Source organism: Ensifer sp. VA4 (assembly GCF_055710065.1).
The window spans coordinates 284011-340239 of the sequence record NZ_JBVQPO010000007.1 but is presented as its reverse complement, the minus strand read 5'-3'; the positions used below and the strand labels follow the sequence as shown (position 1 = coordinate 340239).

Sequence of the window (56229 nt, the reverse complement as noted above, 5' to 3'; positions counted from 1 at the left end):
CGCGCGCCGCATACATGACGACGATGTTGTCGGCAGCGCCTGCCACCACGCCCATGTCGTGGGTAATCAGCACCATCGCCATATTCAGCCGGCGCTGCACGTCTTTCAGCAATCGCAGGATCTGCGCCTGAACCGTGACGTCGAGTGCGGTCGTCGGCTCGTCGGCGATCAGCAGCTTCGGTTCGCCGGCAAGCGCAATGGCAATAACGATGCGTTGCCGCAAGCCGCCGGAGAGCTCATGCGGATATTGCCGGAGCCGTGCCATGGGATCGGATATGCCGACGAGCTTCACGAGTTCCAACGCACGCGCTTCCGCGGCGCTGGGCGTCATGTCGAGATGCAGTTCGGCCATCTCGGCGATCTGTCGCCCGATCCGACGCACCGGGTTGAGGGCGCTCATCGGGTCCTGGAAGATGAAGCCGACGGATTTCCCGCGCAGTTTCTGGATCTCGGCCTCGGGCAAGCCGATCAACTCGCGGCCCTCGAGCTTGACGGAGCCGGAGAGCATCGTCGTCACGCCTGTTGGCATCAGGCCGAGCGGTGCGAAGTTCATCACCGTCTTGCCGCTGCCGCTTTCGCCGACGATGGCGAGACATTCGCCTTGGCGGACCGAATAGCTGACGTCGTCGACGGGGCGGAGCGCCGATTTCGCAGTCAGCAAGTTGACCGTCAGATTGCTGACGTTCAGGAGAGGTTCGTCATGCATCGGAATTCTCCTTGCTCCAGCTTGCGACCTCGGCACGACGGATTGCCAGCATGCGCCGGGTGAGCGGTTTCGGAATGCGGTTGAGCGCGATGGATTCTCCAAGCGTGTTGAAGCCGATGACTGCGGCCGTGAGGGCGAGGCCCGGCAGCAGAACCTGGCGCGGGTCGGACTCGAGATAGGGCAGCGCATCAACGAGCATCTGACCCCATTCCGGCGTTGGCGGCTGGATGCCGAGGCCGAGGAAACTCAGCGTCGCGACCGCGAGTGCGGCGGTGCCGGCATCCGCCGTCGCATAGACCATCACCGAGCCGATCGTGCCGGGCAGAAGGTGGCCGAAATAGATGCGCCAGGGGCTGGCGCCCAGTACCCGCAAGGCTTCGATATGCGGCTTGCTCATGATGCTGACCGCGACCGCGCGGCTGATGCGGCCGCTCATCGGCCACCAGGCGAGCGCCAGTGCCAGCACCATCGTCCAGTATCCAGGGCCGACAATGCCGATCACCGCCAGCGAGATGATCAGGCTCGGCACGGACAGGCCGACATCGACGACGCGCATAAGGAGGTCGTCGACCCAGCCGCGATGATAACCGGCGATCGTTCCGAGGAGGATGCCGATGGTCATGGCGGCGCCGAGAACGGAACCGACGCTGACGAGCGAGGTGTTTGCGGCGATGATCAAGCGGCTGAAGGTATCGCGTCCGAGGTGATCGGTTCCGAGCCAGTGCGCAGCGGACGGGCCAAGTCCAGCCTCCAGCAGGTTTTGGGTGCTCGGATCCTGGGGTGCAAGCCAGGGCGCGAAGGTTCCGAGAGCAAAGAAGAGGCCGATGGTGATCAGCGCCGCGCGCGGCATCTTGTTCAATCGGGCCAGAATGGGATTGAGCATGTTCATGGTCAGCTCCATTGGCGGCGGATGCGCGGATCGGTCAGCAGGACTGCCAGATCGACGATCAGGTTCACCACGATGAAGAAAGTGAGGAAGATGAGCAGGCACGCCTGCACCACCATGAAATCGCGGAAGCGTACGCCGGCGAGGAAGTAGTCCCCCACGCCCTGCCAGGCAAACAACGGCTCGACGATGATGGCCGTCGCGGTCATCAAGCCGACCTGGGTACCGAGCGCGTTGATGAAAATCGGCGTGATGTTGGGCAACGCTTCACGGAATAATATGGCGGTGCGACCGAGCCCCTTGCTCTTTGCGGTCAGAACGAAGGGGCTCACCATCGCCTCTTCCAGGCCCACCCGCACGACGCGACTGAGAACGGCCGCTGGCAAGACTGCGATGGTGAGCCAAGGCAGGATCCAGCTCTTCGGACCGTCGAAACCGAACGATGGCAGGAGCTGGAAGGTGACGGAAAAGGCGTAGATCATCAGCGCGCCGACGAAGAACGTGGGTGTGGACGCGCCAAGGAGTGCCAGACCGCGCGAGACGCGGTCCGGCAATCTGTAGGGCCAGAAGGCACCGAGGAATCCCAGAGCCAGGCTGATGAGGGTGGCGATCACGGCCGAACCCGCAATCAGCGTTCCGGTCACGAGCATCCGGTTTGCGAGATCCGCACTGACGTCCTGACCGGTTCTATAGGAGATGCCGAAATCTCCGCGAACAGCGTCACCAAGCCAATCCACGTAGCGCATCAGCAGTGGCTTGTTCAGTCCTATCTCTTCCTCAACCTGTTCAACATAACCAGGCGTGGCGACGGCTCCCCGCAGTTCGGCAATCAGGACGGCAACATTGCCGGGTGCCGACACGACGAGTGTGAAGCAAACCAGGGACGCCATGAACAAAAGGACGAGGGAATGCTTCAGCCGCTTGCTGATGAAGTGGATCAAGGCACCCTCCCGCTATTCGGCCAATACGATGTTTTCGTAGGGCATGTCGTATTCGGTGACCGGACTGCCAAAGCCCTGGACGCGCTTGGAATGCGCCCAGATGCTCGGCACGTATACCAGCGGCGCAATGGCGTCGTTGTCCCTGAGCCAGTCAAAGACCTTCTGAATGGTCGGCTGGATCTGATCCCCGGTCGCGGCCATCGCCGCATTGATCAACGGATCGAGATTGGTCGGATCGGTGACCAGCTTGCCCTCGACATCGTTCTTGAAAGTCGACAGGCACAAACCCACGATCGAGCCGAACGGATCGTAAGGCGCGCCATAGGTCAGGAAGAAGCCGAGGTCGTACTTCTGCTCCAGCATGTCGGTGTGCTTGGAGGCATGGTCGACCGACCGGATCACCAGGTCGATGCCGATCTCCTTCATCTCTGACTGGATGACTTCGGCGATCACGCGCGATCCCGGCACCGCATCCGGGCTGACGACCAGTTCGAGCGTCAGCGGTTTGCCGTTCTTCGATCGGATGGGGCTTCCCATCCAGCCGGCCTTTTCGAGCAGGGCCGATGCGGCCGCGACGTCGCGCACGGGCGCATCATGTTGCGTCCCGGCATAGGGCAGAGCCTCGGAGAACATGTTGCCGGCGGGCCTGGCGTAGCCGTGGTAGAGCACCTTGGAGATCGCCGCGCGGTCGATGCCGATGCTGACGGCCTTGCGCACCTGCGGGTCCTTGAGCGCCTCGGCACGGTCGGGGTTGAACGCCATCACAAGCGTGACATTGCCCGGATCGACGACGACGTTGAAGCCGGCTGACGCGAGTTGCTTGCCCTCCTCCGGGGTCAAAGGCGCGATCCAGAAACCGCCGATGAGGTCGATCTCCCCGGCACGCAACGCCGCAACCCGCGACCGCGCATCGGGGATGACCTTGGCCTCGAGACGCTCATAGGTCGGCTTGTCGCCCCAATAGCCGTCATAGTGTTCGAAGACGCTCTGGGTGTCATCGGCGCTGATCTGGACCCACGGTCCCGTTCCGACCGGATCCTTGAACTTGCCGTCGGCGCCAACCGATTTGGGCGAAAGGAAGCGCGTCGGCCGCGTGTAGGAAAGCTCCTGCATCAGCGCGAGGACCGGCTCCTTGAAATGCAGGGTGATGTGATAATCGTCGATGACCTCCAGCGACTGGAAGTGCTTGGAGCAATTCATCCAGCTGAACTGGTCGAGACCCATCCAGCGCTCGAGGTTCCACTTGCACGCGGCGGCATCGAACTTGGTGCCGTCCTGGAACGTCACACCCTGGCGCAACGTCAGGTGCAACGTCTTGCCGCCGTCCTCGATCTCCCAGTCCGTCGCCAGGCACGGCTCGATCTGGCCGCCCTTGCCGTATTTCACGAGCGGCTCGAACATCAGATCCTGGATCGCCCAGATGGCGTAGTGGCTCTGCGGATCGAGATTGCCGGCGGGCTTGGCGATGGCGACCCGGAGCGTGCCGGCCGCCCCCTGAGCATAGGCGATTTTCGACAAGGCACTCTGTGCGATGGCCAAGCCGACAGCGCCGGCCGCCCCTTGCAGGAACGTACGTCTCTTCACTGACATGGATTTTCTCCTCCTTTTTGGCGCTCCTCGCGCCGTCGACACAATCGGCCTCCACACCGTTTTGTATAGACAAAAATGACTGTCTCATGTATGCAATCTTGCGTCAATATCGTATTTTATGTTGTAGGCATTCTGAACATAGAGTGAAAATCCGCCGACGCCGAGACGCTGCCGTGACTGCGAAAGGCGCCAATTCTCCGCGCCCACGAGGGCAAAACATCGGCTTCATCGCCGGCATGAGCGGCCAAAATCGGCCTAGATAGGCAACATTACCGGAATTTTCCGAGATAGAATTGCATACAATACGAGGAAGTTCGCCTCATTCCCCGGTGAAATTGCGCGCGTTTGGACGGAACAGGGCAGACTGCTGCCTCAACTGCCGCGACAAGCTATTACTTGAAATATCCTCTCCAGGAGGATAGGTCGCAAGAAATGACCGAGCACAGACACGACACCCACCCCGAGATCGTCAAACGGCTGAAGCGCGCCGAAGGCCATCTGAAGAGCGTCATCGCCATGATCGAGAGCGGCCGGCCCTGCCTCGACATCACCCAACAGCTCCACGCGGTGGAAAGGGCGATCAGCCAGGCGAAGCGGACCCTGATCCAGGATCATCTGGATCACTGCCTCGATGAGACCATCGGGACGCTGCCGCGCGACCAGCGCCAGTCCATCGACCAGTTCAAGGCGATCACAAAGTATCTCTGAACGGCCAAGCCCGCCTTGACCGCCACCGAGTGAGCGAGCCCAAACATCATGCTGCAGATCCTTGCAAACCCGACTTATCGTCATCTGTTTCTGGCGCAGGTGATTGCGCTGATCGGAACTGGTCTCGCGACAGTCGCACTCGGGCTTCTCGCCTACGATCTGGCCGGCGCCGAGGCCGGAGCCGTGCTCGGCACCGCGCTCGCGATCAAGATGATCGCCTATGTTGGCGTGGCACCTGTCGCCGCCGCCTTCGCCGAACGGCTTCCGCGCCGTGCCATGCTCGTCTGCCTCGATCTGGTGCGCGCCGCCGTTGCGCTCCTCCTGCCGTTCGTGACGGAAATCTGGCAGGTCTATGTGCTGATTTTCGTGCTTCAGTCAGCCTCGGCCGCCTTTACCCCGACGTTCCAGGCGACCATTCCGGACGTGCTGCCGGATGAAAAGGAATACACGCGCGCCCTGTCGCTCTCGCGGCTTGCCTATGACCTGGAAAGCGTCGCAAGCCCGATGCTGGCGGCCGCGCTGCTCAGTCTGATCGACTTCCACAGCCTGTTTTCCGGCACGGTCATCGGCTTCCTCGCTTCGGCCGCCTTCGTCGTCTCGGTCGTCCTGCCGAGTCCGAAGGCCCCGGAACGCCGAGGCATCTACGACCGGACGACCCGTGGCCTGCGCATCTATCTGGCAACGCCGCGGCTTCGGGGACTGCTGGCGCTGAACCTCGCAGTCTCGGCGGCGGGGTCGATGGTCATTGTCAACACCGTGGTTCTGGTCCAGGCAGAATTCGGCCTCACACAGCGCGCCACCGCCCTGGCGCTTGCCGCCTTCGGCGGCGGCTCAATGATTGCGGCGCTGCTGCTGCCCCGCCTCCTCGACAGGACTGCGGACCGCCTCGCCATGTTTTCAGGGGCGGCGATCCTTCCCATTGGCCTGTTCATCGGCGCCTTTGTCCCAAGTTTCGTTTGGCTGGTGCCGCTGTGGCTCGTGATCGGTCTTGGCTATTCGCTGACACAGACGCCGTCCGGCCGGCTGCTGCGCCGCTCGTCACGTCCGGAGGACAGGCCGGCGCTCTTTGCCGCGCAGTTCGCCCTGTCGCATGCCTGCTGGTTGATCACCTATCCGCTTGCCGGATGGCTTGGCGCGACGGCCGGTCTGCCGGCAACCTTTGCAACACTGGGAGTGATCGCCGCGGCCGCCATCGTCGCGGCGGCACGACTTTGGCCCGCGCATGACCCGGACGAGATCGAACACGTCCACCATGACCTCGAGGAGAGCCATCCCCACATCGCGGGCGCCGTGCGCGTCGACAGCGGGCACAAACACGTCCATGTCTTCGTGATCGACAGCCATCATCCCGATTGGCCGGCCGAGCGATGAGCGACCTTGGCGTCCACGCCGGGCTGTTCCTGATGGCGCTTGCAACTGCCACGATCCTGCCCGTGCAGGCAGAAGAGACGCTGGATTGGAGCGTACACAATATTGGTATCAACGGTTTGGCAAGCGGTCGCTGCTTCTCTGTTCGATGATCACAGGCGATCCGTTGACCAGCGCGGCCGGCGACATGAAAGACCCACTAACGCATTTTGTGCTGCTGGTGACGGTCGCCAAGGTGACACGGTGTCCAGCCGTGGCGACCATTACTGTGAACTGGGCATAGGCATTGCTGCAATCGATCGTAGACATCCAGCGTGACATCTATCTCGCCTTTGCGGAGCATATCAAAATGTTCGCGAACGGTGATGGTTGGGCGGCTTTCCTGGCCTTCCTGCCGATGGGGATCGTGTTTGGCGCGGTGCACGCGATGACCCCGGGCCACAGCAAGGCTGTGCTTGCCACCTACCTGACCGGAGCCTCGGCGGGCATGCGGCGCGGGCTGGTGGTCTCCCTGGCACTCTCTGCCACGCATGTGTCGATGGCCGTGATCATAGCCTTGTTCTCGCTGCCGCTGGTCTCCGTCATGCTTGGCAGCGCCGGGTCCGCACCGCTGCTCGAGAATGCGAGCCGCGGCCTGCTCGGCCTCATCGGAGCCTGGATGCTGTGGAATGCCCTCTTCCGTCCGCCGCATGTCCACGGCGAGGGGGAAGGTGTCGCCGTCGGCTTCATGGCCGGCCTGATCCCCTGCCCCCTCACACTGTTCGTCATGACCTTCGCCATGTCGCGCGGCGTGCCCGAGGCCGGGATCATGTTCGCGCTCGTCATGATGACCGGAGTAGCGCTCACGCTCTCCAGCGTGGCGCTCGCGACCGTCTTCTTCCGGACGCGAATGGAGAAACTGCTGGCGACCCGGCAAGCTCTGCTGATCCGAGCCTCAAAGGTTCTCGAGGCCTTCACCGGTCTGATCCTGATGGCCATCGCCGTGCGAGAGATCTTTATGCGCTGACGATTACGTCAGCATTCCTCCGGCGGCTTCAGCCTCCGGAACTGCATCAGCAACATGAGATCGTAAACAATCTTCAACATCCCGCAGATGAGCAGCGGCCATGCTCGGGACGAAGCGGCGAAGAGAGCGCCCGCCAGGACGGGGCTCACCGAGGCGGCGAGACTACGTGGCACTGACGTAAAGCTTGCAGCTGCGGCCCGCTCTGTCTCGGTGACGACGGCCATCACGTAGGACGAGCGCGTCGGCACGTCCATCTGCGACAATGCCGCCCGGACGAGCAGAAAGCCAAGCGCAAGCGACAATGTCGGCGCAAGCGCCGCCAGCACCAGGGCGATACTGGACGGTATATGTGTGAACACCATGGTGTTGATCAGCCCGATGCGCCGCGACAGCCATGCGGCCACAGGGAACGAGAATGCCGACAGCACGCCCGACCAGAAGAAAAAAACACCCGCCTGTGGAAGCGACAAGCCAAATCGCTCGAAAAGCCAAAGGGCGAGCAGCGATTGGACGACAAAGCCGCCCGCAAAGGCATCGAGACTGAACAGCGCCGCCAGCTTGAAAACGATATGGCGCGATGGACCCAGGGCAGCGGTCGTGCTCGCGGCTTGTACCGGACGGCGCGGGATGCGCGCGTAGAGCAGACCACCAAACAGCCCCAGAAAAGCATAAAAGACGAACATGGCCCTGATACCGCCAAGCCGGCCGAGCCCGAGCGGGGTCAAAAGATCCGGTACTGCTGCAGCAAGTCCACCAACGGCTCCGGCGATTGCGCCCACGAGACTGTAGCGCGCGAACATGCTGGTGCGTTCACGCTCCATGACTTCGCGCGTGAGCACGGCGTGCTCCAAGGGCACGAACACGCTGACACTGCCGGCCGAGGGGTTGATCGTGCCAGCGAACGCGATGACCAGCAGAAGCGCGTAATCGTGGACCACGGCAAAGACCACGCCCGTTGCGATCATCAAGCTGGCGCCAGCCAGCAGAAGGTGGCGGTGATCATGCCGGGCCCCGAGGAAGCCGACACAGATCGTCAGCAGCGCGGAACCGAGAAGCGACGCGGTGGCGATGACGCCGACCTCCAGGGGCGTAAATCCGAGCGCGAGCAGATAGACCGGCAACAGCACGGCCACGAAGCCGTCGCCCATGTCGCGCAAGGCACGCGCTGCGAAGAGGAATGTTACCGGATGAATCCGCAGCACCAATCGGGGTCTCGCAATATTTGGTCGCTTGCATCAGCGTCATGGCCTTCGCCGGTCGCCGCCTGAAGCCGCGATATGATGCGGAGCGGAGTGTCGGTTGTCACTACTGCATGTCTCCCTGAATCGACCTCGACTTGAGGACGAAGGCATGCGGAAAATCGAAGTTCTACGGTGACCCTTGCACGTCCGATAAGACGCGCAGCGCTGTACTTATTCCAAAGCAGCACCGCTCCCGGCAAAGGACAGGATCGCCGCGTCGGCGATCTCTGCAAAGCGGGCGCTCGGCCCTTCGGCGCCGCTGCATTGCTGAGCGGCGCGCGCGCCCTCGATCAAAAGCAGCAGAGTATCGCAAAGCAGTTCCGCCTCGGCGATGCCGGCCCTGCGGCAGAGCCCCACGACACGGTCACGCTGCGCATCCTTGAACATCCGGATGACCGAGCGCCCGGGATGATCCTCGTCCGTAAGCTGGACGGCGGCGCTCATCATTTCGCAGTGGCAATTGTCATCACCGAGATGCTCGGCAATCCGCAGGACCCAGGCCCTGAGCTGTTCCAATCCGTCGCCGGGATGCGCGTCTTCCAGTTCGCGCCAGAAATCGTCCATCTCCATGCCCGCGTGGCGAAGGCATTCGACGATCAACTCGTCTTTCGAACTGAAGTGGCGGTAGAGTGTCATCTTGTTGCTGCCGGCGGCATCGGCGATCGCATCGACGCCGGTCCCGCGAATGCCGTGCCGGCGGAAGAGATCACGCGCAGCCGCGACGATACGATCGCGCGGCGAACGACGTGATGGTTTGCAGGTGTCCGTTGTCATCGCGTTGGCCCGGCGTGGTCGGCCCGGAAAATCTGGCCCCTTGACGCCCTGGCATTGGTCGATAACATGCAGCGATGTTACCGACCAGTAACATTTTCGCCAGCGCGGCACGTCGAGGAATGGCCGCTTGCCGCAAAGGCCCTTTCAGATACGGCGGTAACCGCAAAAAATTCTAGCGCAGTGTCGGCGGGCGCGGTCGTCAGGCGTCTTTTAGCCTGAGCGCACGCCGCGGAGACATTTGAAGTTCGATAACGCTCGTGATTTGGGTCGATCCGGCCCATCATGATCTCGTGCTGGAGCCTGACAATGCGCATGCTGGATGGGCTTAAGGCTGGAAAATACGTCTCTGACCTGACGGTCTGCGTGGCAGGCGTGCGCGTGACCGGTTTCAAAACGTTCCGACTTGCCGCCCGAAGGGCTGGCGGCGCCCCAAAAGGATCGATCCTGCCATGATCGACTTCTTCATTCACCGGCCGATCTTCGCATCGGCGATCGCGATCATCATGACGCTCGCCGGCGGTATCTGCTATTTCCTGCTGCCGATTTCGCAGTTTCCCGACGTGACGCCGCCGCAGATCGTCGTCGCCGCCAATTATCCGGGTGCCAGCGCCCAGGTGGTTGCCGACACGGTGACGACGCCGCTCGAACAGCAGATCAACGGCGTGCCGGGCATGCTCTACATGACCTCGACGAGTTCGAACGACGGCTCGTCGCGGATCATCATCTCTTTCGAAGTGGGCTACCCGATCGACGTCGCGGCGCTCGACGTGCAGAACCGCGTCTCGCAGGCAGCCTCCTCGCTTCCCGCGCTCGTCAACCAGACCGGCGTCACCATCGCCAAGCAGATCCCCAATTTCACCGTTCTGGTGAGCCTGGATTCGCCGGACAATTCGGTCGACTTCGCCTCGGTCAGTAACTACGCCTATCTGCAGATCCTCGATCCGCTGAAACGCCTGCCTGGCATCGGCGACGTCCAGCTCTTTGGTGAGCGCCGTTATTCGATGCGCGTCTGGCTCGATCCCGACCGCATGGCCAATCTCGGCATCACTGCCGTCGACGTCCAGAACGTCATCGCCGAGCAGAACATCCAGGTCGCGGGCGGCAAGATCGGGCAGTCGCCGGCGCCAGCCGGAACGCCCTTCGAAATGCAGATCAATGCGCTTGGCCGGTTGAGTGATCCCTCGCAATTCGGCGATATCGTGCTGCGGGCCGACCAGACGACCGGGGCGACGACCAGGTTGCGCGACGTGGCGCGCATCGAACTCGGGGCACTGCTCTATTCGTCGTCCGTCACCTTCAACGGCAAGGAGAGCGTGGTGCTTGCCGTGTTCCAGGCGCCGGGCTCCAACGCGCTCGACCTGCAGAGCCGCGTGCAGGCGAAAATGGACGAGCTTTCGCAGCGCTTCCCAACAGGCATCGCCTACCACATGTTCTACGACACCACGCGGTTCGTCTCGGCGGCGATGAAAGATGTCGTCTTCACGCTGCTCGAGGCGCTTGCACTCGTCGTTTTCGTCGTCTTCCTCTTCCTGCAGAACCTGCGCACCACGATCATCCCGACGATCGCCATTCCGGTCTCGCTGATCGCGACGCTCGTCGTCATGTATCTGCTGGGCTTCTCGCTGAACATGCTGAGCCTGCTCGGCATGGTGCTCGCCATCGGCCTCGTGGTCGACGATGCGATCGTCGTCGTCGAGAACGTCGAAAGGCAGTTGGAGTCCGGCCTGCCGCCACTTGCCGCCACGCGCAAGGCCATGCAGGAGGTCACGGGCCCGATCATCGCGACGACGGCGGTGCTTCTCGCCGTCTTTGTGCCGGTCGCCTTCATTCCGGGCGTTGCCGGTAGCCTTTACAACCAGTTTGCCCTGACGGTCGCGATTTCGGTTGCTTTCTCTGCCTTCAATTCGCTGACCCTCAGCCCGGCGTTGAGCGCCGCCTTTCTGCGCTATCGCGGCGAGCCGCGCTTTGCCCCCTTCCGCTGGTTCAACACCGGCTTCCATGCGCTGTCGCACGGCTATGCGCGCAGCGTCGCCGGGCTCGTGCGCTGGCACTGGGCGCTGTTTGCCCTCTTCCTGCTGGCGATCGGCTCCACCTACGCGTTGTGGCAGCGCACCCCCTCGACCTTCCTGCCGGTCGAGGACCAGGGCTATTTCTTTGTGGTCATCCAGCTTCCGGATGGCGCCTCGCTCGAACGCACCGAGGCCGTCGCGCGCCGATCCGAGGAAATCCTTCGCGGCACCGCAGGCGTCGATTTCGTCGGTTCCGTCGTCGGCTTCAATTTCCTGTCCTTCGCCGCCCAGTCGAACTCCGCCGTGCAATTCGCCGTGCTGAAACCATGGGACGAGCGGCCACCGGAACAGGGCGCCTCGGCGCTGCGCGAGGCCGTGCAGCCGCAGCTTCTGCAGATCCCGGATGCGCTCGTGCTTGCCTTCGATCCGCCGTCGATCCAGGGGCTGGGCGCTACGGGCGGTTTCGAATTCCAGGTGGAGGATCTGGGCGGACGCAGCGCCCAAGCGCTGAACGACGCAACGCAGGCGCTGATTGCCGAGGCGCGCAAGCAGCCGGAGATCAATCCCTACCAGCTCTTCACCACGTTCAGCACGTCGAGCCCGCAGTTCGACTATGACCTCGACCGCGACAAGGCAAAGCTCCTCGGGCTCACGCTGCCCGACATCTTCAACACGCTGCAGATCTATTTCGGTTCGCTCTATGTCAACGACTTCAACCTCTTCGGCCGCACCTTCCGCGTGACGCTGCAGGCCGACCAGGGCGCCCGGGCCTCGGCCACGGATCTTTCGCGCCTCTATGTGCGCAACGCCCGGGGTGAAATGGTGCCGCTCAACACGCTCGGGACCTTCAGGCCGACGGTCGGTCCCGAGACCGTCACCCACTACAACAACTACCCGTCGGCGCTGATCAACGGTGCGGCAGCGCCCGGCTTCAGCTCGAGCCAGGCAGTGGCGGCAATGGAGCGCGTGGCCCGTACGACGCTGCCGCGGGACTACACATTCGAGTGGACCGGCATTACCTATCAGGAGATCCGGGCAGGCTCGATCGCCGCACTCGTCTTTGCGCTCGCGCTCGTCTTCTGCTTCCTGATCCTGGCCGCCCAGTATGAAAGCTGGTCGATGCCCTTCATGGTGCTGCTTTCGGTGCCGCTCGCGCTTCTGGGTGCGCTTTCGGCGCTGTGGCTGCGTGGAATGCAGATCGATGTCTATTCGCAGATCGGTTTCGTGATGCTGGTGGGACTTGCTGCCAAGAACGCCATTCTGATCGTCGAATTCGCCCGTCGCCGGCGCGAGGAAGGGCTCGACGTGGTCGCCGCGGCGGCGGAAGCGGCACGCCTGCGCCTGCGGCCGATCCTGATGACGGCCTTCGCCTTCATCCTCGGCGTGCTGCCGCTGATGTACGCCAGAGGCGCGGGGGCCGCCAGCCGCCAGTCGATCGGCACCACGGTCTTCGGCGGCATGCTGGTGGCGACCATTCTCACACTCATTTTCGTCCCGGTCTTCTACGCGGTCATCGAGCAATGGCGGGAGGGGGTCTCGTCCAAACCGGTGGGTGCGAGCCAAGAGCCGGAGGCGGCGGAATAGGAATTGGAGCCTGACATGCGTGGTTCGAAACTGGTCCTTGCCGCAGCGGTCGTGAGCGCCTCCCTCGCCGCGGCCTATCACTACAAGAACGGGGGCTTTGAGCTCAAAGGCGGCGATGCTGGCGCTGCGGTGGGACCGCCGCAGCAGGCGATGCCCGTTCCCGTCGCGGCGGTCGTCAAGAAGACGGTCCCGATCTACCTCGACTATTCGGCGCGCACCGAGGCGATCCGCAACGTGACGCTTCGCGCCAAGGTCACCGGCTATATCGAGTCACAGGCGGTGCCTGACGGTTCGGATGTGAAGCAGGGCGACCTTCTCTACCGGATCGACGCCCGCGACTATCGCGCTGAACTCGATCAGGCCAAGGCCCAGGTCGAGCGCGATGAGGCATCGCTTGCCTACCTTCGTTCCAATCTCACGCGCGGCAATGAACTCGCGACCACCGGCTATCTCGACAGAGACAGTTTCGACCAGCGCCAGAGTGCCGTGCACCAGGCAGAAGCGGCGCTTGCCATGTCGCGGGCAGCGGTCCGCACCGCCGAGATCAACCTCGACTATACCGAGATCCACGCTCCCTTCGCCGGCCGCCTGGGCCGCAACCAGGCGCCGGAGGGCACGCTGGTCAGCAACACGACCGGAACGCCGCTCAACAACCTGGTGCAGCTTTCGCCGATCTACGTCTCGTTCAACCCGAGCGAGTCCGAGCTCGCCGACATCCAGAGGGCGCGGGCGAAAGGCAAGGTGGAGGCCGAAGTGCTTCTGCCAGGCGATACCGAGCCGCGTTATCGCGGCGACCTCAGCTTCATCAACAATACGGTCGAGGGCAATACCGGGACGGTCGTGGCGCGCGTGACGATCGACAACAAGGACCTGACCCTGCTCCCCGGCCAATATGTCCGCGTGCGGCTGAAGATCAGGGACGAACAGAACGTCCTGATGGTGCCGGAAACGGCGCTCGGTTCGAGCCAGCTCGGTAAATACGTCTATGTCGTCGGCAAGGGCGACACGGTCGAACAGCGGCTGGTCTCCCTCGGCCCGACGAGCGGCAACCTCATCGGCCTGACATCAGGGGTTTCGGAGGGCGATCGGGTGATCGCCGGAAACCTGCAGAAGATCTTCCCCGGCGCTCCGGTCAAGCCGATGCCTGCGGAACAGGCGCAGAAGTAGCGGCTCTCGACGACCTGCGGGAGCCGGTGCCCATTCCGGCGAAGGCCGTCATGCCTACGCGTCGGTGGCGGATGTCACGCCAGGTGCCCTTTTGAGAGAGGTGGTCAGCTGCTGCTGCCGTCACGGCCGAGCCATGGATCCGGCCCGGGATCGCGCCCCGACGCGACCTGCCCCAAGCGCTCCAGATAGTGCGCCCAACCTTCCGCATGGCCGGCGCATTGCTCGGAATTGGGCAATCCCGTGTGGGTGAGACGCAGCAACGTGCCATCCGGTTGTTCGATCAGGTCGATCTCGACCAGACTGGAACCGGGCGGGACGATGTCACTGCCTTCCCAGCCGAAGCTGTAGGCGAGCCGATGCACCGGCACGACCTCACGGAAAGAACCGCGGGCAAAGCGTGCACCGGTCACGTTGACGAGATAGAGACCGCCGGGCTCCGCCTTGGTGTCGGCCTCCGTTCCCATCCAACGGAGGATCTTCTCCGGATCGGTCAGAAGCGCGAAGACGGCGGCAGGCGGTGCCTGAATATGCGTTTCGCGGCGGACGACGAGGGCTTCCTGCATCGGTTTTCCCTTTGCTGTTTGGCCTGCCCACCGGTTCTTAAAAGAGAAAGCACGGAACCCGGGCTGCCGCGATCATAGACCCGCGCGGCCGATGGCGCCACCGGCATGGCTCTTGCCCGAACGGGTCCCGGCACTATCATTCTGGCATGGATTTGTCCGCACCCCTCGCCTGGCTGGTGGATGAAGCAAGCGCCGTGTCTGAACCGGACCGCTTCCTGGCGCAGCTTGGACACCTGCTTGTCGCCGACGAACTGCCGCTTGCCGGTGGTGCCCTCACCCTTTCCGTGCCGCACCCGATCATCGCTCGCCGCAGCTGGTTGTGGCGGGCGGAGACCGGTGTGGTGATCGAGAGTCTGGGCTTTGCGGGCGCAGTCTCCGACCGGGCAGGTCAAGATTGGCTGGCCGGGCTGGGACCGGTGCTGGTACAACCAACCGGCTCCGGAACGGACCGAGCGACGCTCGCTTGGGCCGGTACCCGGCCTTTCGATCCAGCCGAGAGGGCAAAGCTTCGTCAGGTGGCCCGCTTTGCCGCCGCGCCCTTGGCCGCACTCGTCGAGCGGGCAGCGCTCGCTGCACTGCTCGAAGCCTATCTCGGCCGCCGCAGCGCCGCCCGCGTCCGGGCCGGGGCGCTCACCCGTGGAACCGGGGAAACCATTCGCGCAGCATTGTTTTACGCAGACCTGCGCAATTTCACCGTTCTGTCCGAAGCGACGGAACCCGCTTTGGTGATCGCGGCGCTCGACGCCTGGTTCGATCGCGTGGCCGGCGCGATCCATGCCTTTGGCGGCGAGGTGTTGAAATTCATCGGCGATGGCGTCCTGGCGATTTTTCCGGTCACTGGCTCGCCGACCGAAGCCTGTGATGCGGCTTTGCACGCGGTCACGGCCGCTCGCGCCGGCATGGCGCATCTCGATGCAACACGGCAGGCCGAGGGCCTGGCGCCGCTCTCCTTCGGCGTGGCCCTGCATCTCGGCGACATTCTCTGGGGCAATATCGGCGCAGCCGACCGGCTCGATTTCACCGCCATCGGTTCGGCAGTCAATCTCGTCAGCCGCCTCGAGGGATTGTGCCGGCCGCTCGGCCAGTCGGTGCTGATCTCGGGCGCAGTCGCCGCAGCGACCTCGACTCCGCTCCTGCCGCTCGGCGATCACACCTTGCGCGGCATCGCAACACCTTGCTCCGTCTTCACCCTGCCGGATGCGTAGGGCCGTCGTTGGGCTACCGGTCAGAGCGCGCTTGACGAGAGTTGGCCTGAAGGCCAGCAGTCATGTGCTGCCACGGCATACGTTTGAACGCGATGCTGAAGGCGGCTTGCGAGGCGTAGCCGACGGACTGCGCGGCATGGGCGGCAACAATCTGCCATCAGAAGGCGACGACCGGTGTGCGGCTAGGCGCCTGAAGCTTGCACGTCGTGGCCACTCAAGCGGCCACTAAGATTTCGATCACCATCTATACTTGACGAATAGATGGTGATCACAATATAACCTCACTGTTCGCATTTCCTTGACGGGAGCAGGCAATGAGAGTGAGCCGCGCACAGGCGGAGGAAAACCGCCGAACGGTCATCGACGTCGCCAGTCGCCTCTTTCGGGAGAGAGGCTTCGACGGCATCGGCCTGAACGACCTGATGAAGGGCGCCGGCCTGACCCAAGGCGGCTTCTACAAGCAATTCGAATCCAAGGACGACCTCATCGTTCAGGCCTCCTCCAAGGCCTTGGAGAAGGGCGTCGCGAACTGGGCCGGGGTCGTTTCCAAAGCGGCCGGCAAGCCGCTTCGCGCCCTGCTCCGCTTCTACCTGTCGGATGCGCATCGCCACGAAAAGGCGGAGGGATGCGCCTTGGCAGCGCTCGCGCCGGAGGCTGCCCGCCGCGGCAAGGCCCTTCGCCAGGTTTTCGAGGCCGGCGTCGAAAGCCATCTCGATATTCTCGATGGCATGATGACACCTGCGCCGGGGCACGAGGTACGTGACCAATCGATCGTCGCGCTCTCGACCATGGTCGGTGCGCTGATGCTGTCTCGGGCCGTCGACGACGAGCAACTCTCCAATCGGTTCCTCCAAGCGGCCGCGGACCATCTGTATCCGGAACCGTTTACCGGGGACGCCTCCCAACATCTGCCTCGGTGAGCGGCGGGAACCGCACCGTCATTTTCCAGCCGGAAAGGTTTCGACATGTCCAGTCCCATTGATCCGATCGTCATCGTATCGGCGGTGCGCACGCCGCTTGGCCGCTTTCTTGGCGATCTGGCACCGGCCCAGGCGAGCGCGCTTGGCGCCCACGTCATCCGCGCGGCACTCGAACGGGCACAGCTCCCTCCCGATCGGCCGGACGAGGTGTTGATGGGTTGTGTGCTTCCCGCCGGCCAGGGACAGGCACCGGCAAGGCAGGCAGCCCGCAGCGCCGGCCTGCCCGATTCCGTCGGCGCCACCACGATCAACAAGGTCTGCGGTTCCGGCATGAAGGCGACAATGCTGGCGCATGATCTCATTCTCGCCGGACCGATCGATGTCGCGGTCGCCGGCGGCATGGAGTCGATGTCGAACGCGCCCTATCTGCTCCCCAAGGCGCGGGCCGGCTATCGCGCCGGGCATGACCGGATCTTCGACCATATGATGCTCGATGGCTTGGAAGATGCCTATGAGCCCGGCCGCCCGATGGGCGATTTCGGCGAGGCGGCGGCCGAGGCCTATGGGTTCAGCCGCGCCGATCAGGACGCCTATGCGGTGGAGACGCTGACACGCGCCCGTGCCGCGATCGAAACGGGGGCCTTTGCCGACGAGATCGCACCGATCACCGTCGCTGCCAAGGGGGCAGACAAGGTCATCGCTAGCGACGAACATCCGCTGAAAGTGTCGCCCGAAAAGATCCCGAACTTGAAACCCGGCTTTCGCGCCAACGGCACGATCACGGCCGCCAGCGCGTCGGCCAATGCCGATGGCGCGGCCGCTCTCGTCCTGACCCGCCGCTCGATCGCCGAGCGCGAAGGCATGCCGATTCTCGCTGAAATCAGGGCGCATGCGACGCACAGTCAGGAACCCGCCTGGTACACCACGGCGCCTATTCCCGCGATCCGCAATCTATTGGAAAAGACCGGCTGGAGCGTCGATGACGTTGATCTGTTCGAAATCAACGAAGCCTTCGCCGTCGTCGTCATGGCCGCGGCCAAGGACCTTGGCATCGCCCGCGACCGGCTGAACGTCAATGGCGGCGCCTGCGCGCTCGGCCACCCGATCGGTGCCACCGGCGCGCGGCTGATCGTGACCCTGCTTCACGCCTTGGCGCGGCGGGGGCTTTCGAAAGGCGTCGCGGCCCTCTGCATCGGCGGCGGTGAGGCCACCGCGATCGCCATCGAGCGCCCACGCTGACAGCAGATAAAAAGGGACGTCCGCGCTGCTGCACGCCCGTTGCGGCCCGCAAACCAGAGCAATTTCGGAACAACACGAATGGTTTTCCGTTCGGGTTGCCTAAACCTAGGTCAGGAGAATCGATGCGTCGCATCGTCGTAACAGGAATGGGGGCCATCAGCCCTTTGGCAGCGGGCGCAGAGGCAAGCTGGTCGCGGCTTCTTGCCGGACACTCGGGGCTTCGGCGTCTGCCGGATGAGGTCGTCGCCGACCTTGGCAGCAAGATCGCCGGGACGGTGCCTACGCCTGCCGACGACGCGGAGGCTGGCTTCGATCCCGATCGGATCGTTCCGCCGAAGGACCAGCGCAAGATGGACCGCTTCATCCTGCTGGCGCTGGCGGCGGCGGAAGAGGCAATCGAGCAGTCCGGCTGGAAGCCTGCAAGTGCGATCGAACAGCAGCGCACGGCCACGGTGATCGCGTCCGGTATCGGCGGCTTCCCGGCAATCTCGGAGGCGGTCCGCACGGTCGACCAGCGCGGCGTGCGGCGGCTCTCGCCCTTCACCGTACCCTCGTTTCTCGTGAACCTCGCCGCCGGCCAGGTTTCGATCCGTCACGGTTTCAAAGGGCCGATCGGTGCGCCGGTCACCGCCTGCGCCGCAGGTGTCCAGGCCATCGGCGACGCAGCCCGGATGATCCGCGCGCACGAGGCGGATATCGCGATCTGCGGCGGGGCGGAAGCCTGCATCAACACCATCAGCCTCGGCGGTTTCGCCGCCGCCCGCTCCCTGTCGACCGGATTCAACGAGACGCCTCATCGCGCCTCGCGGCCGTTCGATATCGATCGCGACGGCTTCGTCATGGGTGAAGGCGCCGGCATCGTCGTGATCGAGGCGCTGGAGCACGCATTGGCGCGTGGCGCGAAGCCGATTGCCGAACTCATCGGCTATGGCACGACGGCGGATGCCCACCACATCACCTCGGGCCCGGAGGACGGTGCGGGAGCCCGACGGGCCATGGAAATCGCCATTGCCCAGGCCGGCATTCGGCCAGGCGATATCCGTCACCTCAATGCCCATGCGACGTCGACGCCCGTCGGCGACAGGGGCGAAATCGAGGCGATCAAATCGGTCTTCGGCGGCAACGGAGAAATCGCCGTCAGCGCGACGAAATCCGCGACCGGACATCTGCTGGGTGCTGCCGGTGGTCTGGAGGCGGTCTTCACCGTGCTTGCGCTGCGCGACCAGACGGTGCCGCCGACGCTCAACCTCGAAACGCCGGATCCGGCTGCCGAAGGCATCGACATCGTCTCCGGGGTGGCACGAAAGATGCCGCTCGATCATGCCATCTCCAACGGCTTCGGGTTCGGTGGCGTCAACGCCAGCGTCATCTTCAGACGTTGGGCGGCGTGACGAGGCCCGGCACTCGCTGGCCGCTCACAGACGCGGAAAGACGGTCGCGCGCTTGACCGTGCCATAGGCAAAGCTCGTATCGATCGCCGCAATGCCCTCGATGTTGTGCAACTGCGTGCGGATGAACTGTTCGTAGTCCTTGAGGCTTGTCACCAGGACACGCAGCAGATAGTCCGCCTCGCCGGTCATGACGTAACAATCCTGGATGTTGTCGATCGTTCTCACCTTGCGTTCGAAGGCGGCGACGGAGGCTTCCGAGTGGCGCTCCAGGCGGATGCGGACGAAGGCCGTGATCGGCAGACCATAGGCCTCCTCGTCGACGATCGCCGTATAGCCCTTGATGATCTTCGCCTCTTCGAGCAAACGCAGCCGCCTGAGACACGGCGACGGCGACAGCGCGACCTTCTCGGAAAGGTCCTGATTGGAAAGGCGACCGTCCTTCTGCAGCGCCCAGATGATCTGCCTGTCCTTTTCGTCCATTCACCCCTCCCCGTTGGCAGATTCTGCCAATATCCATGTGTCAGGCCAGTGAAATAGCAAGAAATCGACTGCCCGAGAAGCATATCATGTGAGCCATCCAGACAGCGAGGCCCCGCATGACCGATGTGACGTCAGATTTCCAGCAACCGAGAACCGGATGGCTGACACCGACGGCAACCGGCTACGTCGTGCTCTCTATCGTCGTCTTGGTCTGGGCAGGTTTTGCGCTGACCATGCGGGCGATCGGGGCATCGCCGCTCGCCACCGCCGACGTCGCCGTCATCCGCTTCGCGATCCCCATCATCGCTTTGCTGCCGGCCATTCCCCAGCGGCTCTCCGCGCTTCGCAAGGTCGAGCTACGGGATGCGTCCCTGGTCTTGCTCGGCGGCGTGCCGTTCTTCTTCGTCGTCTCCGAGGGTGCCAAGGCGACATCCGCGGCCCATGTCGGCGCGCTGGTTGCCGGAACGACGCCGCTTTCCGTTGCCTTGCTCGCCTTTCTGCTCGAGCGAAAGGGCGTTGCGAGGAAGCGCTGGCTGCCGCTGGCGCTGATCCTCGCCGGCGTCATCGGCATCGTCGCCGGGCAGCAGCATGCGGTAACGACCGAGACGCTCAGCGGCGTCGGCCTGCTGCTGATCGCGAGCCTTTTCTGGGGCGCCTATACGATCGGCCTTCGCCGCACCGGCGTGGATGCGATCAGCAACGGTCTGCTGCTCTCCATAGGCTCGCTCGTCATCCTCGCCCCGCTGCTGCTCACGGGCGCCGTCACGACGCAAATCGGGCAATTTTCCTGGCACCAGGCCCTGCCCTTCATTCTGGTCCAGGGGCTCGGCGTCGGTCTCGTCTCGACCGTCGGCTACGCCTTCGCGATTTCGCGGCTCGGCGCTGCCAGAAGCGCGACGCTCGGCTCACTCGCACCGGCGCTTGCCAGCCTGATGGCCATTCCGATCCTCGGCGAGGCCCTCGCGCTCGCGACCGCCATCGGCATCCTGGTCATCACCACGGGCGTGATCCTGGCAAACCGCCATTAGTTTCAAGAACGACAGGAACCCAAGCATGCTCGCTGCTCTGCCAATCGCCGACCCCGATCCATTGTGGGCGCTCATCAGCGCGTTCCGGCAGGATCGTCGCACCGACAAGATCGACCTCGTCGTCGGGGTCTATCGCGACGCTTCGGGCCAAACTCCGGTAATGCAAGCCGTGCAGGATGCTGAGGCGCGCCTCGCTTCCGCCGCTGCCTCCAAATCCTACAGGGCGCTTTCCGGGAACCTGGCGTTCAACGATGGAATGTCGAGACTCCTTCTCGGTGACGAGGCCGAGGCGCTCGACCGTCAATGCACGATCCAGACGGTCGGCGGCACCGGCGCGCTTCGAATCCTCGCCGATTTCATCGCTCTCGTCTCGCCGCGCGCGACGGTCTGGAACACCAATCCCGGTTATGTAAACCACCGCCCGATCATGGCCGCTGCTGGCCTGACCGTGCGGGCATTCCGCTGGCAGGAGAACGAGACCGGCCTCGACCTCGACGCGGTCGTCGCGGATCTCGAGGAAGCCAGCCGGGGTGACGTGGTTCTTCTCCACGGCTGCTGCCACAATCCGACCGGTATCGACCCGACATCAGGGCAGTGGCGCCGGCTTGCCATGCTCTGCAAGGAGAGAGGACTGATCCCCCTTATCGACATGGCCTATCAGGGCTTCGGCGACGGGATCGAACAGGATGCCGCGGGCCTGCGCCATTTCGCTCAAGAACTCGACACGATGCTCGTTGCGGCAAGCTGCTCCAAGAACATGGGCCTTTATTGCGAACGGACCGGTGCAGCGATGGTGATCGCGCCAGAGCGAAACCTGCTCGGCAACATTCGCGCCACGCTGGAGAGGATCACGCGAGCCAACTATTCCATGCCGCCGGAGCACGGCGCCGCCATTGCCGCGCACCTTTTCGAGAGCCCCGGAATGTGGCTTTCCGAACTGGAAGCAAGCCGCCGGCGCGTCGCCGAGGTCCGCCGCGACCTCACCGCAGCGCTCGCTCGCTGCGGCGCTCCGGAGACGTTCCAGGCATTGCGCCGTCAAAAAGGCATGTTCTCGCTGCTGCCCCTCGACCAGCGCCAGATGGGCCGGCTCCGTGAGGATTTCGGCGTCTATGGAACCGCGAACGGTCGCATCAACATTGCCGGGCTGCTGCCTGGCGACGTCGAGCGACTGGCCGAAGCCCTCCGGGCGGTTTCTAGCTCTCCGTACCTGGTTCACGCTCGAGCGGGATGAGGAAAGTGCGTGCGGTTCCGCCCGCATCCCTCCCGCTTCACTGATCGTCGTGATCTAGAGCCAGCGCCTGACGCGTCCCTTGTAAGCGCGATAGACGTCACCGAACTTACGCTCGAGATAGGCTTCCTCGCGGGCGACAACGCCATAGCGGATGACAAGGTAGAAGGGGACCAGCAGGATCAGCAGCCACAGGCTGTCGAAGACGATGGAAAAGCCGATCAAGCCGAGGAACATGCCCGTATAGATCGGGTTGCGCGTAAAGCGGTAAGGCCCGGATTCAACGATCGTGGTGGTCGGCCGGTCGATCTGGATCTGGGTTCCCGCCCGGCCGAAGGTCACGGCTGACCAGACCAGCAGCGCCAGACCGGCGACAAAGACGATGCCACCGACCACAACACCGGGCACCGCGTCGGGCACGAACGGCAGCGGGTAGAGGCGGTCAAGCACGAAGCCGCCACCAACCGCCAACACCCAGGCGATCGGCGGATGGACCACCGCGCCGGAACTGTCAGCCGATTTTCCGGTCGTCTCGTTCATCCCACTGATCCTCGCCCTGTTTCGCGTGCAAATGAACACAGGCTCCATTTTAGCGGAGGCGGGCCATTTGCGAAAACCCTTCGAGACGTTATGTGAACTGGGGATCATCGACCTCCTGGTCCATGATCCGGGCATTTGCTGCAACGGGACGAGACACATGAAAGCACGCGTCAAATGGGTGGAAGACCGGACCTTCGTCGGAGAGTCTGGAAGCGGCCACAAAGTCGTATTGGGAACCGCCTTCGGTGAAGAGGGGCGCACACCGGGGCCGAGCCCCATGGAGATGGTGCTGATCGGCACGGGCGGCTGCTCGGCCTATGATGTCGTCCATATCCTCCAAAAGGGCCGCGAGCCGGTCGAGGACTGCGTCGTGGAACTCGATGCGGATCGCGCCGAGACCGAACCCCGCGTCTTCACCCGCATTCACATGCACTTCATCGTCAAGGGGCGCGGGCTGGCGGTCAACAAGGTCGAACGCGCGATCTCGCTCTCGATCGAAAAATACTGCTCGGCCTCGGCCATGCTCGCCAAGACCGCGACGATCACGCACGATTTCGAAGTGGTCGACACCAGCGCCGGCTGAGACCCGCCCCACCTCTCGCGCCCCAGCGGTACGCGTGGCATCGACGAACGTGCCTACTGCATGTCTCCTTAAATCGACCTCGATTTAAGGACGAAGACATGCAGCAAATCAAAGTCCTACAGCGCCCTTTGCGCGTCTGATCACACTACACGACTCTTTTGCTTTTGAGGGCGTTTTGCAGGATTCGGCAGAGGTGTTGGAGTTCGTGCGCGGGCATCTGGATCCAGGTGCGCAGGGCGTCGAAGCCGGTGCGGAAGGTGGATTTCCGACGATAGCCGTGCGCTGCTCTTTTGATGCCGGTCCGCCCCTGGACTTTGCGGCTGGCCAGGTGGACGCAGGCGATGGCCAGCGCCACGACGGCGACGAGCAGGAAGAGTTTTTTCGGGTTGCGCAAGCGGGTGTCTTCGAGATTAAGCCCGCGCGTCTTGGTGTCGGCAAAGAGGCATTCGATCTGCCATCGTCGCCGGTAGATGCCGGCGGCCCGGCGGGGATCGCGGTTGGTGGCGAGCACCAGCCGCTCGCCGTTTTTGATGGTTCTTGCCGACAGTGCGAAGCGGTTTGCCGATGCGGATTGCATCCCGTCGAAGCGCAGACCGATGCAGGCCTCGCGGCCACGCCAGAGCCGGCGCGAAAACAGCGTGGCGACACTGGTGCGCCCGCCGCCGGCGAGCACGACGGAAAGGTTCTGCTTGACGCGAATGACGAAAGGAATGTCCTTTTCGACAAGAAAATCAAACCATTGCGCGCCGATGAACTCGCGGTCGGCAATCAGCATGGCAATCGCCTCGCGGCCGAACAGGTCGCAGAAGCGGTCGACAAGTGCGATCCGCTCGACGGTATCGGACGGGCCACATCCGTCCAGCAGCGTCCACAGCAGCGGCACACGCTGCCTCTTGCCGACGATCGCCAGAACCAGAATGTTGACGTCGGTTTTGCCGATCTGCCAGTTGGTGCGATCGAGACAAAGGGTGAAGGGCGGCCTGAGCCCCAACAGGGCGACGATGGTCCGCGCCACATCGCCACCGTCAAGGCAGACGTGCTGGAAGAAGCGCTGCAGGCGACGGTAACGCGAGGCGATCTGCGCCGGTCCTGGAACAGGCCCGGCAATATGCGAGAGGTTGACGGTACGGCTGACAATGCAGCCCGAAATCAACGAACCCAACGTCTCCAAACGGCTGTTGCTCAGTCCAAACGGCCGCGATAGCGTTCCGGCGAGAACGGTTGCGAAATGTCCTGACATCGATGATCCCACTGTGAGAGGTAGAATCATCCATCATGCCATCGCAAACCGTTCTCACCCCTTAACTGTCGTGTAGTGTGGCGTCTGATAAGACGCGCGGCGCTGTAGGGCGCGAAAGTCATCGGCCCGCTGGCTGAAACAGTTCGACGACATTTCCGGAGGGGTCGACCAGCAGGATCTGCGCCCCTCCGGGACCGGTGACGATGTCATTGCGAAACGTGACGCCGGCGTGGCGCAGCCGTTCCACTTCGGCCTTGAGGTCATCGACGATCAGATGGATGCGGCTCCAGCCGCCGGGCCCCGGCTTCTGGCCATCCGGCATCGGCCTGCCCGCCGAACTCGTCGGCCCGCTGAGCAGGAGCCGCAGTGCACCGCGCCGGACATCCGCGAAGGCCGGCGCATGACTCGACAGAACCGAAAAGCCGAGATGGGTCGTGTACCACGCGATCGCCGCCTCTACGTCGTCGACCATGTAGCGGACATTGACTGTTTCCGACATTGCCTTTCCTCCAACGGAGCACGGCCGATGCGGCTCCCTCGCGATGGCCAGAGCTCATTCCGGTAAATCCGCAAGCCTCATGCCTTCAGCATATCGCGCAGGCGGCGTCGTGTCCCGATAGGGCGCGCGAGAACGGTGCAGGCGGTCGAGTTGCGCGCAGGTGCGACGAGAAATCGGCAAGCCCAACCAAGATCGATCCAGCTGCAGGGCCAATTCTCCAGGCTAAGCGGGCGAAACAGGCCGCTCAATCCCGGTAGAAGTTGCGCCGCCAGCGATGGGCGCTCAGCTTTGCGCGCTGAGCATCCGGCAAGCCCAAGCCGTCGCCGATGGCGCAGTTGCGCTCGACATTGCGCACCGAGCGCATGCCGGGAATGACGGTCGATACCGCGGGGTGGCTGAGAACGAAGCGCAGCGCCGTTTCGGCGAGCGCATCGGGCGCGATCTCCAGGTCTTCGACGATCTTCTGCGTGCGCTCCTCCACCTCGCGCTTGCGCTCGCCCCGGAAGTAGGCCTCGCGAAAATCCCCTTCGGGGAAGACGGTGTCGGCGCGGATCTGGCCGGTCAGGCCGCCTTCGTCCAGCGCCACGCGGACGATGACGCCGACCTTGTGTTCGAGGCATGCGGGCAGCAGCTTTTCCTCCGGCGCCTGCTCGAAGATGTTGTAGATCACCTGCACGCTGTCGACCACGCCGGTCTCGATCAGCCTCAGGGCATTGTCGGGCTCATAGTCGTTGATCGAGACGCCGAAGTAGCGGATCTTGCCGTCGCGCTTCAGGCGCTCGACCCCCTCCAGCCAGTCGCCACGGCCGACCCATTCATCGGACCAGACATGGAACTGCTGGACGTCAATCGTCTCGACACCGAGATTGCGCAAGCTCATCTCGGTACAGGCGATCACATGATCGGCAGGAAAGGTCTGCTCTGCCGGCGTGCCGGCGCGGGCAGGCCATTGCATGTTCTTCGGTGGAATCTTGGTGGCGACATGGATCGTCTCCGACCGCTCACGCAGCAAAGCCCCGATCAGCTTCTCGCTGTGCCCCTGGCCGTAGCCGAGTGCGGTGTCGATGAAGTTCACGCCCAGATCGACTGCGCGGTTCAGGGCCCGGGCGGATTCGTCGTCGCTCGCGCCCCGCCAATGGCTCTTGCCGATGCCCCAGGCACCATAGCCGATTTCGGATATGCGAAGGCCGCTGCGGCCGAAGGTTCTATAGTACATGATGAGCTCGCTGGCGTTGGAAGGGCGGGGTGTCGCCGGTTATCTAGGGTTCGGCCTTCCCTCGTCAACCGTCGCGGCACTGCAGAGATCGGGCAATGTCGCCCGCACGCTTTCATCGCCCTATGTCAGGAACCAGAAGAAGACTGCTGACAGGAAGATGAAGGCGAGCACCAGGCCGATGAACTGTCGCATCGCGTCGCTGGTATTATCGCCGAGCACGGCCAACCAGACCGGCCCGCCGGAGCAGTCCTCGTCACGCATATCCTGGACAGAAACCAGCTTGCCAAGCTTGACCGCCGGACGGCTGTAGTCGTGCGGAGACGGTTGGTGGCTGCGATCGGGTTCAAGGGTGGCATCGAGATCGGGGGCTACCAGACCGCCGTCGCCCGCGTCGACAACCTGCGCCCGCGGTTCTTCCGCCGTCGCTCGGCCGCCCGCATCACCGCCTTCTGCCCGCCGGATACGCCCGGCGCCGTGGTGAAACGCCCATCGCGGTGATTTCAGTTCCACATGGGTTTTCAAGTGCCGGATAGCCATTGGAACCTCCTTCGGATTTAACCGTCCAGCCGGCGCTTTGTTCCGCAGAGTTTGAGCGCGCCATACACCCGCCGTCGCTGCCGGTGCATGTGCGAAGGCTGAGGTTTCCATCCGGCAAAAAACAAAAGAGCCCGCCGCGGGAGGAGCGGCAGGCTCTTGAAAGATTGATCAGCAGCCTGGGAGGAGGAGTGGCGCTGATCTCGCAAACGACCTTTGGGAGGAGGAGAAAGTCGTTCGCCTGTCGAAGCTCTGCGGGAGGAGGAGCATCGCTTCGATGTTTTTGAATATATAGCGATCGCGCCGAAATCGTAGCGGGGATTTCGCAAGCCAGCCATGCGTCCTGCGCGCAACGGGTGCCTTGCCCGTTGCCCGATGACCCGCGCGCGTCCCTTCATCACGCCAATTCGATTTTACTCGGCCAAGCACGCCCATTAGGCTTTCCTGAAACCGATGGGAGAGAGATCCATGAGAAGCCGACTTGCAGTTCTCGCATTCGTCCTGGCCTGCTCCGGAGCAGCCCATGCTCAGGACAACAGCATGAGTTTCTTCGTCACCAGCGTGAACCCCGGAAAGGGCGGTGATCTTGGCGGTCTCGCGGGCGCTGACGCCTACTGCGACACCCTGGCAAAAGCGGCCGGATCGACCGGCAAGACGTGGAAAGCCTATCTGTCCACCGACAGCGAAAATGCCAAGGACCGGATCGGCAAGGGCCCATGGTACAATGCCAAGGGCGAGAAGATCGCCGACGACGTTGCCTCCCTCCACAGCGACAAGAACAACCTCACCAAACAGACCGCGCTCAACGAGAAGGGCGAGGTCATCAACGGGCGTGGCGACACACCCAACCGCCATGACATTCTGACCGGCTCCAAACCGGATGGCACCGCGGCAGCGGACACCTGCGGCAACTGGACGATGGGCGGCGCGGACGGGGCGGCGATCGTCGGCCACAGCGACCGTATGGGCCTGAACGATTCCGCCGAAGCGAAATCCTGGAACGCCTCGCATGTGACGCGCGGAGGCTGCGCCGTCGAAGCCTTCAAGGGTACGGGTGGCGAGGGCCTCTTCTATTGCTTCGCGGCGAATTGAAGCTCAGAGGGGAACAGGCTCCTCCCCCGTTCCGTCAGCAATCCAGCGTGAGGGTCCCAAGCGATTGGCACGCTCCGAACGAGCGTCGAAAGGCCCCGATCAGTTTTCCATGAAGGCGCGGGCCATGCTATCGCGGATCGGTTTCGTAAGATAATCGAAGAAGGTCCGCTCGGCCGTCTGGATGAGGATTTCGGCCGGCATGCCCGGCGTCACGGCAAAGTTATGGACCCGTGCGAGTTCACTGGCCGGCAGGCTGACACGGGCGAGGTAAACCTCGCGCGTCCCGTCCTGCGTCTGCACGGGCAAGGCGTCGGCAGACACATAGAAGACCTGCCCGTTGAGAACTGGCGTCGTGCGTTGATTCAGCGCCGTCAGTCGCACGGTTGCCTTCTCGCCGACCTTGATATTGTCGATCTCGGTGCGCAGCACCTGCGCCTCGATGATGAGAGGCACGTCGGCCGGCAGGATTTCCATGATCGGCTTGCCGCTTTCGATGACGCCGCCTGATGTGTGATAATGCATCCTGATGACCGTACCGGTCACCGGGGCGTTGATCGTGGCACGGCGCAGCACATTGGTAGCCCCGCGCAACTGCTCGCGCACTGTGTCCAGTTCGGCTTCAGCTTTCTGCAACTCGTCGAGCGCCGCCTCCTTGTAGCTCTCTTCCGTCTGGTTGACTTGCTGCTCCTGCTTCAGGATCTGTGCACCCGTTTCGGAGACTTCCGACATCAGTCGGCCGATCTGGCCTTCGGCATCGGCGATCGCCCGCTGGATGGTCTTGATCTCCGTCTTGCGGATCAGGTCTTTCGCCAGCAGCACTTTCTTGCCGGCGTATTCCTCGTTGAGAAGCGCGCGCTGCTCACGAACCGCCTTCAACTGCTCCTGGAAGCCTTCGGACCGGAATTCCAGGCTCTCGATGTTGCGTTTCAGCAGGCCGATGTCGCTATCGAGCTTGCTTCTCCAAGTCTGGAAATTGAGCTGCTGGCTTTGCACGATCGGCGCGATTTCCGGATCATCGTTCAGATGCGATGTCAGAACATCGGGCAATGCGATCTCCTTGAGGCCATGCGCCTGCGCACTGAGGCGGGCGACGATCGCCTCAAGCCTTGCCCGTCGCAGGAAGAACTGGCGCTCGTTGGCGAGCGCGGCCGTCTCGTCGAGACGGACCAGCGGCTGGTCCGCCGTGACATGATCGCCCTCGCTGACCAGGATTTCCTTGATGATCCCGCCTTCGAAATGCTGGATCACCTTGTTCTGGCCGGTAGCGACGAAACTGCCCTGCGCGATGATCGCCGCCGCCAATGGTGCGGTGAAGGCCCAGGCACCGAAGCCGCCGAATGTGACACCGATCAGCACGAAGCCGATCAGCGTGTGTTGCCAGATGGATCGCGGAACCTCCGCGTACCATGTCAGGTCCTGAACTTTGGCTGTGTCCGTCATGGTCGCCTACGGAAGCTGGTTCTGGTCGAGCGGGTTGCCTTCGGTATTCACGCCGCGCTGAGCAAGGGCCTTGAGAACGTCCTGCCGCATGCCGAAGAGCGCCACCGCGCCGTTCACCAGCAGCAGGACCTTGTCGACGCTGTTGAGAAGCGCGGGCCTCTGGGTGATGGTAATGACCGTGATTTTTTCGCGCTTTGCATGGGCGAGCGCCCGTGTGAGCGCCGCTTCGCCGGCCGTGTCCAGATTGGAATTGGGCTCGTCGAGCACCACCATGCGCGGATTGCCGAAGAAGGCACGGGCGAGTGCGACGCGCTGCTTCTGGCCGCCCGACAAGGGCGAACCATCGGCCGCCACCACGGTCTCGTATCCGTGCGGCAGCATGGCGATCATGTCGTGAACGTCCGCAAGCTTGGCGGCGGCATAGATCTCCGCGTCTGTCGCATCTTCGCGCATGCGGGCGATATTGGCCTTGATCGTCCCCGGGAAGAGCTGCACGTCCTGCGGCAGATAGCCGATGCTTTCACCGAACTGACGCTGATCCCAGTTCCTCAAATCCATGAGATCGAGCCGGACGTTGCCGGATGTCGGCAGGATCGAGCCGACCAGCATCTTGCCGAGTGTCGTCTTGCCCGCACCGGAACTGCCGATCACGGCAAGCGAGTCGCCCGGCTCGAGTGCGAAGGTGATGCCGTTGAGCACGACACGCTTGGTGCCTTGTGGAACGAAGAGCAGACGTTCGACGTCGAGGCGTCCTTCGGGACGCGGCAGCTTCAACCGCTCGAAATTGAGCGGCGAACTCTGGAGCAGCGAGGCGATGCGCGAATAGGCGGCACGCGACTGGATAACCTGACTCCACCCCTCGATTGCCCCTTCGATCGGCCCAAGCGCGCGGCCGGCGATGATTGAGGCCGCGATCACCATCCCGCCCGTGAGCGCGCCATTGATGGCGAGATGGGCGCCCCAGCCGAGCATCGTCACCTGGGTCAAAAGCCGCACGGCCTTGGAGAGCGAGGCGAAGGCGATGTTGCGGTCCTGCGCCAAGACCTGCGCCTTGAGCGAGCCGGCCATGTCCTTGCCCCAGATGTGCACGGCCTCGGGGATCATCGCAAGCGCATTGATGATCTGCGAGTTGCGCGACATCGAATCGAGATGCAGGTTCGCCCTGGTCTGGAAATTGGTGGCTTCGCCGAAGGCACGGGCAGTCGCCCTCTGGTTCATGACCGTGACGATGAGAAGAAGAAATGCCGACGTAACCACAATCGCGCCAAGATGCGGATGAATGAGGAACACGGCCACGAGGAAGAGCGGTGCGATCGGTGCGTCGAGGAAGGAAAGCAACGTGCCCGACACCAGGAACGAACGCAGCTGCTGCAGGTCGCCAAGCGTCTGATATTCGCGTCCATTGCTGTGCAGCGCCGCCCTCGCCGCCGCACTCAGGATCGGCGCGCCGAGCTGAGCGGCGACCTCCACCGCCGTCCGCATCAGGATCATGCGTCGAATGGCGTCGAAAACCGTCTGCAGGGCGACCGCGCCGACGATGATGATCGTCAGCATTACCAGCGTGTCGAGCGAGCGGCTGGTGAGAACCCGATCCGAAATCTGGAAGAGATAGACGGGGATCGCGAGCACGAGGACGTTGGTGGCGATCGTGAACACCATCACGATCATCAGGTTCTGCCTGATCGCCTTGAGACCGGCCCGCAGGCTGGCGGAGAAATCGACTGGCCCGAGGCGTTTGTGAAAGGCGCCCCCGCCTCCCCCACCGCCTGTCCCGTTGGGGGAACCGCCGCCCTTGCCGGGTGGTCGGGCCTCCGCCTTGATCGGTCCGCGATCGCCATCGATCACGACCATGCCCGGCGGCGAACCCTTGTCCTTCATTTCGGCCGTCGGCCAGACGATCGGCTTCTCGACGTGGGGCTCAGGCTTTTGCTCCACCGGCGCACGTTGCTGTTCGGCCGACATCCTGTTGCGCAGTTCGGATAGGGTTTCCATCTTGGCCGGGTTCTCGGTTTTCGGGGGCCATGTCCGCTGTGTGACGTTGCTCGTCGGCGCCGTGCCTGCTGTCGTGCCACTTGGCCCCGGAACGGGTGGGGCAGCGGAATTGGTCCGGTACTCGTTTTCGTTGACACCGGTCGCCGCCGCTCGTCGCAATTGGTCCGCCACCCCGTCGATCTCCTTGACAGCTCGATCGACAATGTTCTCCTGATGGTCAAGCTTGCGGAGGAATTCGTTCTTCACGATTTCCGCATCCGGCTTTTCCGGCTGCCCGCCCGCGCCGGCGGCCGGCGAGGCGTCTGTATGATCGCCTGCAAACGGCGGCCGGGCTGGCGCGCGGTTGTCGGTCATGGTCTCCTCCCACGTTCCCTTCAGGCCAGCATACTTTGCATCGGATCGGCGTCTGTCGTGTCGATCGAATGCGGTCCGTGATCTGCCGGCCCATGATCGGATTGCCCGTTATTCCGCGCCTCGTGGTCCTTGTAGCCGTTCTTCTGGTGACCGGGCGGCTCGTGATCGGGCGACTGGGGCCCTTGATCCGGCGCCAGCATGTCGTCGCCGAGAAATACCACCGCCTCGCTGACGAGCGCATCGGGATCCTGGCCGGCAAGGTAGGGGTCGTCCTTGATCAATTCGGCCTGAAAAAGGACTTCGTCCGAATAGACGTCTCCACCGGCATAGACGGTCTTGCCGGTATCCACGTCGACGATGCCGGCGTAGTTCATCAGGGCATTCTTGCCTGTCGCAATGGTCCAGTCCGCATCCGGACGCTCCGTCAGCGCGTTCATGGCCAGCGTCACCTGGTCGCTGTCGCCCAGAATATTGGTCTGCTGAATGTAGTTGAGGCTGACGAGGTCGCCGGAAATATAAAGCACCCTCAGGCCCAACAATCCGGCAAAGGCAGAATCGTGCATGAAGTCTTTCGACGACGGGTTCTTTCCTTCGGAAAGATCTTGCAGGGCCGACAGGTAGCTTTCGGGCATCGGGTTCACCGGACCCGCACCACCGGCTTCAACGATGCTGGCATAGTTCCACAAAAGGTTGCCGCCGGCCGAAACGGACCCGTGGCCGCTCATATGGAAACCGCCGACAGCCCCGATGAAATCGTTGTCGAGCAGGATGTTGGTCTGCTGGATGATGTTGGCGTCGAAGACGTTTCCGCCGACGAAGACGAGATCGAAGCGATATCCCAGCTCCAAAACCGAGAGCTGGTTGGCGGCGGTGTTGTCGCCGGCGATGATCGACAGCTTGGAGCCGGAGGCGGCCAGGATCGCCGTGTCGTTGTCGGACATGAAAGTGAATTGTTGGTGCCAGTTCACCATCATCAGGTCACCCTTGATTTCGGTGATGGCCCAAGCCTTGGGAAAAGCGTTCGTCTCGTTGTGTGCGGTTTCCGTTGGCTCGACATGCTTGAACGATGCGATATTGAGCGCCTCGGTCTGCTTTTCCGCCGCAAGCTCCCCACCGGTGAGCGTGGCGCCCACGGCGTCACTGTCGGCATAGACATTGGTCTGGATGATGGCGTTGTGCTGGACGTGATCGCCGGCAGCCGCAAGGACATTCGCTTGCAGCCAATTGCCTGAAATGACGACCTCGTTGACCAGCGTGTTGCTACCGGCCTCCAGTTCAACCGAAGCTGCGACTGGAACAGGACCCTCGCCGTGCGCGACAGCGCCACTGGCCTCCTTCGGGCTGTTCGTCAGTTCAGGCACATCGGGTTCGTTCGACGGTTCGTCGGGGTTTGGCAGATGATCCTTGAGAACGGGCGCCTTCTCGACGAGTTCCCCGTTCACATGGATGCCTTCAAGCGTGTCGCCTTTGGCGACGAATTGGCTGGCAGCAAACCCATCCACCTGTCCCGTATCGTCGGGAGAATAGGCATCAAGCGTCGCGGCCGTCGTCGTAACCAGGCTGGCGATCGTTGCATCGGAGCCGGCAACGTCCACGGGGCCTAGCGGCGAAACCTGCTGCGCGGCGTCGATGAGCTGAGCCATCGTCGCGCTGTCGTCGATATGCAGGCCGGATTTCAATCCGTGCCCACCCATGTCGACGAAATCGTTATCCGAGAGCTCGATGGTCTGCTGGCTGTAGACCGCCACCGACCCCGGGGGATTGATGGTGTGCGGCGCACCGACATAAGACGCCTTGAAGGACGAGGTTTGCGCGACACCTTCAACGTCGCCGCGGCCAATCACGCCTTCCGTGAGCGGGGGCTCCGGAAAGGGCAGTCCGGCATATCCGTCCGGAACAGGCCCAGAGATGTCAGTGTCGAGCGGACGGTAGGGAACGTCGGGACTGAAGTCGTCGAGATTGTAGGGAGCCTGCGCCTTGACGGGCGCGGTCTCGATATCCTTGGGATCCTTGTGAACGTCGCGTTCCGGGTCGAACTTCTCATGCGCTTCGCGTAGGCGAGCATCTTCGATCGAGACTTGGAAAAGACCGATGAAATGGGCGATGGTTTCGGAGATTTTCGCGGAGTACATGGTTAGTGTCTCCTCTTTGTTGCCGGTAGTGGCCCTTAGCGGATCGGGTCATGACGGGCTGCGCGGGAACCCGCGCAGCCCTGTTTGAAACCGATTGCGAACCGTTGGAACCGGCCGCGTCACCTCACGATCAGGCGTTGTCGTCGTGACCGATCACGTCGGCATGGTAGTCGCCACCGACGACCGTCATGTCGATCGTATTGCCCTGCAGGTTCGCACCGAGCACGATCTGCTGGTTGAAGGCATTGGTGTCGATCGTGGCATCTGCCGTCGCCTGGGAGAGCCCCTCGACCACGGAGTCGCCGCCGTTGAAGGAACCCCAGGTGCCCGCATTGCCGCCCGCGCCGCCATCGCCGTTGGTCGCGAAGCCGCCGTTGCCGCCGGCACCGCCGTCGCCGCCCCAGGCGTCGCCACCAGAGGCCGCACCGCCTTCACCGCCACTGGCCCACGAGCCCGTGAGGGCAAGACCGCCGAGGCCATGGCCACCAGCCGCTGCGCCACCGGTTCCGTCACCGCCTGTGGCAGCACCAGTGGCTCCGCCGTTCGCGCTGGCACCGCCGCCGGCACCGCCGTCGCCACCGTAGCCAGCACCTGCGCCAAAGCCGCCGCCGGCACCGAAGCCTGCGCCAAAGCCGTTGCCGCCATTGCCGGCATTGCCTGAGCTGCCACCGCCGGCGTCACCGGTCTGCCCCAGTGCTACGCTGTTGCCACCGTCGTTGTCGCCACCGTCGCCACCGAAATTGAGGATCGGAAGCACGAACCCACCGGCATCCCCGCCGTCGCCAGCATCCGAGGCGTTGGCTTCGTCGCTTTCGACGTCACCCGACTCCCCACCGTTTCCGGCAGTGGTATCACCGCCTTCGCCGCCGGCTGCGGCACCGACCCCCAGGCCGACGCCAAGACCGAGGCCGAGACCGAGACCTGCGGCGCCTGCGCCACCGGCACCGCCCGTGGCAGCACCACCGTTGGCGTCACCGCTCGTGCCGTCCGCACCGACGCCGACGCTGGCTGCGATACCGCCAAGGCCGTGCCCGCCGGTTGCGTCGCCATCGTTGTCGGAATCGCCGCCGTCCCCCTCACCGCCAGCTGCAAAGCCACCGATCGTGTGACCGCCGCCGCCGCCGTCGCCACCATTGGCAGAGGCATTGCTTCCGCCTACGCCGCCGTCAGCTCCGGATTGAATACCGTCGCCAGACGTGGCGGTGCCACCCCAGGCGCTGCCGTTCTGGTACAGCTGTCCGCTGTTGTTGATGTTATCAGCGTTGTCGTCATCCGACATGATGGCGTTCTGGCTGAAGACGTTGGCCACGTTGTTGTTGCCATTGAGCGAGTCATTCAAGATGTCCTTGAAGCTCGTGCTCGCCATGCCGTTGATCGTCGAGTGGTCGATGTCGTTGAAGTCATCGTCAGACGGCTTGTAACCATCGAGGTCGATATCGACGTCGACGTCCACCTTGGTCTTGCTGTCGACGTCGACATGGGTGTTCGACGTATTTTCATTGAGGTTGGCGTTCAGGTTGCCGTTGGCATTCAGGTTGCCGTTACCGTTCAGGTTGAGATTGCCGTTGCCGTTGCCATTGGCGTTACCGTTGGCATTGCCGTTGCCGTTGGCATTGCCGTTGGCGTTGCCGTTGTAGGATTCGCTGTACTGCGACTGGCCTTGGCCCTGTCCTTGGCCCTGATCCTGACCTTGTCCCTGGCCCTGATCCTGTCCTTGTCCCTGGCCTTGTCCCTGACCCTGACCCTGGAGCTGGCCCTGGAGCTCAGCCTGCAGTTGTCCTTGTCCCTGGCCTTGACCCTGATCCTGGTCCTGGCTCTGATCCTGGCTCGGGTCCCATGGGAACAGGAAATTCTTGTCCTTGCTCATAACGATCACCTCAAGTTGAGGCCGCCGTAGCCGAACCGCATTCTTCTCTTACGCGGATTTGGGCCATCAGCGGGCTGCGGTTGGTTTTGATGAAAGTTTGGATCCTCCGAGGCGCTTGCGCGCCCGTATGTCAATAATTTGCAATCAACTTAAATAGAGCTGCTCTCTCTCCCACTTGGTCGAGAAGAGCTGATCAGGTTCTAAAAAGGGCATTTTCCATTTCGGTGCAGTGTCCAGCCCTCAAAGGCCTGAGTGCATCCTGCTCTCCGGTTGCGCCAGCAGTCTGTCGCAAACAGACATGTGTTGTAAGCTGCCACTTCGAGTTAGCCTCGCCGGGGTAGCGCGACCGTTGCTCTCGGTCCGCCCAAGGTATTACCTATTAGAAGTAGCTTTTAAACGGAGTCATTGCACGCGACCGAGCCGGCACCGTATGCGTGCGCCGCATCGTCCCATTGGAAGAATTTACTGAAAACGGGAATGCGCTATTCTGGAACGTAATGGTTCTTGGACAGCAAGGTTTTGGCAGGGCCCCAATGGCGAGATTTCACGACATCCTTCTCCTGATCGGGCAACTCAACTACACCTGGACCAACACGGAAAGCCTGCTCATCTATCTGATCGCCGGCCTCGCGCGGGTGGACAAGGAAACCGCGATCGTCATCTTCCTAACGCTGAACACGACGCGGGCTCGCATCGAGCTCGTCGAGCGATTGGCCAAGACAAACAAGACGCCGGCGAACCAACGGCAGGAAATTCTCGCGCTGACGCAACAGCTCGCTCGGCAGGCGAAGCTTCGCAACAAGTACAGCCACTGCATCTATTCCTTCGACGAGACCGGAGACCTAGCAAGCACCCAGCTGATGGCGATTTTCGACAGCAAGGACACGATCAAGTACGGCAAGATCGAGCAGATCAACGATGCCGAGATCTCCCGGATCAACGACGTCATCGAGCAGCTCCAGGGGGTCAACAAGGAAATCTGGGCAATCGTCGAGCGCTATTCCTTCCCACGTTGAAGCCACTGGCCCGCAGGCGCTGCCGCAAGATAGAATGAGCCCGGTGTCGCAAGGCGGCGCCCGCATGTCCATCCACCTGCCAGTTGTCGTCCATCCATAATTCAACCGTAATGTCCCGCCATCGCGTCTCCAACGGGCGAAGCGGAGGCGAAAACGGTGGCTCAAATGTCGGATGGCAGGCGTTTCACGAGCCGGGAAGCGCGCATTGACGCTGTGGCGCATCGCCTTCTCGATCGACTTCCTGCGAGCGGCCTCCTCGGCGGTCTGACGGAGTTCCTGGTGTTCGGCATCAAGCAGGCCTTCGCCTGCCTTTTCGGCGGTGCCATGCTCGCCCTGATGCTCGCGACGAAATTGTTCTGGCCGGAGGAGATGGGCATCGCCCGCTATGATTTCCTTTTCCTCGCCGCCCTTGCCATCCAGGTTTGTCTGCTCGTCTTCAAGCTCGAGACCATTGCCGAGGCCAAGGTCATTCTGATCTTCCACGTCGTCGGCACGGTGATGGAGATCTTCAAGACCTCGGTCGGGTCGTGGATCTACCCGGAGCCAAGCTTCTTCCGCATCGGTGGCGTGCCCCTGTTCTCAGGTTTCATGTATGCCGCCGTCGGCTCCTATCTCGCCCGCGTGACCCGCATCCTCGACATGCGCTATGGCAGCTATCCGTCGCTCCGGGCGACGGTGCTGCTCGCCTTGGCAATCTATGCCAATTTCTTTACGCACCACTTCATCGTCGACCTGCGCTACGCGCTGTTTGCGATCACCGCGGCACTGTACTTCCGCACCACAGTGCACTACCGCGTCTTCCGGTTTCGGCACCGCATGCCGTTGCTTCTCGGATTTCTGCTGGTCGCCCTGTTCATCTGGTTTGCGGAAAATATCGGCACCTGGTCGCGCGCCTGGATCTATCCTTCGCAGCACGATGGCTGGACCCCGGTATCACTCCAGAAGCTCGGCGCCTGGTACCTCCTGATGATCCTGTCCTTCGTGCTGGTGACGCTCGTGCATCGCCCGCGAACATGCGTGGCGGCAGTTCGGAACGTATCGACGACGAACAGCGATACGAAGGCGAACACGGACGTCACCGCAGGGGCAGAAAGTCCCGCGGCTTCCAGGTGAACACCGCAGGAGTTGCAAAACGCGCCGCCGTGGAAAACGATACCGAATCAATCGCTTTCGCAACGGAGAGACACATGCGGCGTTTCTTTCTCGGCCTGCTGGCGCTCGGGGTTCTCGTCGTCGTCTCTCTCATTGTCCTGCCGAGCTTCGTTTCCAGCGACTGGATGCGTGCCGAACTCAGCCGACAGCTCTCGAGCGCGACGGGCAGCACGATCGAACTGAAGGGTCCCGTCCGGCTTTCCGTCATCCCTCATTTGGCAGTTGTGGCCGAGAACGTTTCGCTCGACGCGGAAGGCGCTGGCGTGACGGCCGAAATCGGCGAAGTTGCCAGCTCGGTGACACTCTCCTCGCTTTGGTCGGACCGCTTGCACGTCAAGGAAGTCAGGCTCACGCAGCCGGTCGTGGTGATACGGCAGAAATCAGTAGACGCAGCGGCCGCGCAAGACGACGGCGGCGGCAATGGCACGGCAAAGCCGAATGATCCGCTTGCCGCCCTGATCGCCTTCCTCGAACGAAGCGCGATCGATACGATATCGATCACCGAAGGCACGCTGAGACAGGTGAATGGCGGCGGGGCGAATGAGGTCGTCAGTGATCTCGACGTGACACTCCAGGCCCCTGACATCGACGGCGAACTTTCGCTGTCGGCCGGTGCCCGGCTCGAGGACCGGCGCTATCGGATCGCGCTCTCCGTCTCCCCGCTGCGCCCATTGCTCGAGCGCAAGCCGGCCGATCTCAGCCTCTCGGTGGAAGCCGATCCCGTGCTTGCACCCGGCCTGACCGAACTCAAGGCCACCGGGCAAGTGGCACTCAACAGCAATGGCAGCTACCAGATCCGCGGCGGCAAACTGCTTGTCGGAGACGAAGAGCTCAGCCTCGATGCGCTGTTCATTCCCGGCGATCGGCCGCGATTTTTGGCCGATCTCAGTGCCGATCAACTGGATTTCAGCGCCTTTGTCGAAACCAGCGCCTCGGGGTCGTCCAAATCCGCGGAGCAATCGGAGAAGCAGTCGCCTTCGGCCGGCTTGCAGGCACTCGCCGGTTTTGATGCCGATGTCAGCGTCAATGTGGGCGCCATTTCCGTCAACGATATTTCCGCCGCTGATGTAGCGCTGACGGCGACGCTGAAGGATGGAGTGCTCACGACCCGGCTTGAACATCTTGGTATAGACGCCGGCGGCATTTCGGCCGAGATCACCGCCGACGTCCGCAAGGGCGAGCCGACGTTCAAGGGCCGCGTCGCAAGCAAGGGGCTTGACATCTCGAAGCTCGCGAGCCTCGCCGGCCAATCGGTTCCACTGTCCGGCACGCTTGCGATGGATACCGGGTTCGCGTTCCGCGGCCTCGGCGGAAACACATTCCGGAAGACCGTCAATGTCAACGGCACCGCCAGCCTGCGCGATGCCACCTTCGTAGCGCCAGGCATCAGTGACCCGTCGATGAGCGAGGTGAAAATCAGGAAGCTGGCAGTCAAGATCGACGATCTTACCAAGCCGGTGCTCCTGTCCGGCAATCTGGTCTGGCGGGGGAAAGCGGCCGATGCCGATTTACGGCTGCCTGTCCGCGACCTGCTCTCGGGCTCGGTTCCAAGTGAGCTGCCCTTGAAGCTCGACCTGCGCATGCCGGAAGCGACACTCTCGCTTGACGGCAAGGCGGCCGTCACAGGCAGCTATGCCGGGAAGGTGAATTTCGCGGCAGCCGATATGCGCGCGCTTCTGGCTTGGATCGGCCAGGGCGGCGGCGACAGCGTGAAGCAATTCGCCTTCAAGGGCGAGGTCAACGCCAGCGCCTCCGGCGTCGCGTTTCAAAAAGCCACTCTTTCGGTCAATGGAGTCGAAGGGACCGGCAACGGTTCCGTCGAACTGGGTACCCCGCTCAAGTTAGCCAGTGCGCTCCATTTCGCCGAACTGGACCTGGCGCGTCTTGCCGGTGCCCGACCAGCATCGCCGCAACCGAAGGGCAAAGCCGGCAGCCCAGTTCCCGACGCGCCGCTGGACCTGTCGTCGCTTCGAACGATCGATGCGTCCATCAAGGTCGATGCCGAGAGGCTCGGATATGGCCGCGTCTTTGCCGGACCGGTGGCAACCACTCTGGTGATCTCCGAGGGTGTGGCCAGCCTCGACCTGCCTGAAAGTCCGTTCTATGGCGGCCGGATGGCCGCGAACCTCAAGGCTGATGGCACCGCAGAAGAGGCGTCGATCGCCTTGAAGGCCTCGATTGCCGGCGCTTCGGCCGCCCCGCTGCTGATCGACCTTGCGAATTTCAAGCATCTCGAAGGCGCACTGCAGGCCCAGTTCGATATCGCCGGCGCGGGCGCGACAACTGGAGCGCTCAAGCGTGCGCTTCAGGGATCCGCGAACGTCCGCTTCTCCGACGGTGCTGTCCGGGGCATCGACGTCGCCGATGTCTACAGCAACCTCGTCGGCCTGATGTCGTCGGGCTTCAAGCAGAACGAAAACAACGCAACCGGCTTTACCGAACTCGGAGCATCCTTCGCCATCGAGAACGGCGTCGCGCGCACCGAAGATATCAAGCTCATCGGCCCGCTGGTGCGTATGAGCGGCAGCGGTGAGGCAAACCTTCCGAACGACCAGCTGAACTTCCGCCTGGATCCGCGCGTCGTCGCCTCGCTGGAAGGCCAAGGCGCCGATATCGCGACCGAGGGCATCGGCGTTCCTGTGATGATCGAGGGTTCCTTTGCTGCTCCGCGCATTTATCCCGATCTCTCAGGCCTGTTGAAGAACCCGGACGCCGCACTGTCGGCGCTGAAGAAGCTGGGACTGCCCACCGAAAAGCTGAAGCTCGACGAGCTTCTCTCCGGCGGCGGGAAGGCCGGATCCATCCGCGACATCATCGGCGGCGCGATCGGCAAATCACCGAAAGACGGAGGGGATCAGCTCTCCATCGAAGAGATCATCGGTGGCAAGGCGACCGAGGGCGGCGAGACGCCGCCCGCGCCGCCGGCTGAAGAGCAAGCGGTGACACCCGACGTCGCCGCCGAACAACCGGCACCGGCAGTGCAACAGCCCGACCAGCAGCCGGCCGCCGAAGCGGAGCAGCCTGCGGAGGAAAGCGGCACCTTGGGAAAACTGTTCAACCAGCTTCTGCAATAGCCCGCGCCTGAAGCGCCTTCCTCACCGATCCGGACGCGGAGGAACGTCACCTTGGACGTTCGTATTTCCGGAGGATTGCCACGATCTGGCCGTCCTGCTCTGCGTTCGGAAGCAGGGCAGGCTGGCGGCCCGCACCGACGGGGGGGGCCTGCAGGAAGAGCGCGCGCTTGACCATGGCCGGGGCGAAGCCGAGCGCATAGAGGTCTGTGCGGAAAGCGGCGAAGATCGCCTGCTGCTTTTCGGCTTCATCGATCTCGCCCGTATTGAAGGCCTTCAGGATGCCCGCAAGCACCTGCGGTATGGCGTTGCCGGGGCCTGAAATGCGGTCGGCCGCACCGTTCTGCAGCGCGCAGAGCACGAGATGGTCGGGACAGGAATAGACCTCGAAACCATCGACCTCCTTGGCAACCTGCAGATAAGCCTCCAGCGTCTCCTTTGCGCCGCCCGAATCCTTGGGCAACGAATGCTTGCTTGGTCATGCGGGTATCCTATGAATGTGCGCGCCTCAAGATGCGCGCTGAAGACGTGCGGCACGATGGCGGCCTGGACGTCGGGATCGGGGTCGAGGCCGGCGGCGAGCAGCGCGCGGGTATAGTCAAGTAGCCTCTTGCGCCATGGTGCCCGGCGGAGGTCTGCTTCATCCCGCGATGAGCAACAGCCTCACGCGACTTAAAAAAGATGGAACCATGGGTCCCGGCTGATCTTCATGGATGATTGTGATGCTCTGGCACGCGGATTTCAGATAGGATAACGGATCGGATCCTGGTCGGCGAAACGTGATTGTCGCCGCTCTTGCGACGTTGCGCCACGATCCTCGGGAGGTGTCTCGGCCGTGACGGGCAGGAGCAATTGAAAGTGGGTTCTCAATGACGATGAACACGAAATCCAACGATGCCGCAGCCAATCGTCTCAAGATCGGCTTCGTGCTCGCACGATCGTTCACACTCTCGGCCTTCGCTCTCTTCATTGATACGCTTCGGCTGGCAAGCGACGAGCTCGACAAATCGGGCCGCGTGCGCGCCGACTGGCAGGTCCTCGGCAATACCCGCCACCTGATCGCATCCAGTTGCGGGGTTCAGGTGGCGCCGACGTCTGGTCTCGTCGACCCCGGCCAGTTCGACTACATCGTGATGGTCGGCGGCCTTCTCAAGAACGAACATCCGATCGATGACGAGACCATCGCTTTCCTGAAGAAAGCAGCCGCGAAGAAAGTGCCGTTGATCGGCCTGTGCACCGGGACCTTCATCCTGGCGGAGGCGGGGCTGATGGCAGGGCACGTCGTTTGTGTCAGCTGGCTCCACTACCAGGCGTTCCGCGAGCGCTTCCCGGATCTGAAGGTTCGCTCGGACCGCCTCTTCAATCTCGACCGCACCCGCGGGTCCTGCGCCGGCGGCAGCAGTGCGGCCGACATGGCGGCCCATATCGTGCGCCTCCACATCAGCAGGGAGGCAGAGCGCAACGCGCTCGAGGTCCTGCAGATCGACAAGGCCCGCTCGCATCTTCATGTGCAGCCGAGAAAGCCGCTCGCGATCGAGAGCAACGACCCGCGCCTGAACGCTGCCCTCATCATCATGGAGCAGAATACCGAGAACACGATCTCGATCCCGGAGCTGGCGGCCTCCGTCGGCCTGTCGCGGCGGCAACTCGAGCGCCTGTTCATGGAAAAGGCGAAGATGTCGCCCGCGCACGTCTACAGGAAGTTCCGGCTGGAACGCGCCAAGCATCTTCTCACCCAGACCGATGCTTCGCTCATTGAAATCGCCCTCGAAGTCGGCTTCGAGAGCGCGGGGCACTTCTCCAGGACATTTGCCAAGACCTTCGGCCAGTCGCCGCGGCAGATGCGCGCGACCCTGTCGAAATGAAACTTGCATTGCGGTGCTCGGGGACTGGGCCGCTATTAGCCGATCGGCTAACACCCTCCCCGAACGGGCGTAGCCGAATTGCAGGCTCACCTTTTGCCGCAACCGCCTTCAAAATAGCTCGCGATGCGTGCTCGCACACGTCGCATGATCGTGTTGCGAGGGATCGGGTCTATGGGAGTCATGGCGATGGCGGAAACTCGTCTTTTGTCGGAAGAGGCACCGAACGCGAACTCCAATCAGAGCACGGTCGCCGGCGGACATCTCGCGCTGGTTCCGACGTGGCTTCCGCTCGACATAGCGCCGACGCAGAACTCCGCTGGAAGTGGTGGCGACGGCACCAGCCTGGGCACGATCGGCAGCAACACGTTGGCGATGTTCACGCCGTCGAACGCGGCAATCGCCGGTCCGCATACGGACGCCGACGCGCACCAGGGCAACAACGCCTTGATAAACCAGCACGTCACCGAGATGGCGGGCATCGGTGGCGAAGGCGGGAACGGTAACGTGGCCAGTGGCCATGGCAGCGGCAGCGTGGCCGGCGGTGGCGGCGACGGCACCTTCTTTGGCGGCCTCGTCAGCACCGACACCGCCGTGTTTGCGCCGTTGAACCTGGCGGTGGCGGCCGGTCCAGGCGCGAGCGCTTCGGCCGGGCAGACAAACAATGCCGCCTTCCTCCAGGGCGCCACCCAGATCGGCGGCGTTGGCGGCGCCGGCGGGGACCATAACGTTGCCGGCAATACCGGCCCGGCTCCGCAGGGCGCGACGTTCATCTTCAATGGCGACAACTATGCGGGCCACGGCGGCGACGGCACTTTCATCGGCAGCATGGTCGACGTAAACGTCGCTGTGTTCTCGCCGATCAACATCGCTGTCGGCGCCGCCGGCGGTGATGCCCAAGCCACGCAGACGAACAACGTGATCTTCGACCAAGGCGGCGTGCAGATTGCCGGAGTCGGCGGCAAGGGCGGCGGTTTCAACCTCTCCTCGGACACGATCTTTACCGGAGGCGGGGTCGCTGGCGGCGGCGGTGACGGCTATTCGAACGGCAGCACCGTCGACGTCAACATCGGCTACTTCCATCCGATCAACATCGCCGTGCCCGCGGGCGGCGTCGCCGAGGCGGACCAGCTCAACCACCTGCTCGTCGACCAGCATACGCTGCAGATCGGCGGCATCGGGGGAGCCGGCGGCGAAGGCAACATTGTCGATACCAATGCCGCCCTGATCGACGACGTCCTGCACGGCTGATCCCGCCACATATCAAGCCCAGAAAACGCCCTGGCGTCGCGGATACCTGACGTTCTGCCGCCATTACCATCATCATTATAGTTGATAACCGTGCGCCGCCGGAACACTTGACGCCGGCCGAAGCCTGAAGCGCGGGCAGACCCTACCCAAAGGAACGTCTCCGAATATCCGGCTGGTTCGCCTCGATGATCGCGCGCACCATAATTTGCGCTGACCCCCGCCCGTGGCGGTGTGCTGTGGCATCGAACCGTCCAACACTACGGGGCAACGAGTAGAGGAGAGACGCTATGCCTATTACGCAAGTGACATCAGACACGATTAACCTGGCCAATCCCACTGCGGGCGACGCGAATGCAGGTAACGGTGGCGACGGCACCAACAACGGCGATATCTTCTACAGTCCAGTCGCCACTCTCGCCAGCACACAGACCGTCGATGGCGCAGACCCCACGGTCTTCAATGGCGACATTGTTGGGCAGGGCGCGGCCTGGGGAACCGGCGACGCCAATGGCGGCGGCCTCGTTCAGGTGCCGATCGCCGTGCTTGCAGCCCTCACCAATACCGGCACCGGCGGCGCAGGCGGGAACCCGACCTCGAGTGGCGACCAGAGCAATTCGAGTGGCGGCAACGTCGTGGGCATGGGTGCGGATACCACCGCCACCCAGACCAATACACTCGTTGCCGACCAGCATGGAACGATCATTGCAGGCATGGGCGGTGCCGGCGGCAACGGCAATGCGGCCCTCGGTGGCGATATTTCCGCCGCTCTGGTTCATTCGAACCCGATCTCGGAAACCACCACGACGACCAACACCACGGCGGTCTCGAATGTTCTCGACAATTTCGACAACACTTTAGGCAACATCAGCGATATCGGCATCTGAGTCGCTCGACAAGGGTCGCCGGCCATGGCCGGCGATCCTCCCATTCGCCTTTCCTGCGGCACCGCGCCTCCCGGACGCGCAAGGTGCCGTAGCACGTTGAACCGCTGCGGGATTTAGTCCTGAGATCGATTTCGGTCCAGGGAATCCTGCGGGAACCGAGCCGCCGTGTCAGTATCGAGATCTGATAATGACAACGAATCCGACAGGAGCGCACCTTCCTCCGACCCATCTCGTCATCGCTCTCAGGGCCTGCACCGGGGCGTTCCTGCTGGTCTTCCTTTATAGCTGCGCCTATAACCTGTTCCTGCTGGCTCCCTCCATCTATCTGCTGCAGATCTACGATCGCGTCCTGTCGAGCCGCAGCGCCGACACGCTGCTCATGCTGACGCTCATCATCGCGGCGGCAGTGTTGGTGGGCTCGATCCTCGATATCGTGCGGCGCGCGGCATTGTCGCGGATCGGCAGTTGGCTGGACCACCGCTTGCGGCCGGTCGTGCTCACGGCATGCTTCGAATATGGAGCCCGCACGGAAACGGGCCTCGCCAACGACTGCTACCGGGACCTGTCGACGCTGCGCCAGTTCCTCGACGCCCCGGCCAGTTCGCTGCTTTTCGACGTTCCCTGGGCGCCGATCTTCCTGCTGCTTCTATTCCTCGTCCACCCATTGCTCGGAACCATTGGCCTCTTCACCGCGCTCATCTTGCTGCTGCTTGCCATCGTGACGGAATTCTCGACCCGCCAACCGCTGGCGAAAGCGAACCTGGCACTCTCCCGCAGCCATATGCGGTTCGCGACCGCACTGCGCTATATCCAGGTCATCCGTGCGATGAACATGCAGAACGGCGCCGCTCAGCTCGTCTACCGCGACGCCGAAACCGCGCGGCAAGCGCAGGACGATGCGATGAAGCGCACCGAGACCATTCTCGGGCTCTCGAAATCCGTGCGCATGCTGGCGCAGATCCTGATGATGGGGTCGGCTGCCTGGCTCGTCCTGGAGGAAAACGGAAACCCCGGCATTATCTTCGTCTCCAGCCTGCTTCTCGGTCGCGGGCTTGCACCGATCGAGGGCGCGATCGGTGCGTGGCGCGCCGTTGCCTTCGCCTATGCTGCATTCAATCGCATCAATACGATGCTGATGTCGATCGCCGCGCAGGACAATGTGCGCACGATACCGATGCCCGAAGCGGGCGGCCTCGTGCTCGAGCGCGTCGGCTACACGCTTCCCTCGGGCAATCGCCAGATATTGAACTCCGTCACCTTGCGGCTGATGCCGGGCGACTGCCTTGCGCTGATCGGTCCCTCTGGCTCCGGAAAGTCTACGCTTGGCCGCATCATCGCGGGCGTGCAGCCGACGACCTTCGGCAACGCCCTGCTCGGCGGCGTCGATATCTCCACCCTCCGGCTCGGTGGCGGCATGCGCCACATCGGCTACCTGCCGCAGGACATCGAACTCTTCGGCGGCGCGGTGAAAGACGTCGTCGGCCGGCTCGACGGCGGCGACGTCAACAAGGTCATCGAAGCGGCAAAACTTGTCGGGCTGCACGATGTGATCATGCAGCTGCCACAGGGCTATGAGACGGATATCGGCGACGGAGGCGCGACCCTGCTGCGGGCCCAGCGCCAGCAACTCGGATTGGCGCGCGCGGTCTACGGCAACCCCGCACTCGTCGTCCTCGACGATCCCAATTCCAGCTTGGACTATGACGGCGAACGCCGATTGTTTGCAGCAATCGCTCGCATGCGCGCCATGGGAATGATGATTGTCATCATCACGCACCGCATGGGCATTCTCCCCGTGACCAACAAGATCGCGATCATGCGCAACGGCACGATCGAAGCCTTCGGCGACAGCGACTGGGTCTTCGATACCTATCTGCAGCCACCGGCGCGGGCGGGCACGTGAGCAGGGAGGCACGAAAACGATGGAGCTCATCAAATCCGACCTGACCCGACGCGGACCTGAAATCGATGGCTATGTCTCAGACAGCAAGGGGATAACCAGGCCCCAACCCTCCACCGCCATCGCCACAAGCCTTCCGCTGACGCTTGCCGACGCCTCACCGATGTCGAGACTGCGGCATGTCGCCTGGACCGGGAATCTGCTGGTCGGCGTCTTCGTCGTTGGCCTAGGCATCTGGTCTGTTCTTGCACCGCTCAGCAGCGCGGCGATCGCGTCCGGCGTCGTCGAGACCGAAGCGAACCGCAAAACCATCCAGCATCTCGAAGGCGGGATCGTCAGGCGGATCCTTGTCCGCAACGGCGACGCGGTATCTGCCGGTCAGGTGCTGATCAAGCTCGACGACACGAAACCTCGTTCGGAGCGGGACAGTCTTCGCGGCCAACTCTGGGATGCCGAGGCGCGGCAGGCGCGGCTGACCGCCGAGCAGGACGGTTCGGACCACGTCGCCTTCCCGCCCGATCTCGTGGAGCAGGCCGACAACTACCGGGTGATCCGCGACATCCTCGACGGGCAGCAGAACATCTTCGACGCGCGGCGCCAGGTGATGCAGTCGGAAATTGTGATCACGCAGCAGAAGATCAAGGAGGTGCTGGAGGAAATCGCCGGACTGAGCGCCCAGAAGGCATCCCTGGTCGAAAGAAGCGCCATATCGCATCAGGAGCTTGAAACAGTCTCGATGCTGACCGAGAAAGGCCTCGAACGAAGAAGCCGGGCCCTCGTCCTGGCGCGAGAAAAAGCCGACATCGGCGGCCAGATCGGCGAAGTCTCCGCACGCATATCCCGCGCCCACCAAGTCATCAGCGAGTCGCAGTCCTACATCGTCAAGCTGCGTAGCGACCGGCTGAATGAGGTCGCGCTCACGCTGCGCGACACGGAAAACCAGCTGGCGCAGCTGCGCGAACGCCTGAACGCCATCGATGATCAATTGGCGAGAACGGAGATCCGGGCGCCCGACGACGGTGTGATCATGGACCTGCGTGTCCACACCACGGGCGGCGTCATCGGTGCCGGAGAGCCGCTGGCCGACCTCGTGCCGGACGCCGGCGCACTGGTCGTGGCAGCGCGGGTGAAACCGGAAGACATCGCCCAGGTCCATGCCGGACTCGAGGCCCAGGTTCATCTCATTCCGTACAACCAGAGGCGGGTTCCGCTGCTGAAGGGCACCGTCTCCTATGTGTCCGCCGATCACCTGGTCGACCGGCAAACCGGGCACACCTACTACGCCGCAACGATCCGCGTTACCGATGAGCGGCTGGGTCTGATGCCGGGCGTGGAGATGGTACCGGGCATGCCGGTGCGGGCCATGATAGAGACCGGTACGAGCAGCGTGGCGCTTTATGCGCTGCGTCCGTTGATGGACAGTTTCAATACCGCATTTCGCGAGAACTGAGGTATGCCGCGCGGTACGCCGTGGCCTATCACATAGGCTCTGTTTTCTGCCCTCGCGACCACATGTGCCACTCGCTTCCCCGAAGGATAGCCGCGATGGGCAAACGCAAGTTCAATGACGACGAAGTCCTGGAGATCCTGAAGGAGCATCAGCACGGTGCAACCGTCGCCGATGTCTGCCACCGGCATGGCATCAGCCAGCCGACTTTCTATCGGTGGCAATCGCTGCAAAGCAGGGGCCCCAACTTCGATGCGGACCGCCTCAAGGCGCTCGAAGTGGAGAATCAGAAGCTCAAGAGGTTGCTGGCCGAGGCCATGCTGACGGCGGCCACCCTCAGCGAGATGCTCGAAAAGACGTCACGTTGACGACCCTGCTGCCGTTGGTGGCGACGGCATGACCATCGCCGGCGGTTGCCCGGTCAGCCAGCAAGGCGACGACCTCCGTTCGGTTCTGCACCTGCAATTTGCGCATGATGTGCTGCAGATGCATCTTCACCGTATGGTCGGACAGATTGAGCTTTCCAGCGATCACCTTGTTCGAAGACCCGCAGCGCAGCTCGGCGAGGACGTCCGCCTCGCGGGGCGTGAAGTCGGCGAGCGCAAACTCGCTTCGGTAGGCGCTGATCGGTACCCTATCACTTTGGCGAACGGCAGCGGCACAATCGGTGAGCGCGGCAAGCGGGTCTGGACAGAAGACACCGCCGGCAAGGATCAGACGCAAGCCTGCAAGCGCCAGGTCGATTCGCAGGGAGGTCGTGAAGAAGCCGCGAACGCCAAGCTTGAGAACGTTGGCGGCAGTCGTCTTGTCGTCCGCGTCCGAGAGCACCGCAACCGGCACGTCCGGAAAGTGCTTGCGAATTTTCGCAAGCGCATCATGCAAGCTGTACCCGACATCGCTTCGAGCGCTCAGGTCCAGCACAATTAAACGCACGTCGTAGCCGAGCGCCTGGTCAAGGCAGTCCGTCGAAACCATATCGATAAAGTTCCAACCGGAGAGTTCGCACTCGAGAATGGCGACGATGACGCTTCGCACCAGCGTCTGCTGTTCTATCACGATCCCCGTCGGCGTACGGTCCTTGCGGCACGGCGTTCCTGAACTGATGGACATGCGTCACCCCCAGGATTCGTTTGCGACAAGTTGGTGACGCTAAAATATTTCCGTTCTGATAGTCTGTCATGAGAAAATCGGAATTAATCCGATCGGGCAGCTTCGACAACATTTTGAAAACACTATGTATTTCGTGAAATGCCGATGAAGCTTGTAACATATCTTGAGCAGCATGCCTGAGAACCTCTCGGGAAGAGGGTGGCAGGGCGCAACCACCAATCCACACCTGTTCCCACAACACACGCGCACGGCGTCCCAATTGGTTCGGCAAAAGCGACTTTCAGTGCCGGATCCGTGGGGCGATCGCCGAAGTCTTTAGAACCCGAAGGACTGTTGCGTCGGTTCGGCCGTCTGACCCAAATGGACGCCTTCCAGCTCGAGCATGCGGGTCTTGGTGGTGGAACCGCCGGGCGCCGAGAAGCCGCCAATCTTGCCGCCGGCGGCAAGCACCCGGTGACAAGGGATGATCAAGGCTACCGGATTCCTGGCCATGGCCTGACCGACATCACGCGCCGCCTCCGGCCCGGCACCCAGCTCTTTTGCCAGCGCACCATAGGTGGTGGTCTGTCCCCAGCGCAGCGCGCGGGTCGCGGCATAGATGCGGCGGAAGATCTCGTCCTGGCCTTCCAGATCGACCGTGAACCCGGTGAAGTCGACTTCCTTGCCGTCGAAGTAACGTCGGACGGCTTCCACGGCTTCCCGGATTTCGGAGGTCGGCTGGGAAGCCTCGGCGACCGGCAGACGCCGCAACAGCAGCCGCTCGGTTGCCTCTGCCGTACGGGTCGGCAGCTGGAAGCGCGTGATGCCCACTTCGTTCCAGGCGATACCGCAAAACCCGGCGGCAGTCTCGAAGATGAAATAGCGATGTCCTGCCTGGCCCATCGGTACGGTCTCCCTGTGTCTCCCCATCAAAATCGTGCCGGAGGGGCAAGAATTCAACCCGTTTCCTGCCATGATGGCCGCCGCTTGACTGCGCGACGGCTACAATTTCATCACCATCTCGCTCGGCAAATGCGCTCGCCGTGCTGGCGCTGGCGCTGGCGATGATCTGGCCCGGCCTGCGCGCTTTCGGCAATCCGCCGCTGAAGATCGCCTCCGCACTTTTCGGACCGATCCTCTGGATCGCAGTGACCTACTTCTCCGATTTTTTCCGCGAAAGCGTCACGATGCTTCCTGAGCCGGGACATCGCGCACCGCAGCGAACTGCCTGCACCGCAAGGTGCAGCGCTGTTTACACGGCGGCAAAATAGGGATATTTGTTATCCTTAATAGGTGCGGATGGCATCGGCCGGACGAGTGCATGATCGTTAGAACACATGATCCTTAAGAGCCAAGTCGAATGGGCGTTGCATTGCTGTGCGATCCTCGCGGGCCTGCCTGAGGGCCGTTACCTCTCGACGAAGGCGCTTGCCGAGTTCCACGGGCTCCCCAAGGAATATCTGTCGAAGGCGCTGCAGAGCCTCTCGCAAGCCGGCCTTGTCCACACCACCCTCGGTCCGTCGGGCGGATATCGGCTGGCAAAAGCGCCGGCCGAACTGACCTTTCTCGATATTGTCGAAGCGGTCGAAGGCAAGGCGCGAACCTTCGTCTGCACCAACATCAGGGCCAACAATCCCTGTCGCGCACCTGGTTATTGCGAAAGCACGCCGTGTGCGGTGGCGCGCATCATGTGGGAAGCGGACGAAGCCTGGCGCGAGAAACTGCGCAATGTGCGCTTGTCCGACCTGATCGAGATCCTGTCGAAGGAAATTCCCGCAGACCTCATGAAGCGTACGTTCGGCTGGGTGCTAGAGCGCGCCGGCTGAACGAAGTCCGGTGTCTGTCTCGGCAGGCGGCGCATAAAGATATGCCTGCGGCGGCAATGCAAGCGAAAGACCGTCTTGGCGACATTGGTCATGGACGCGCGCGATCACCTCGTTGCGGGCGGGGGTCCGTTCTGCCGGGCTCTTGACGCGAAACTGCAGTTCAACCTCGATCGCCACCGCGTCGATCGCCTTGAGGGCGACCACCGGCGGCGGCTCGTGCACGATCCGGACGCAGCCATATAGCGCCGTCCGCAGAAGAAGAGGATCTGGACGATCAGCCTGGCCGTGGGGCGGTCGCGACCCTGCAGGTGCCAGACGACAATGCCGGCAACCCCGAGAAGATTGATCAGGACGAGCGGCAATGGCAGATTGTCGGCGAACATGATCGGCTCCAAAGGTTGCGCCCGAACGAAAGGGCCGGCTGCGCGATCGGCACCCGGCCCTTCCTTGCGTTACTTCGTCATCGGATAGGTCAGTTCCTTCTCGGCAGTATCGACCACGAAAACAGCAAGCAGCTTGGCCGGTTCGGTCTTGCTGCCGTTTTCACTGACGCCATGACGATCGCCGGGCATCTCGGAGAAACTCTCACCAGCCTTGTACTCCTTGACCGAGCCGTCATTGACCTTGCTTCGGATCGTGCCTTCGAGCACCGTTGCGTAGATGAAGGCCGTGCTCGGATGGGTATGCGCTTCCGAGGAACCGCCCGGCCCATATTCCACCAGCACACCCTTGATGCTCTTGCCTGGCACGTTTGGCAGTTCATGCTCGTAGACGAGCGTAACCTTGGAAGCGTCGCCAGCAGCGGCTGATCCAAACAATGCGGCCGTGACCGCAAGAGCGGAAACGAGTGACTTGATCATGTCGGAAATCCTTTCGGGTCTGGTGGTGTGCGCCAAGCACATGGAGTTTGGTCACTTGCGAGCGGAGGTGGCGAACCACTGCTCGAAGGTGATGCGGCCGAGCCGCGGGTTGTTGTCGGAGACGAGCGAACCGTCCTCCAGACGTGCGCCGAAATAGCGCGCCTGGGGATCCGGCTCGACCTTGCGGCTGTCCCCGCTGGCCTCGAGATAGCGCGCGACGAGATCGCTGAGACGCGAGCGCTCCGGGCCAGCAATTTCGGTCGTGCCGTTGGCAGGCGCGGCAAGGGCGATCTCGGCCATGGCGTCAGCAACATCGTCCGAGGCGATCGGCTGCACGTAGGCGGGGGACAGATGCACCGTGTCGCCGACGGTTCCCGACTGGGCGATGCCGCCCAGGAACTCCATGAACTGGGTCGAGTGCACGATCGTATAGGGAATGCCGCCGGCCTTGATCAGCTTCTCCTGGGCGAGCTTGCCGCGGAAATAACCGCTTTCCTGCAACCGCTCGGTGCCGACGACCGAAAGCGCGACATGATGTTTGACGCCCGCCGCCTTTTCGGCCGCAAGCAGGTTGCGGCCGGAGGTCTCGAAGAACGCGAGCACCGCCTCGCCCTCGAAAGAGGGCGAATTGGCAAGATCGACGACGACGTCGCAACCGGCAAGCGCCTCAGCGAGGCCTTCGCCCGTGATCGTGTTCACGCCGGTATTCGGGGAGGCGGCGATCACCTCGTGGCCCTGCTTTCGCAGGCGCTCGACCGTCTTGGAGCCGATATGGCCCGTTCCGCCGATGATGACGATTTTCATGGGATCCTCCAATCGCTACGGCGCACGCGCCGCGCTGCTCGATCACTCTGGAACAGGGGTCAGTTCAGTCCGGCCTTGTCGAGGCCATAGAGTTTGTCGGCCGAACCGGGCACGTTCTTGAAGGCGACGCTGACACGGTTCCACGCATTGATGACCGAGATTGCCAAGGTCAGGTCAGAGATTTCCTTCTCCGAAAGCTGGCCGCGTACGCGCTCGTAAACTTCATCCGGAATGCCGCCTTCGGGCAATTTCGTCACCGCCTCGGTCCAGGCCAGCGCTGCGCGTTCGCGCGGGATGAAGAGGTTCGATTCGCGCCAGATCGCGACATGGTAGAGGCGCAACTCGCTCTCGCCGTGGATCTTCGCTTCCTTCACATGCATGTCGAGGCAGAAGGCGCAGCCGTTGATCTGCGAAGCCCGGATGTTCACGAGGTCGCGGATCTTCTGCTCGATGACGCTGTCCTTCAGGCTGAAGCTGAGGTCGGAGAGCTTCTTCACGAACTCGGGGGAATGCTGTGCGTAGTTCAGGCGCTGTGTCATGGCTTCTTGCTCCGTTATTAAGGACATCAAATATCCTTATGGACACAAGATATCCTTAATCGCTGGACAGTAAAGCGCATTGGGCATACATTCGGCGCATAAGCCTTATGCCGAAACGTTTGGGGACCTGAATGGACATCGTCTCTGCGCTGAGAGCCTTCTTGCGGGTGGCGGAAACGGGCTCGTTCTCCGCAGCAGCGCTCGACCTCAACCTGACACAGCCGGCCGTGTCGCGGCAGGTATCGGCGCTGGAAGAGCACTTGAACACGCGCCTTCTGCATCGAACGACGAGCGCGCTGGCGCTCACCGCCGAGGGTGAACATATGATTCCGATGGCGCTGAGAGTGGTCGAAGCGGTCGACGCACTCAACGAGGCGTCCTGCGCCGAGACCGCCATGGTGTCCGGACGCGTACGGCTCACCCTGCCTGCACCGCTCGGCCTCTATGTCAGCGACCGTCTCGCTGCCTTCCTCGAGCGGCATCCGGGCCTGTCGGTCGAATTGACCTTCCGCGAAGAACCGTCTGATCTCGTCGGCGAAGGCATCGATCTCGAAGTGCGTCTCGGTCCTGTTTCAGACAGCAGCCTGATGTGCCGTCGCATCGGCTGGACGACCGCCTTTCTCGTGGCAGCACCCGGCTATCTCGACGGAAGAAGCGCACCGAAAACACCGGATGAGATCGGTGGCCACGAATGTATCTGTTATAGCCGCGCCGGAGACGGGCGCTCCTGGACCTTTTCCGATGGATCCGACGACATCTTCGTGCGCATCGCACCGCGTCTCGTGGCCAACAACGCGGTGGCCGTGCATCGGGCGGTATTGGCAGGGGGCGGACTTGCGGTTCTTTCACATATCCTGGCCTGCCCTGACATCGAAGCCGGCAGGCTGGTGAACGTCATGCCAGACTTTCCGCCGGCACGCCTGCCGATCAGCGTCGTCTATCCGTCACGCCGGAACATGCCGCTGAGGGTGCGGACGGTTCTCGACTTCCTCGTGCAGGTCGTCCGGGAGGACCCCTTGATGGCGTCCGCCTCCTGACCACGAAACGCTTCGCTCAGCGGTGGCCGGTCGTCGCGCGCAAAGGGAGGCCGCTGAAGGCCTTGATCTCCTTCAGGACGAAGGTCGTCTGCATTTCCTTGATGCAGGGCAGTCGCCGCACGACCTTCATGGCGAAGTCCGAGTAGGAATCGAGGTCGGATGAAACGACCTGGAGAAGGAAGTCCGCATCGCCGGCAATGCTGTAGGAGGCTACGACGCTGTCGAGCTTCATCACTTCGTCAGCAAAGGCATCAGCTTCCGCCTCCGTGTGGCTGTCGATTTTTACCCGGATGAAGGCAAGCACCCCCAAGCCGATTTCCCTCCGGCTCAGGACGGCCATGTAGCCCTGAATGACACCATCGTCCTCAAGCTGGCGCACGCGCCGCCAGCACGGCGAGGTCGACATGCCGACTTCCTCCGAAAGCGCCTGGTTGCTCAGGCGCCCGTCATTTTGCAACGCGGTCAATATCTTCACGTCGCCAGGCGTCAAAGTCGCAGGCATATTCTACCTCACTGATCTCTCCTCTTGGTAGAACCTACCCCATCCTAACAATTTTCCGCAACATCCGAAAGAACCTACCTCGAAGCTCGGTCTATTCTCCCGATCGAGAAACAGAGAAGGAACAGACCACCGTGCTTCAGGACATCCGCCTCGCCATCGTCGTCAATCCGGAGTTGTCACCGGGCCACCTCGCCAACACCATCGCGGCGATTTCCATCGGCATCGGCTCGGCGATGCCCGACCTTGGCAACCAGAGACTGACGGACAGCAGGCAGAATACGATCGATATCAGCTCCAACCGCCCCGTACCGGTTCTCCAGGCCGATAGTCGCACGATCGGCGCACTGCTTCTAAAGGCGCTGCCGAAACAGGAGGACCGCATCGTCGTGCCGTTTCCGGCCTTCGCACGCTCGCTACACAACTTTACGGATTATGAGGCCCAGTTCCCCGAGCGAGACCTTGCAGAGGAAGCGATCGACGGCATCGGCCTCGCCGGCACCGTCAAATGGGTGAAGTCGCTGACGGGGTCCCTGAAGCTGCTCAGGTGATCCGCATCGAACGGCAGGCGTGCGGCGTCCATTCGCAGGGACGCCGCCCATGCTCATGTATATTTTTTTCACATCAGCGAAGCATCACACGGCAAGGTGGCGACACATTCGCAACACCCTCCCGCCATTCGCTCCGGAATGGTTGCATTCCCGCCAGAGAGGCTCTTTCCAAGCTTGACGACATCTGTCGTGCACGACAAGCTTTGAAAACGATTTTCAGAATATCAAAATTGCTTCATAGACCGCATCGGTTCGACGGCGCCGCCGCTGCCGAGGCTGGAGTGTGCGATACCGATATCTATTGGGGAACAATGCGCATGACCAATCAACGGCTCATCATGCTGATCTTCTTCCTTCAGCCGATTGCCTTCGGCGCCTGGCTGCCGCGCATTCCCGATGTACAGCAGCGGCTTGGTCTGGGACCGGCGGAGCTCGCCGTTGCCCTCCTCGGCATGCCGCTGGGCATCTTGCTTACCCTGCCCTTCGCCGGGCGTTTCGTCGCCTGGATCGGCGGCCGAGCCACCATCCTCTACGGTTTCGTGGTCTTTCTGGCACTTGTCTGGCTGCCGACATGGGCGTCAAGCATCGAAGGACTCTTCGTGACACTCGCCATCGTCGGCGTGGCGCTGGCAACGCTCGAACTCGGCCTCAACGTCGAGGCCGACGCGATCGAAAAGCACTCCGGGCAGTTGATCATGAGCACCTGCCACGGGTTCTGGAGCCTCGGCATCATGACCGGAAGCCTGATCGGTGTCGGCTTCGCCGCGCTCCGCGTCGCGCCGGAATGGGCCGTGCCGCTGACGGCCGCGCTCATGCTGCCGATCAGCGTCTTCTTTGCCAGCAAGCTGCCGCGCCTCCAGACCGGCGAGACCGCGGCTGCGGAGACGGCGCCATCCAGGCGACGGTTGCCGAGCCTTG

General features: G+C 62.8%; 52 protein-coding genes and 1 pseudogene (2 of these 53 cut by a window edge). 28 read left to right on the top strand and 25 right to left on the bottom strand.

Annotated elements, in window-relative coordinates; translation table 11 throughout:
- The 4 genes in view from AC0C6X_RS14940 to AC0C6X_RS14925 are tightly spaced (at most 12 nt apart) and all read right to left on the bottom strand, a layout consistent with a single transcriptional unit that may run on beyond the window.
- Positions 1-706, bottom strand: the 5' portion of a protein-coding gene (locus AC0C6X_RS14940; RefSeq protein WP_173518931.1) for an ABC transporter ATP-binding protein. 290 nt of this gene lie to the left of the window's left edge; 706 of the gene's 996 nt are visible here — the first part of the coding sequence; it begins with the start codon at positions 704-706; its stop codon lies beyond the left edge, outside the window.
- The gene (locus tag AC0C6X_RS14935; RefSeq protein WP_173518932.1) at positions 699-1607 is read right to left on the bottom strand and encodes an ABC transporter permease; all 909 of its coding nucleotides are present in this window, start codon (positions 1605-1607) and stop codon (positions 699-701) included. Before AC0C6X_RS14935 ends, AC0C6X_RS14940 begins: the two co-directional genes overlap by 8 nt.
- Positions 1598-2533 (bottom strand): ABC transporter permease, encoded by a 936-nt coding sequence (locus tag AC0C6X_RS14930; RefSeq protein WP_173518933.1) that lies wholly within the window; start codon positions 2531-2533, stop codon positions 1598-1600. Before AC0C6X_RS14930 ends, AC0C6X_RS14935 begins: the two co-directional genes overlap by 10 nt.
- A gap of 12 nt (positions 2534-2545) precedes the next feature.
- Positions 2546-4123 carry a nickel ABC transporter substrate-binding protein gene (locus tag AC0C6X_RS14925; RefSeq protein ID WP_173518934.1) on the bottom strand — a complete coding sequence of 526 codons (1578 nt, stop codon included), beginning with the start codon at positions 4121-4123 and terminating at the stop codon, positions 2546-2548.
- 432 nt (positions 4124-4555) lie between these two features.
- Between AC0C6X_RS14925 and AC0C6X_RS14920 the strand changes: the two genes are divergently transcribed.
- From AC0C6X_RS14920 to AC0C6X_RS14905, 4 genes are all read left to right on the top strand, one after another.
- Positions 4556-4831 (top strand): metal-sensing transcriptional repressor, encoded by a 276-nt coding sequence (locus AC0C6X_RS14920; RefSeq protein WP_173518935.1) that lies wholly within the window; start codon positions 4556-4558, stop codon positions 4829-4831.
- A gap of 48 nt (positions 4832-4879) precedes the next feature.
- On the top strand, positions 4880-6202 hold the full coding sequence (locus AC0C6X_RS14915; RefSeq protein ID WP_472953779.1) for an MFS transporter: 1323 nt from the start codon (positions 4880-4882) through the stop codon (positions 6200-6202).
- Positions 6199-6351 carry a hypothetical protein gene (locus AC0C6X_RS14910; RefSeq protein ID WP_432704687.1) on the top strand — a complete coding sequence of 51 codons (153 nt, stop codon included), beginning with the start codon at positions 6199-6201 and terminating at the stop codon, positions 6349-6351. The genes AC0C6X_RS14915 and AC0C6X_RS14910 overlap by 4 nt, the downstream gene beginning before the upstream one ends.
- A gap of 134 nt (positions 6352-6485) precedes the next feature.
- Positions 6486-7205, top strand: a complete 720-nt coding sequence (locus AC0C6X_RS14905; RefSeq protein WP_173518937.1) for a nickel/cobalt transporter — start codon at positions 6486-6488, stop codon at positions 7203-7205.
- 8 nt (positions 7206-7213) lie between these two features.
- On the opposite strand, the gene AC0C6X_RS14900 is transcribed toward AC0C6X_RS14905, so the two are convergent.
- Together AC0C6X_RS14900 and AC0C6X_RS14895 are read right to left on the bottom strand one after the other, a co-directional pair.
- On the bottom strand, positions 7214-8353 hold the full coding sequence (locus tag AC0C6X_RS14900) for an MFS transporter (RefSeq protein WP_210266688.1): 1140 nt from the start codon (positions 8351-8353) through the stop codon (positions 7214-7216).
- A gap of 264 nt (positions 8354-8617) precedes the next feature.
- Entirely contained in the window at positions 8618-9220 is a 603-nt protein-coding gene (locus tag AC0C6X_RS14895) for a TetR/AcrR family transcriptional regulator (RefSeq protein WP_173518938.1), read from the bottom strand.
- Positions 9221-9669: 449 nt separating this feature from the next.
- On the opposite strand from AC0C6X_RS14895, the gene AC0C6X_RS14890 reads away from it, so the two are divergent.
- Together AC0C6X_RS14890 and AC0C6X_RS14885 are read left to right on the top strand one after the other, a co-directional pair.
- Positions 9670-12813 (top strand): efflux RND transporter permease subunit, encoded by a 3144-nt coding sequence (locus tag AC0C6X_RS14890; RefSeq protein WP_472953778.1) that lies wholly within the window; start codon positions 9670-9672, stop codon positions 12811-12813.
- Positions 12814-12828: 15 nt separating this feature from the next.
- Positions 12829-13980 (top strand): efflux RND transporter periplasmic adaptor subunit, encoded by a 1152-nt coding sequence (locus tag AC0C6X_RS14885; RefSeq protein ID WP_247958750.1) that lies wholly within the window; start codon positions 12829-12831, stop codon positions 13978-13980.
- A gap of 104 nt (positions 13981-14084) precedes the next feature.
- On the opposite strand, the gene AC0C6X_RS14880 is transcribed toward AC0C6X_RS14885, so the two are convergent.
- Positions 14085-14543 carry an SRPBCC family protein gene (locus AC0C6X_RS14880; RefSeq protein WP_173518941.1) on the bottom strand — a complete coding sequence of 153 codons (459 nt, stop codon included), beginning with the start codon at positions 14541-14543 and terminating at the stop codon, positions 14085-14087.
- A 146-nt stretch (positions 14544-14689) separates the two neighbouring features.
- On the opposite strand from AC0C6X_RS14880, the gene AC0C6X_RS14875 reads away from it, so the two are divergent.
- The 4 genes from AC0C6X_RS14875 to fabF all read left to right on the top strand — a co-directional run bounded on the left by AC0C6X_RS14875 (position 14690) and on the right by fabF (position 19298).
- Entirely contained in the window at positions 14690-15748 is a 1059-nt protein-coding gene (locus tag AC0C6X_RS14875; RefSeq protein WP_472953775.1) for an adenylate/guanylate cyclase domain-containing protein, read from the top strand.
- 314 nt (positions 15749-16062) lie between these two features.
- Positions 16063-16668, top strand: a complete 606-nt coding sequence (locus AC0C6X_RS14870) for a TetR/AcrR family transcriptional regulator (RefSeq protein ID WP_472953774.1) — start codon at positions 16063-16065, stop codon at positions 16666-16668.
- 45 nt (positions 16669-16713) lie between these two features.
- A complete protein-coding gene (locus AC0C6X_RS14865) occupies positions 16714-17907 on the top strand; it encodes an acetyl-CoA C-acyltransferase (RefSeq protein WP_472953771.1) in 1194 nt (397 codons plus the stop codon).
- 122 nt (positions 17908-18029) lie between these two features.
- On the top strand, positions 18030-19298 hold the full coding sequence (gene fabF / locus AC0C6X_RS14860) for a beta-ketoacyl-ACP synthase II (RefSeq protein WP_472953769.1): 1269 nt from the start codon (positions 18030-18032) through the stop codon (positions 19296-19298).
- A gap of 24 nt (positions 19299-19322) precedes the next feature.
- Here fabF and AC0C6X_RS14855 read toward each other — a convergent pair whose 3' ends face one another.
- The gene (locus AC0C6X_RS14855) at positions 19323-19778 is read right to left on the bottom strand and encodes an Lrp/AsnC family transcriptional regulator (RefSeq protein ID WP_472953767.1); all 456 of its coding nucleotides are present in this window, start codon (positions 19776-19778) and stop codon (positions 19323-19325) included.
- Between the two features lie 116 nt (positions 19779-19894).
- Here AC0C6X_RS14855 and AC0C6X_RS14850 point away from each other — a divergent pair, with 116 nt between their 5' ends.
- Entirely contained in the window at positions 19895-20806 is a 912-nt protein-coding gene (locus AC0C6X_RS14850) for a DMT family transporter (RefSeq protein ID WP_173518947.1), read from the top strand.
- Positions 20807-20831: 25 nt separating this feature from the next.
- Positions 20832-22037: an aromatic amino acid transaminase gene (locus tag AC0C6X_RS14845; RefSeq protein WP_247958752.1), complete on the top strand. Its 1206-nt coding sequence runs from the start codon at positions 20832-20834 to the stop codon at positions 22035-22037.
- A 54-nt stretch (positions 22038-22091) separates the two neighbouring features.
- On the opposite strand, the gene AC0C6X_RS14840 is transcribed toward AC0C6X_RS14845, so the two are convergent.
- Positions 22092-22574 carry a methyltransferase family protein gene (locus tag AC0C6X_RS14840; protein WP_173518949.1) on the bottom strand — a complete coding sequence of 161 codons (483 nt, stop codon included), beginning with the start codon at positions 22572-22574 and terminating at the stop codon, positions 22092-22094.
- 157 nt (positions 22575-22731) lie between these two features.
- Here AC0C6X_RS14840 and AC0C6X_RS14835 point away from each other — a divergent pair, with 157 nt between their 5' ends.
- Positions 22732-23157 carry an OsmC family protein gene (locus tag AC0C6X_RS14835; RefSeq protein ID WP_173518950.1) on the top strand — a complete coding sequence of 142 codons (426 nt, stop codon included), beginning with the start codon at positions 22732-22734 and terminating at the stop codon, positions 23155-23157.
- 145 nt (positions 23158-23302) lie between these two features.
- On the opposite strand, the gene AC0C6X_RS14830 is transcribed toward AC0C6X_RS14835, so the two are convergent.
- The 4 genes from AC0C6X_RS14830 to AC0C6X_RS14815 form a co-directional block, all read right to left on the bottom strand.
- On the bottom strand, positions 23303-24397 hold the full coding sequence (locus AC0C6X_RS14830; protein WP_472953765.1) for an IS4 family transposase: 1095 nt from the start codon (positions 24395-24397) through the stop codon (positions 23303-23305).
- A 118-nt stretch (positions 24398-24515) separates the two neighbouring features.
- A complete protein-coding gene (locus AC0C6X_RS14825; protein WP_173518951.1) occupies positions 24516-24896 on the bottom strand; it encodes a VOC family protein in 381 nt (126 codons plus the stop codon).
- A gap of 244 nt (positions 24897-25140) precedes the next feature.
- The gene (locus AC0C6X_RS14820; protein WP_173518952.1) at positions 25141-26112 is read right to left on the bottom strand and encodes an aldo/keto reductase; all 972 of its coding nucleotides are present in this window, start codon (positions 26110-26112) and stop codon (positions 25141-25143) included.
- A 120-nt stretch (positions 26113-26232) separates the two neighbouring features.
- Complete coding sequence (locus tag AC0C6X_RS14815; protein WP_247958754.1) at positions 26233-26649, bottom strand: hypothetical protein; 417 nt, start codon at positions 26647-26649, stop codon at positions 26233-26235.
- 465 nt (positions 26650-27114) lie between these two features.
- On the opposite strand from AC0C6X_RS14815, the gene AC0C6X_RS14810 reads away from it, so the two are divergent.
- Positions 27115-27738: a hypothetical protein gene (locus tag AC0C6X_RS14810; RefSeq protein ID WP_472953763.1), complete on the top strand. Its 624-nt coding sequence runs from the start codon at positions 27115-27117 to the stop codon at positions 27736-27738.
- Positions 27739-27837: 99 nt separating this feature from the next.
- On the opposite strand, the gene AC0C6X_RS14805 is transcribed toward AC0C6X_RS14810, so the two are convergent.
- From AC0C6X_RS14805 to AC0C6X_RS14790, 4 genes are all read right to left on the bottom strand, one after another.
- Positions 27838-29178 carry an HlyD family type I secretion periplasmic adaptor subunit gene (locus tag AC0C6X_RS14805; RefSeq protein WP_173518955.1) on the bottom strand — a complete coding sequence of 447 codons (1341 nt, stop codon included), beginning with the start codon at positions 29176-29178 and terminating at the stop codon, positions 27838-27840.
- Positions 29179-29184: 6 nt separating this feature from the next.
- Entirely contained in the window at positions 29185-31524 is a 2340-nt protein-coding gene (locus AC0C6X_RS14800; RefSeq protein WP_472953760.1) for a type I secretion system permease/ATPase, read from the bottom strand.
- 20 nt (positions 31525-31544) lie between these two features.
- The gene (locus tag AC0C6X_RS14795; protein ID WP_173518957.1) at positions 31545-33656 is read right to left on the bottom strand and encodes a type I secretion protein; all 2112 of its coding nucleotides are present in this window, start codon (positions 33654-33656) and stop codon (positions 31545-31547) included.
- A gap of 130 nt (positions 33657-33786) precedes the next feature.
- Positions 33787-35523 (bottom strand): hypothetical protein, encoded by a 1737-nt coding sequence (locus tag AC0C6X_RS14790; protein WP_173518958.1) that lies wholly within the window; start codon positions 35521-35523, stop codon positions 33787-33789.
- A gap of 533 nt (positions 35524-36056) precedes the next feature.
- On the opposite strand from AC0C6X_RS14790, the gene AC0C6X_RS14785 reads away from it, so the two are divergent.
- The 3 genes from AC0C6X_RS14785 to AC0C6X_RS14775 all read left to right on the top strand — a co-directional run bounded on the left by AC0C6X_RS14785 (position 36057) and on the right by AC0C6X_RS14775 (position 40765).
- Positions 36057-36539, top strand: a complete 483-nt coding sequence (locus AC0C6X_RS14785; protein ID WP_173518959.1) for a hypothetical protein — start codon at positions 36057-36059, stop codon at positions 36537-36539.
- 165 nt (positions 36540-36704) lie between these two features.
- Entirely contained in the window at positions 36705-37652 is a 948-nt protein-coding gene (locus tag AC0C6X_RS14780; RefSeq protein WP_472953757.1) for a DUF817 domain-containing protein, read from the top strand.
- Between the two features lie 74 nt (positions 37653-37726).
- Positions 37727-40765 (top strand): AsmA family protein, encoded by a 3039-nt coding sequence (locus tag AC0C6X_RS14775; protein ID WP_173518961.1) that lies wholly within the window; start codon positions 37727-37729, stop codon positions 40763-40765.
- 46 nt (positions 40766-40811) lie between these two features.
- Here the strand turns inward: AC0C6X_RS14775 and AC0C6X_RS14770 are convergent.
- A pseudogene (locus AC0C6X_RS14770) lies at positions 40812-41219 on the bottom strand (dihydrodipicolinate synthase family protein); the annotation flags it as partial.
- 418 nt (positions 41220-41637) lie between these two features.
- Here AC0C6X_RS14770 and AC0C6X_RS14765 point away from each other — a divergent pair.
- The 6 genes from AC0C6X_RS14765 (at position 41638) to AC0C6X_RS14740 (ending at position 48474) form a co-directional block, all read left to right on the top strand.
- Positions 41638-42627, top strand: coding sequence for a GlxA family transcriptional regulator (locus tag AC0C6X_RS14765; RefSeq protein WP_173520136.1), 990 nt, complete (start codon positions 41638-41640; stop codon positions 42625-42627).
- Positions 42628-42813: 186 nt separating this feature from the next.
- Positions 42814-43875 carry a hypothetical protein gene (locus AC0C6X_RS14760; RefSeq protein WP_173520137.1) on the top strand — a complete coding sequence of 354 codons (1062 nt, stop codon included), beginning with the start codon at positions 42814-42816 and terminating at the stop codon, positions 43873-43875.
- 287 nt (positions 43876-44162) lie between these two features.
- On the top strand, positions 44163-44759 hold the full coding sequence (locus AC0C6X_RS14755) for a PE-PGRS family protein (protein WP_173518963.1): 597 nt from the start codon (positions 44163-44165) through the stop codon (positions 44757-44759).
- 187 nt (positions 44760-44946) lie between these two features.
- The gene (locus AC0C6X_RS14750) at positions 44947-46662 is read left to right on the top strand and encodes a type I secretion system permease/ATPase (RefSeq protein WP_472953755.1); all 1716 of its coding nucleotides are present in this window, start codon (positions 44947-44949) and stop codon (positions 46660-46662) included.
- Positions 46663-46681: 19 nt separating this feature from the next.
- Entirely contained in the window at positions 46682-48109 is a 1428-nt protein-coding gene (locus AC0C6X_RS14745) for an HlyD family type I secretion periplasmic adaptor subunit (protein WP_472953754.1), read from the top strand.
- A 95-nt stretch (positions 48110-48204) separates the two neighbouring features.
- A complete protein-coding gene (locus AC0C6X_RS14740) occupies positions 48205-48474 on the top strand; it encodes a transposase (RefSeq protein WP_173518966.1) in 270 nt (89 codons plus the stop codon).
- On the opposite strand, the gene AC0C6X_RS14735 is transcribed toward AC0C6X_RS14740, so the two are convergent.
- Both AC0C6X_RS14735 and AC0C6X_RS14730 read right to left on the bottom strand, forming a co-directional pair.
- Positions 48443-49216, bottom strand: a complete 774-nt coding sequence (locus AC0C6X_RS14735; protein WP_173518967.1) for a LuxR C-terminal-related transcriptional regulator — start codon at positions 49214-49216, stop codon at positions 48443-48445. The genes AC0C6X_RS14740 and AC0C6X_RS14735 overlap by 32 nt on opposite strands.
- A gap of 315 nt (positions 49217-49531) precedes the next feature.
- The gene (locus tag AC0C6X_RS14730) at positions 49532-50098 is read right to left on the bottom strand and encodes a methylated-DNA--[protein]-cysteine S-methyltransferase (RefSeq protein ID WP_173518968.1); all 567 of its coding nucleotides are present in this window, start codon (positions 50096-50098) and stop codon (positions 49532-49534) included.
- A gap of 140 nt (positions 50099-50238) precedes the next feature.
- On the opposite strand from AC0C6X_RS14730, the gene AC0C6X_RS14725 reads away from it, so the two are divergent.
- Both AC0C6X_RS14725 and AC0C6X_RS14720 read left to right on the top strand, forming a co-directional pair.
- Complete coding sequence (locus AC0C6X_RS14725; protein WP_173518969.1) at positions 50239-50466, top strand: hypothetical protein; 228 nt, start codon at positions 50239-50241, stop codon at positions 50464-50466.
- A gap of 66 nt (positions 50467-50532) precedes the next feature.
- Positions 50533-51021 (top strand): RrF2 family transcriptional regulator, encoded by a 489-nt coding sequence (locus AC0C6X_RS14720; protein ID WP_173518970.1) that lies wholly within the window; start codon positions 50533-50535, stop codon positions 51019-51021.
- Here the strand turns inward: AC0C6X_RS14720 and AC0C6X_RS14715 are convergent.
- From AC0C6X_RS14715 to AC0C6X_RS14700, 4 genes are all read right to left on the bottom strand, one after another.
- The gene (locus AC0C6X_RS14715) at positions 51004-51225 is read right to left on the bottom strand and encodes a hypothetical protein (RefSeq protein ID WP_173518971.1); all 222 of its coding nucleotides are present in this window, start codon (positions 51223-51225) and stop codon (positions 51004-51006) included. The two genes, AC0C6X_RS14720 and AC0C6X_RS14715, sit on opposite strands and share 18 nt — an antisense overlap.
- A gap of 248 nt (positions 51226-51473) precedes the next feature.
- On the bottom strand, positions 51474-51881 hold the full coding sequence (locus tag AC0C6X_RS14710) for a cupin domain-containing protein (RefSeq protein ID WP_472953751.1): 408 nt from the start codon (positions 51879-51881) through the stop codon (positions 51474-51476).
- Between the two features lie 51 nt (positions 51882-51932).
- Complete coding sequence (locus AC0C6X_RS14705) at positions 51933-52685, bottom strand: SDR family oxidoreductase (protein WP_472953748.1); 753 nt, start codon at positions 52683-52685, stop codon at positions 51933-51935.
- Positions 52686-52744: 59 nt separating this feature from the next.
- Positions 52745-53224 (bottom strand): carboxymuconolactone decarboxylase family protein, encoded by a 480-nt coding sequence (locus AC0C6X_RS14700; protein WP_173518974.1) that lies wholly within the window; start codon positions 53222-53224, stop codon positions 52745-52747.
- 131 nt (positions 53225-53355) lie between these two features.
- Between AC0C6X_RS14700 and AC0C6X_RS14695 the strand changes: the two genes are divergently transcribed.
- Entirely contained in the window at positions 53356-54261 is a 906-nt protein-coding gene (locus AC0C6X_RS14695; RefSeq protein ID WP_173518975.1) for a LysR family transcriptional regulator, read from the top strand.
- A gap of 16 nt (positions 54262-54277) precedes the next feature.
- Here AC0C6X_RS14695 and AC0C6X_RS14690 read toward each other — a convergent pair whose 3' ends face one another.
- Positions 54278-54763 carry an Lrp/AsnC family transcriptional regulator gene (locus AC0C6X_RS14690; RefSeq protein ID WP_472953745.1) on the bottom strand — a complete coding sequence of 162 codons (486 nt, stop codon included), beginning with the start codon at positions 54761-54763 and terminating at the stop codon, positions 54278-54280.
- Between the two features lie 131 nt (positions 54764-54894).
- Between AC0C6X_RS14690 and AC0C6X_RS14685 the strand changes: the two genes are divergently transcribed.
- Together AC0C6X_RS14685 and AC0C6X_RS14680 are read left to right on the top strand one after the other, a co-directional pair.
- Positions 54895-55311, top strand: a complete 417-nt coding sequence (locus AC0C6X_RS14685; protein ID WP_173518977.1) for a DUF2000 domain-containing protein — start codon at positions 54895-54897, stop codon at positions 55309-55311.
- 317 nt (positions 55312-55628) lie between these two features.
- Positions 55629-56229: the 5' portion of an MFS transporter gene (locus AC0C6X_RS14680; protein WP_173518978.1), read on the top strand. The gene runs 578 nt beyond the window's last position; the window shows 601 of its 1179 coding nt (coding positions 1-601); its start codon is at positions 55629-55631; the stop codon falls past the right edge of the window.

What these genes read in the sequence shown, in the direction of transcription:
- AC0C6X_RS14695 (WP_173518975.1), top strand. Translation starts at nt 53,356, where the DNA reads ATGGACATCGTCTCTGCGCTGAGAGCCTTCTTGCGGGTGGCGGAAACG.
- AC0C6X_RS14730 (WP_173518968.1), bottom strand. Translation starts at nt 50,098, where the DNA reads ATGGGCCAGGCAGGACATCGCTATTTCATCTTCGAGACTGCCGCCGGG.
- AC0C6X_RS14840 (WP_173518949.1), bottom strand. Translation starts at nt 22,574, where the DNA reads ATGAACGAGACGACCGGAAAATCGGCTGACAGTTCCGGCGCGGTGGTC.
- AC0C6X_RS14760 (WP_173520137.1), top strand. Translation starts at nt 42,814, where the DNA reads ATGGCGGAAACTCGTCTTTTGTCGGAAGAGGCACCGAACGCGAACTCC.
- AC0C6X_RS14740 (WP_173518966.1), top strand. Translation starts at nt 48,205, where the DNA reads ATGGGCAAACGCAAGTTCAATGACGACGAAGTCCTGGAGATCCTGAAG.
- AC0C6X_RS14705 (WP_472953748.1), bottom strand. Translation starts at nt 52,685, where the DNA reads ATGAAAATCGTCATCATCGGCGGAACGGGCCATATCGGCTCCAAGACG.
- AC0C6X_RS14780 (WP_472953757.1), top strand. Translation starts at nt 36,705, where the DNA reads ATGTCGGATGGCAGGCGTTTCACGAGCCGGGAAGCGCGCATTGACGCT.
- AC0C6X_RS14845 (WP_247958752.1), top strand. Translation starts at nt 20,832, where the DNA reads ATGCTCGCTGCTCTGCCAATCGCCGACCCCGATCCATTGTGGGCGCTC.
- AC0C6X_RS14935 (WP_173518932.1), bottom strand. Translation starts at nt 1,607, where the DNA reads ATGGAGCTGACCATGAACATGCTCAATCCCATTCTGGCCCGATTGAAC.
- AC0C6X_RS14790 (WP_173518958.1), bottom strand. Translation starts at nt 35,523, where the DNA reads ATGAGCAAGGACAAGAATTTCCTGTTCCCATGGGACCCGAGCCAGGAT.
- AC0C6X_RS14880 (WP_173518941.1), bottom strand. Translation starts at nt 14,543, where the DNA reads ATGCAGGAAGCCCTCGTCGTCCGCCGCGAAACGCATATTCAGGCACCG.
- fabF (WP_472953769.1), top strand. Translation starts at nt 18,030, where the DNA reads ATGCGTCGCATCGTCGTAACAGGAATGGGGGCCATCAGCCCTTTGGCA.
- AC0C6X_RS14895 (WP_173518938.1), bottom strand. Translation starts at nt 9,220, where the DNA reads ATGACAACGGACACCTGCAAACCATCACGTCGTTCGCCGCGCGATCGT.
- AC0C6X_RS14830 (WP_472953765.1), bottom strand. Translation starts at nt 24,397, where the DNA reads ATGTCAGGACATTTCGCAACCGTTCTCGCCGGAACGCTATCGCGGCCG.
- AC0C6X_RS14870 (WP_472953774.1), top strand. Translation starts at nt 16,063, where the DNA reads ATGAGAGTGAGCCGCGCACAGGCGGAGGAAAACCGCCGAACGGTCATC.
- AC0C6X_RS14720 (WP_173518970.1), top strand. Translation starts at nt 50,533, where the DNA reads ATGATCCTTAAGAGCCAAGTCGAATGGGCGTTGCATTGCTGTGCGATC.
- AC0C6X_RS14815 (WP_247958754.1), bottom strand. Translation starts at nt 26,649, where the DNA reads ATGGCTATCCGGCACTTGAAAACCCATGTGGAACTGAAATCACCGCGA.
- AC0C6X_RS14710 (WP_472953751.1), bottom strand. Translation starts at nt 51,881, where the DNA reads ATGATCAAGTCACTCGTTTCCGCTCTTGCGGTCACGGCCGCATTGTTT.
- AC0C6X_RS14805 (WP_173518955.1), bottom strand. Translation starts at nt 29,178, where the DNA reads ATGACGGACACAGCCAAAGTTCAGGACCTGACATGGTACGCGGAGGTT.
- AC0C6X_RS14865 (WP_472953771.1), top strand. Translation starts at nt 16,714, where the DNA reads ATGTCCAGTCCCATTGATCCGATCGTCATCGTATCGGCGGTGCGCACG.
- AC0C6X_RS14900 (WP_210266688.1), bottom strand. Translation starts at nt 8,353, where the DNA reads ATGGGCGACGGCTTCGTGGCCGTGCTGTTGCCGGTCTATCTGCTCGCG.
- AC0C6X_RS14875 (WP_472953775.1), top strand. Translation starts at nt 14,690, where the DNA reads ATGGATTTGTCCGCACCCCTCGCCTGGCTGGTGGATGAAGCAAGCGCC.
- AC0C6X_RS14850 (WP_173518947.1), top strand. Translation starts at nt 19,895, where the DNA reads ATGACCGATGTGACGTCAGATTTCCAGCAACCGAGAACCGGATGGCTG.
- AC0C6X_RS14810 (WP_472953763.1), top strand. Translation starts at nt 27,115, where the DNA reads ATGAGAAGCCGACTTGCAGTTCTCGCATTCGTCCTGGCCTGCTCCGGA.
- AC0C6X_RS14745 (WP_472953754.1), top strand. Translation starts at nt 46,682, where the DNA reads ATGGAGCTCATCAAATCCGACCTGACCCGACGCGGACCTGAAATCGAT.
- AC0C6X_RS14890 (WP_472953778.1), top strand. Translation starts at nt 9,670, where the DNA reads ATGATCGACTTCTTCATTCACCGGCCGATCTTCGCATCGGCGATCGCG.
- AC0C6X_RS14825 (WP_173518951.1), bottom strand. Translation starts at nt 24,896, where the DNA reads ATGTCGGAAACAGTCAATGTCCGCTACATGGTCGACGACGTAGAGGCG.
- AC0C6X_RS14885 (WP_247958750.1), top strand. Translation starts at nt 12,829, where the DNA reads ATGCGTGGTTCGAAACTGGTCCTTGCCGCAGCGGTCGTGAGCGCCTCC.
- AC0C6X_RS14795 (WP_173518957.1), bottom strand. Translation starts at nt 33,656, where the DNA reads ATGTACTCCGCGAAAATCTCCGAAACCATCGCCCATTTCATCGGTCTT.
- AC0C6X_RS14915 (WP_472953779.1), top strand. Translation starts at nt 4,880, where the DNA reads ATGCTGCAGATCCTTGCAAACCCGACTTATCGTCATCTGTTTCTGGCG.
- AC0C6X_RS14735 (WP_173518967.1), bottom strand. Translation starts at nt 49,216, where the DNA reads ATGTCCATCAGTTCAGGAACGCCGTGCCGCAAGGACCGTACGCCGACG.
- AC0C6X_RS14800 (WP_472953760.1), bottom strand. Translation starts at nt 31,524, where the DNA reads ATGACCGACAACCGCGCGCCAGCCCGGCCGCCGTTTGCAGGCGATCAT.
- AC0C6X_RS14700 (WP_173518974.1), bottom strand. Translation starts at nt 53,224, where the DNA reads ATGACACAGCGCCTGAACTACGCACAGCATTCCCCCGAGTTCGTGAAG.
- AC0C6X_RS14775 (WP_173518961.1), top strand. Translation starts at nt 37,727, where the DNA reads ATGCGGCGTTTCTTTCTCGGCCTGCTGGCGCTCGGGGTTCTCGTCGTC.
- AC0C6X_RS14785 (WP_173518959.1), top strand. Translation starts at nt 36,057, where the DNA reads ATGGCGAGATTTCACGACATCCTTCTCCTGATCGGGCAACTCAACTAC.
- AC0C6X_RS14690 (WP_472953745.1), bottom strand. Translation starts at nt 54,763, where the DNA reads ATGCCTGCGACTTTGACGCCTGGCGACGTGAAGATATTGACCGCGTTG.
- AC0C6X_RS14920 (WP_173518935.1), top strand. Translation starts at nt 4,556, where the DNA reads ATGACCGAGCACAGACACGACACCCACCCCGAGATCGTCAAACGGCTG.
- AC0C6X_RS14755 (WP_173518963.1), top strand. Translation starts at nt 44,163, where the DNA reads ATGCCTATTACGCAAGTGACATCAGACACGATTAACCTGGCCAATCCC.
- AC0C6X_RS14750 (WP_472953755.1), top strand. Translation starts at nt 44,947, where the DNA reads ATGACAACGAATCCGACAGGAGCGCACCTTCCTCCGACCCATCTCGTC.
- AC0C6X_RS14765 (WP_173520136.1), top strand. Translation starts at nt 41,638, where the DNA reads ATGAACACGAAATCCAACGATGCCGCAGCCAATCGTCTCAAGATCGGC.
- AC0C6X_RS14820 (WP_173518952.1), bottom strand. Translation starts at nt 26,112, where the DNA reads ATGTACTATAGAACCTTCGGCCGCAGCGGCCTTCGCATATCCGAAATC.
- AC0C6X_RS14855 (WP_472953767.1), bottom strand. Translation starts at nt 19,778, where the DNA reads ATGGACGAAAAGGACAGGCAGATCATCTGGGCGCTGCAGAAGGACGGT.
- AC0C6X_RS14910 (WP_432704687.1), top strand. Translation starts at nt 6,199, where the DNA reads ATGAGCGACCTTGGCGTCCACGCCGGGCTGTTCCTGATGGCGCTTGCA.
- AC0C6X_RS14925 (WP_173518934.1), bottom strand. Translation starts at nt 4,123, where the DNA reads ATGTCAGTGAAGAGACGTACGTTCCTGCAAGGGGCGGCCGGCGCTGTC.
- AC0C6X_RS14835 (WP_173518950.1), top strand. Translation starts at nt 22,732, where the DNA reads ATGAAAGCACGCGTCAAATGGGTGGAAGACCGGACCTTCGTCGGAGAG.